Source organism: Streptomyces daqingensis (assembly GCF_014645895.1).
In the GTDB taxonomy this organism is placed as follows: domain Bacteria; phylum Actinomycetota; class Actinomycetes; order Streptomycetales; family Streptomycetaceae; genus Streptomyces; species Streptomyces daqingensis.
Genome location: NZ_BMMP01000018.1, coordinates 1 through 56,459 on the forward strand (window position 1 = coordinate 1; position 56,459 = coordinate 56,459).

Annotated in this window: 51 protein-coding genes and 2 tRNA genes; 25 read left to right on the top strand and 28 right to left on the bottom strand. The window is 71.2% G+C overall.

All coding sequences use genetic code 11. The features are described 5' to 3' along the window. Positions 1-109: 109 nt before the first annotated feature. Entirely contained in the window at positions 110-631 is a 522-nt protein-coding gene (locus tag IEY56_RS23435) for a DUF3830 family protein (RefSeq protein ID WP_189039261.1), read from the bottom strand. 130 nt (positions 632-761) lie between these two features. Here IEY56_RS23435 and ehuB point away from each other — a divergent pair, with 130 nt between their 5' ends. The 11 genes from ehuB (at position 762) to IEY56_RS23490 (ending at position 13,626) form a co-directional block, all read left to right on the top strand. Beyond that, entirely contained in the window at positions 762-1,697 is a 936-nt protein-coding gene (ehuB, locus tag IEY56_RS23440; protein ID WP_189039262.1) for an ectoine/hydroxyectoine ABC transporter substrate-binding protein EhuB, read from the top strand. Continuing rightward, positions 1,694-2,443 carry an ectoine/hydroxyectoine ABC transporter permease subunit EhuC gene (ehuC, locus tag IEY56_RS23445; RefSeq protein ID WP_189039263.1) on the top strand — a complete coding sequence of 250 codons (750 nt, stop codon included), beginning with the start codon at positions 1,694-1,696 and terminating at the stop codon, positions 2,441-2,443. Before ehuB ends, ehuC begins: the two co-directional genes overlap by 4 nt. Beyond that, a complete protein-coding gene (gene ehuD / locus IEY56_RS23450) occupies positions 2,440-3,090 on the top strand; it encodes an ectoine/hydroxyectoine ABC transporter permease subunit EhuD (RefSeq protein WP_045866703.1) in 651 nt (216 codons plus the stop codon). Before ehuC ends, ehuD begins: the two co-directional genes overlap by 4 nt. Then, a complete protein-coding gene (ehuA, locus tag IEY56_RS23455; protein WP_189039264.1) occupies positions 3,080-3,895 on the top strand; it encodes an ectoine/hydroxyectoine ABC transporter ATP-binding protein EhuA in 816 nt (271 codons plus the stop codon). The genes ehuD and ehuA overlap by 11 nt, the downstream gene beginning before the upstream one ends. A 201-nt stretch (positions 3,896-4,096) precedes the next feature. Then, complete coding sequence (locus IEY56_RS23460; protein WP_189039265.1) at positions 4,097-4,855, top strand: IclR family transcriptional regulator; 759 nt, start codon at positions 4,097-4,099, stop codon at positions 4,853-4,855. Between the two features lie 67 nt (positions 4,856-4,922). Continuing rightward, a tRNA-Lys gene (locus tag IEY56_RS23465) sits at positions 4,923-4,996 on the top strand. 299 nt (positions 4,997-5,295) lie between these two features. Next, on the top strand, positions 5,296-5,886 hold the full coding sequence (locus IEY56_RS23470; RefSeq protein WP_189039266.1) for a lytic polysaccharide monooxygenase auxiliary activity family 9 protein: 591 nt from the start codon (positions 5,296-5,298) through the stop codon (positions 5,884-5,886). A 231-nt stretch (positions 5,887-6,117) separates the two neighbouring features. Next, positions 6,118-7,284: a winged helix DNA-binding domain-containing protein gene (locus tag IEY56_RS23475; RefSeq protein WP_189039267.1), complete on the top strand. Its 1,167-nt coding sequence runs from the start codon at positions 6,118-6,120 to the stop codon at positions 7,282-7,284. A gap of 500 nt (positions 7,285-7,784) precedes the next feature. After that, positions 7,785-9,740 carry a glycosyltransferase family 2 protein gene (locus tag IEY56_RS23480; RefSeq protein ID WP_189039268.1) on the top strand — a complete coding sequence of 652 codons (1,956 nt, stop codon included), beginning with the start codon at positions 7,785-7,787 and terminating at the stop codon, positions 9,738-9,740. After that, positions 9,737-11,734 carry a radical copper oxidase GlxA gene (glxA, locus tag IEY56_RS23485; protein WP_189039269.1) on the top strand — a complete coding sequence of 666 codons (1,998 nt, stop codon included), beginning with the start codon at positions 9,737-9,739 and terminating at the stop codon, positions 11,732-11,734. Before IEY56_RS23480 ends, glxA begins: the two co-directional genes overlap by 4 nt. A gap of 365 nt (positions 11,735-12,099) precedes the next feature. Then, positions 12,100-13,626, top strand: coding sequence for an alanine/glycine:cation symporter family protein (locus IEY56_RS23490; RefSeq protein WP_189039270.1), 1,527 nt, complete (start codon positions 12,100-12,102; stop codon positions 13,624-13,626). 184 nt (positions 13,627-13,810) lie between these two features. Here the strand turns inward: IEY56_RS23490 and IEY56_RS23495 are convergent, their stop codons facing one another. From IEY56_RS23495 to IEY56_RS23505, 3 genes are all read right to left on the bottom strand, one after another. Further along, positions 13,811-14,905: a glycoside hydrolase family 6 protein gene (locus IEY56_RS23495; RefSeq protein WP_189039271.1), complete on the bottom strand. Its 1,095-nt coding sequence runs from the start codon at positions 14,903-14,905 to the stop codon at positions 13,811-13,813. Positions 14,906-15,174: 269 nt separating this feature from the next. After that, on the bottom strand, positions 15,175-15,954 hold the full coding sequence (locus IEY56_RS23500) for an HAD-IIA family hydrolase (protein WP_189039272.1): 780 nt from the start codon (positions 15,952-15,954) through the stop codon (positions 15,175-15,177). A gap of 78 nt (positions 15,955-16,032) precedes the next feature. Next, a complete protein-coding gene (locus IEY56_RS23505; RefSeq protein ID WP_229712144.1) occupies positions 16,033-17,655 on the bottom strand; it encodes an ROK family transcriptional regulator in 1,623 nt (540 codons plus the stop codon). Positions 17,656-17,710: 55 nt separating this feature from the next. On the opposite strand from IEY56_RS23505, the gene IEY56_RS23510 reads away from it, so the two are divergent. Then, on the top strand, positions 17,711-18,802 hold the full coding sequence (locus tag IEY56_RS23510; RefSeq protein ID WP_189039273.1) for a Gfo/Idh/MocA family protein: 1,092 nt from the start codon (positions 17,711-17,713) through the stop codon (positions 18,800-18,802). A gap of 79 nt (positions 18,803-18,881) precedes the next feature. On the opposite strand, the gene IEY56_RS23515 is transcribed toward IEY56_RS23510, so the two are convergent. From IEY56_RS23515 to IEY56_RS23525, 3 genes are all read right to left on the bottom strand, one after another. Then, on the bottom strand, positions 18,882-19,742 hold the full coding sequence (locus tag IEY56_RS23515; protein ID WP_189039274.1) for a fumarylacetoacetate hydrolase family protein: 861 nt from the start codon (positions 19,740-19,742) through the stop codon (positions 18,882-18,884). 121 nt (positions 19,743-19,863) lie between these two features. After that, a complete protein-coding gene (locus IEY56_RS23520) occupies positions 19,864-20,757 on the bottom strand; it encodes a YidC/Oxa1 family membrane protein insertase (RefSeq protein ID WP_189039275.1) in 894 nt (297 codons plus the stop codon). Between the two features lie 339 nt (positions 20,758-21,096). Continuing rightward, a complete protein-coding gene (locus IEY56_RS23525; protein ID WP_189039276.1) occupies positions 21,097-21,411 on the bottom strand; it encodes a DUF6412 domain-containing protein in 315 nt (104 codons plus the stop codon). A gap of 240 nt (positions 21,412-21,651) precedes the next feature. On the opposite strand from IEY56_RS23525, the gene rdgB reads away from it, so the two are divergent. Beyond that, complete coding sequence (gene rdgB / locus IEY56_RS23530) at positions 21,652-22,278, top strand: RdgB/HAM1 family non-canonical purine NTP pyrophosphatase (RefSeq protein ID WP_189039277.1); 627 nt, start codon at positions 21,652-21,654, stop codon at positions 22,276-22,278. A gap of 95 nt (positions 22,279-22,373) precedes the next feature. On the opposite strand, the gene IEY56_RS23535 is transcribed toward rdgB, so the two are convergent. From IEY56_RS23535 to bcp, 3 genes are all read right to left on the bottom strand, one after another. After that, a tRNA-Leu gene (locus IEY56_RS23535) sits at positions 22,374-22,455 on the bottom strand. A gap of 13 nt (positions 22,456-22,468) precedes the next feature. Beyond that, entirely contained in the window at positions 22,469-23,485 is a 1,017-nt protein-coding gene (locus IEY56_RS23540) for an HNH endonuclease signature motif containing protein (RefSeq protein ID WP_229712145.1), read from the bottom strand. Between the two features lie 209 nt (positions 23,486-23,694). Next, a complete protein-coding gene (gene bcp, locus IEY56_RS23545; RefSeq protein WP_189039278.1) occupies positions 23,695-24,162 on the bottom strand; it encodes a thioredoxin-dependent thiol peroxidase in 468 nt (155 codons plus the stop codon). A gap of 254 nt (positions 24,163-24,416) precedes the next feature. Here bcp and IEY56_RS23550 point away from each other — a divergent pair, with 254 nt between their 5' ends. Continuing rightward, the gene (locus IEY56_RS23550) at positions 24,417-24,740 is read left to right on the top strand and encodes a DUF3618 domain-containing protein (RefSeq protein ID WP_045866687.1); all 324 of its coding nucleotides are present in this window, start codon (positions 24,417-24,419) and stop codon (positions 24,738-24,740) included. 88 nt (positions 24,741-24,828) lie between these two features. Next, a complete protein-coding gene (locus tag IEY56_RS23555) occupies positions 24,829-25,161 on the top strand; it encodes a GroES family chaperonin (protein ID WP_045866686.1) in 333 nt (110 codons plus the stop codon). Between the two features lie 116 nt (positions 25,162-25,277). On the opposite strand, the gene IEY56_RS29125 is transcribed toward IEY56_RS23555, so the two are convergent. Continuing rightward, positions 25,278-28,874, bottom strand: coding sequence for a transglycosylase domain-containing protein (locus tag IEY56_RS29125; protein ID WP_373292171.1), 3,597 nt, complete (start codon positions 28,872-28,874; stop codon positions 25,278-25,280). Positions 28,875-29,125: 251 nt separating this feature from the next. On the opposite strand from IEY56_RS29125, the gene IEY56_RS23565 reads away from it, so the two are divergent. The 3 genes from IEY56_RS23565 to IEY56_RS23575 all read left to right on the top strand — a co-directional run bounded on the left by IEY56_RS23565 (position 29,126) and on the right by IEY56_RS23575 (position 31,829). Next, positions 29,126-29,935, top strand: a complete 810-nt coding sequence (locus IEY56_RS23565; protein WP_189039279.1) for an ABC transporter permease — start codon at positions 29,126-29,128, stop codon at positions 29,933-29,935. A gap of 124 nt (positions 29,936-30,059) precedes the next feature. Then, the gene (locus tag IEY56_RS23570; RefSeq protein ID WP_189039334.1) at positions 30,060-30,824 is read left to right on the top strand and encodes an ABC transporter permease; all 765 of its coding nucleotides are present in this window, start codon (positions 30,060-30,062) and stop codon (positions 30,822-30,824) included. Positions 30,825-30,863: 39 nt separating this feature from the next. Continuing rightward, on the top strand, positions 30,864-31,829 hold the full coding sequence (locus tag IEY56_RS23575; RefSeq protein WP_189039280.1) for an ABC transporter ATP-binding protein: 966 nt from the start codon (positions 30,864-30,866) through the stop codon (positions 31,827-31,829). A gap of 85 nt (positions 31,830-31,914) precedes the next feature. Here the strand turns inward: IEY56_RS23575 and IEY56_RS23580 are convergent, their stop codons facing one another. Further along, complete coding sequence (locus tag IEY56_RS23580) at positions 31,915-33,213, bottom strand: SGNH/GDSL hydrolase family protein (protein ID WP_189039335.1); 1,299 nt, start codon at positions 33,211-33,213, stop codon at positions 31,915-31,917. A 228-nt stretch (positions 33,214-33,441) separates the two neighbouring features. Here IEY56_RS23580 and IEY56_RS23585 point away from each other — a divergent pair, with 228 nt between their 5' ends. Continuing rightward, positions 33,442-34,965: a DUF445 domain-containing protein gene (locus tag IEY56_RS23585; RefSeq protein WP_189039281.1), complete on the top strand. Its 1,524-nt coding sequence runs from the start codon at positions 33,442-33,444 to the stop codon at positions 34,963-34,965. A 55-nt stretch (positions 34,966-35,020) separates the two neighbouring features. Here the strand turns inward: IEY56_RS23585 and IEY56_RS23590 are convergent, their stop codons facing one another. From IEY56_RS23590 to IEY56_RS23600, 3 genes are all read right to left on the bottom strand, one after another. Next, the gene (locus IEY56_RS23590; RefSeq protein ID WP_189039282.1) at positions 35,021-35,401 is read right to left on the bottom strand and encodes a hypothetical protein; all 381 of its coding nucleotides are present in this window, start codon (positions 35,399-35,401) and stop codon (positions 35,021-35,023) included. Between the two features lie 164 nt (positions 35,402-35,565). Then, positions 35,566-36,291 (bottom strand): ribonuclease PH, encoded by a 726-nt coding sequence (gene rph / locus IEY56_RS23595; RefSeq protein ID WP_189039283.1) that lies wholly within the window; start codon positions 36,289-36,291, stop codon positions 35,566-35,568. Between the two features lie 65 nt (positions 36,292-36,356). Continuing rightward, the gene (locus IEY56_RS23600; protein WP_045866678.1) at positions 36,357-36,590 is read right to left on the bottom strand and encodes a PTS sugar transporter subunit IIB; all 234 of its coding nucleotides are present in this window, start codon (positions 36,588-36,590) and stop codon (positions 36,357-36,359) included. Positions 36,591-36,938: 348 nt separating this feature from the next. On the opposite strand from IEY56_RS23600, the gene IEY56_RS23605 reads away from it, so the two are divergent. Continuing rightward, a complete protein-coding gene (locus IEY56_RS23605) occupies positions 36,939-38,375 on the top strand; it encodes a PTS transporter subunit EIIC (RefSeq protein ID WP_229712146.1) in 1,437 nt (478 codons plus the stop codon). Between the two features lie 166 nt (positions 38,376-38,541). Here IEY56_RS23605 and IEY56_RS23610 read toward each other — a convergent pair whose 3' ends face one another. After that, positions 38,542-39,303 carry an MBL fold metallo-hydrolase gene (locus IEY56_RS23610; protein ID WP_189039284.1) on the bottom strand — a complete coding sequence of 254 codons (762 nt, stop codon included), beginning with the start codon at positions 39,301-39,303 and terminating at the stop codon, positions 38,542-38,544. 164 nt (positions 39,304-39,467) lie between these two features. On the opposite strand from IEY56_RS23610, the gene IEY56_RS23615 reads away from it, so the two are divergent. Then, a complete protein-coding gene (locus tag IEY56_RS23615) occupies positions 39,468-39,905 on the top strand; it encodes a type II toxin-antitoxin system PemK/MazF family toxin (protein ID WP_189039285.1) in 438 nt (145 codons plus the stop codon). 96 nt (positions 39,906-40,001) lie between these two features. Here IEY56_RS23615 and IEY56_RS23620 read toward each other — a convergent pair whose 3' ends face one another. The 7 genes from IEY56_RS23620 to clpS all read right to left on the bottom strand — a co-directional run bounded on the left by IEY56_RS23620 (position 40,002) and on the right by clpS (position 45,027). Beyond that, a complete protein-coding gene (locus IEY56_RS23620) occupies positions 40,002-40,952 on the bottom strand; it encodes a PLP-dependent cysteine synthase family protein (protein ID WP_189039286.1) in 951 nt (316 codons plus the stop codon). Continuing rightward, entirely contained in the window at positions 40,952-41,257 is a 306-nt protein-coding gene (locus tag IEY56_RS23625) for a MoaD/ThiS family protein (RefSeq protein ID WP_045866674.1), read from the bottom strand. Before IEY56_RS23625 ends, IEY56_RS23620 begins: the two co-directional genes overlap by 1 nt. Before the next feature lie 108 nt (positions 41,258-41,365). Further along, complete coding sequence (locus tag IEY56_RS23630; protein WP_373292172.1) at positions 41,366-41,497, bottom strand: putative leader peptide; 132 nt, start codon at positions 41,495-41,497, stop codon at positions 41,366-41,368. 112 nt (positions 41,498-41,609) lie between these two features. Beyond that, complete coding sequence (locus IEY56_RS23635; protein ID WP_189039288.1) at positions 41,610-42,035, bottom strand: M67 family metallopeptidase; 426 nt, start codon at positions 42,033-42,035, stop codon at positions 41,610-41,612. A gap of 147 nt (positions 42,036-42,182) precedes the next feature. After that, positions 42,183-43,634 (bottom strand): amino acid permease, encoded by a 1,452-nt coding sequence (locus tag IEY56_RS23640; protein ID WP_189039289.1) that lies wholly within the window; start codon positions 43,632-43,634, stop codon positions 42,183-42,185. Between the two features lie 455 nt (positions 43,635-44,089). Beyond that, a complete protein-coding gene (locus IEY56_RS23645) occupies positions 44,090-44,716 on the bottom strand; it encodes a DUF2017 domain-containing protein (RefSeq protein WP_189039290.1) in 627 nt (208 codons plus the stop codon). Further along, a complete protein-coding gene (gene clpS, locus IEY56_RS23650; RefSeq protein WP_045866669.1) occupies positions 44,716-45,027 on the bottom strand; it encodes an ATP-dependent Clp protease adapter ClpS in 312 nt (103 codons plus the stop codon). Before clpS ends, IEY56_RS23645 begins: the two co-directional genes overlap by 1 nt. A gap of 125 nt (positions 45,028-45,152) precedes the next feature. Between clpS and IEY56_RS23655 the strand changes: the two genes are divergently transcribed. Both IEY56_RS23655 and IEY56_RS23660 read left to right on the top strand, forming a co-directional pair. Continuing rightward, entirely contained in the window at positions 45,153-46,481 is a 1,329-nt protein-coding gene (locus tag IEY56_RS23655; protein WP_189039291.1) for a nicotinate phosphoribosyltransferase, read from the top strand. Between the two features lie 126 nt (positions 46,482-46,607). Then, positions 46,608-47,201, top strand: a complete 594-nt coding sequence (locus tag IEY56_RS23660; RefSeq protein WP_189039292.1) for an isochorismatase family protein — start codon at positions 46,608-46,610, stop codon at positions 47,199-47,201. A 162-nt stretch (positions 47,202-47,363) separates the two neighbouring features. Here the strand turns inward: IEY56_RS23660 and IEY56_RS28675 are convergent, their stop codons facing one another. Beyond that, entirely contained in the window at positions 47,364-47,642 is a 279-nt protein-coding gene (locus IEY56_RS28675) for a hypothetical protein (protein WP_229712156.1), read from the bottom strand. A gap of 387 nt (positions 47,643-48,029) precedes the next feature. Then, positions 48,030-50,465 carry an immune inhibitor A domain-containing protein gene (locus IEY56_RS23670; RefSeq protein ID WP_189039294.1) on the bottom strand — a complete coding sequence of 812 codons (2,436 nt, stop codon included), beginning with the start codon at positions 50,463-50,465 and terminating at the stop codon, positions 48,030-48,032. A gap of 255 nt (positions 50,466-50,720) precedes the next feature. On the opposite strand from IEY56_RS23670, the gene IEY56_RS23675 reads away from it, so the two are divergent. Beyond that, positions 50,721-51,056, top strand: coding sequence for a hypothetical protein (locus tag IEY56_RS23675; RefSeq protein WP_189039295.1), 336 nt, complete (start codon positions 50,721-50,723; stop codon positions 51,054-51,056). Positions 51,057-51,201: 145 nt separating this feature from the next. On the opposite strand, the gene IEY56_RS23680 is transcribed toward IEY56_RS23675, so the two are convergent. Together IEY56_RS23680 and IEY56_RS23685 are read right to left on the bottom strand one after the other, a co-directional pair. Continuing rightward, positions 51,202-51,897 carry an RDD family protein gene (locus IEY56_RS23680; RefSeq protein ID WP_189039296.1) on the bottom strand — a complete coding sequence of 232 codons (696 nt, stop codon included), beginning with the start codon at positions 51,895-51,897 and terminating at the stop codon, positions 51,202-51,204. Positions 51,898-52,067: 170 nt separating this feature from the next. Further along, positions 52,068-53,879, bottom strand: a complete 1,812-nt coding sequence (locus tag IEY56_RS23685; protein WP_189039297.1) for an RDD family protein — start codon at positions 53,877-53,879, stop codon at positions 52,068-52,070. A gap of 267 nt (positions 53,880-54,146) precedes the next feature. On the opposite strand from IEY56_RS23685, the gene IEY56_RS23690 reads away from it, so the two are divergent. Further along, complete coding sequence (locus tag IEY56_RS23690; RefSeq protein WP_189039298.1) at positions 54,147-54,611, top strand: SsgA family sporulation/cell division regulator; 465 nt, start codon at positions 54,147-54,149, stop codon at positions 54,609-54,611. 206 nt (positions 54,612-54,817) lie between these two features. On the opposite strand, the gene IEY56_RS23695 is transcribed toward IEY56_RS23690, so the two are convergent. Next, complete coding sequence (locus IEY56_RS23695) at positions 54,818-56,185, bottom strand: FAD-binding oxidoreductase (protein ID WP_189039299.1); 1,368 nt, start codon at positions 56,183-56,185, stop codon at positions 54,818-54,820. Between the last annotated feature and the right edge of the window lie 274 nt (positions 56,186-56,459).

The window sequence follows — 56,459 nt, forward strand, 5'->3', positions numbered from 1 at the left end:
CGAGGACGGACCTCCGCCTTGCATCCGCACGCACCAGACGACGCGAGCCCCGCCCTCCGGGCGAACGGCGCCATTTGCCAGACAGGCCCTAGTCCGTGTCGTAAGTGCCTTACAGCCTGCGGAAGTTGAGGGTCTCCCCGAGAGCTCCGGCCCGCCACAGGTCCTGGCAGGCCTCGGCCATCTCGTCGAGACCCTCGACCACGGCTCCCCAGACGATGCCGGGCACCCAGCCGGCGTCGCCGTTGATGAGGAGGTTGTTGCGCTCGTAGAAGAGCGCGAGGTCGATCACGGTGGAGCGGGTGGCGTGGGCGGCCTGGCCGCCCCGCTGCTCCGCCGCCGCCTCGTAGCCGTAGGACGACGTGTTCAGCTGGGTGTCAGTGAAGGTGAAATAGCACAGATCGCCCGGAATGGGGGTGATCGTCGGGTTCTCCAGCGGCGGTTCCTCCGGGGCGAACGGCGGGATCAGCGCATAGATCTCGTTGCGCGCGTACTTCGCGTGGTAGACGTCGCCGCCGAGCGGCAGCGCGTTCCACACGGCATCGCAGGTGAGCGGTGCGCGGTCGTCGAGAAGTTTCGCCGTGCAGCTCACTCCCCGCTTGTCCAACGACACCTCGATGAAGCGCTCGGCCATCGTGCCTCCGGGTGGTGCTGAGATGGATCGTTCCGTGTCAATGGTGGCGCAGCGGTCAAGCCCGCAACGACCAGGTCAAGGGCTGAAAACGATCCGCATATCTTCTGGTTGCCTGGGTAGCTGCGCGCCCATGGCTCCACCACGAGGGAAGAAGACGGGAAGTACCGGGAGAACCGGTAGAACTCTCGGTCGCCGTTCGCTGCTCGCCGGAGCGGCGTCGCTGACGGCTGCCGGGACGCTGGGCGCCACCACGGCCTGCAGCCGTGTGTCCAGCGCCGGAACCGGAGACGGGGGCGATCTGCTGGAGAGAATGAGAATCCAGGGCACTGTGAAGGTCGGCATCGCCGGCGAGCAGCCCTACAGCTACATCGACAAGAACGGCGAGCTCACCGGAGCCTCGCCGGCCATCGCACGGGTCATCTTCGGGCGGCTCGGCATCGACAACGTGCAGCCGATGCCGACGGAGTTCGCCTCGCTGATCCCGGGGCTCAACTCCCAGCAGTTCGACGTGGTCGCCGCGGGCATGTACATCACACCCGAGCGCTGCGCGCAGGTCCTCTTCGCCGACCCGGAGTACGAGATGCGGGACGCGTTCATCGTCCGCAAGGGCAACCCGCTGGGCCTGCACACCTACAAGGACATCGCCGAGAAGGGCGCCAAACTCGCCACGGGCGTCGGCTACGCGGAGATCGACTACGCGAAGGACGCCGGCATCAAGGAGAGCGAGATCAAGCTCCTCCCGGACCAGCTCGCGGGCCTGCTGGAGGTGCAGGGCGGCCGTGCGGACGTCTTCGCGGGCACGGCGGTGACCGTCCGCAACGTCGTCAGGCAGTCCAAGAGCGGGAAGACCGAGTACACCAAGGCCTTCACGCCCCAACTGGACGGCAAGCCCGACCTGGGCACCGGCGCGTTCGCCTTCCGCAAGGGCGAGACGAAGCTGCGCGACGCCTTCAACGAAGAGCTCCACAAGATGAAGAAGAGCGGTGAGCTCCTCCGGATCATGAAGCCCTTCGGCTTCATCGAGCAGGAGATGACGACCCAGACCGCGAAGGAGCGCTGCAAATGACGGACCTTACCTGGGGTCTGTGGGAGCTGCTGCTGAAAGGCGTCTGGGTCACAGTCCAGCTGACGTTCTTCAGCGCCCTGCTCGGAGCAGGCGTCGCGTTCGCAGTCGGGGTCGCACGCACCCACCGGCTGCGCGTGGTGCGCTTCCTCTCCGGCGCCTACATGGAGATCTTCCGCGGAACCTCCGCTCTCGTGCTGATGTTCTGGATGTTCTTCGTCCTGCCCGTGGCCTTCGGCTGGCAGCTGCTCCCCATGTGGGCCGCCGTCCTGGCCCTGGGCCTGTCCTACGGGGCGTACGGGTCCGAGATCGTCCGCGGGTCGATGGCCGCCGTGGCCCCGGCCCAGCAGGAGGCGGGCATCGCGCTCAGCTTCAGCCCGTGGCAGCGGCTCACCAAGATCGTGCTGCCGCAGGCGTGGCCCGAGATGATCCCGCCGGCGAACAACCTGCTCATCGAGCTCCTGAAGGGCACCGCCCTGGTCTCGATCATGGGTGTGGCGGACACCGCGTTCGGCGCGATGCTGGTGCGCAACGCGACCGGCGAGAGCGCGCCCGTCTACACGATCATCCTGGTGATGTACTTCGTGCTCGCCTTCGTCCTCACCCGCGGCATGCGCGTGCTGGAGCGCCACGCCAAGGCGGGCATCGGGCAGGCCCCGCCGCCGAAGAGCCTCGGCGTACGGCGACAGGTGACCGTGCCGCGCCAGGCCGCCTCGAGTGACGTTCCCACCGCTGGAGGTGCCGCATGAACTGGGACTGGTCGGCAGTCGGCGACTTCATGCCGCGCCTGTGGGACGGCGTGCTGCTCACGCTCCAGGCTCTGGTGCTGGGCTCGCTCATCGCCTTCACGCTGGGACTCGTCTGGGCGATGGCCCAGCGGTCGAGCCTGAAGATCGTCTCCTGGCCGGTGACGGCCCTCACGGAGTTCATCCGGAACACCCCGCTGCTGGTGCAGCTGTTCTTCCTGTACTTCGTGCTGCCCGAGTGGAACGTGACGTTCTCCGCGTTGGTGACGGGCGTCATCGGCCTGGGTCTGCACTACTCGACGTACACCGCGGAGGTCTACCGGGCCGGTATCGACGGTGTGCCCGTCGGGCAGTGGGAGGCGTGCACGGCGCTGAGCCTGCCGCGCAGCCGCACGTGGAGCGCGGTGATCCTGCCGCAGGCCATCCGCCGCGTGGTGCCCGCGCTGGGCAACTACGTCATCGCGATGCTGAAGGACTCGCCGATGATCGCGACCATCGGTGCGCTGGAAATGCTGGGCCAGGCACGGCAGTTCAGTGCCGAGACCTTCCAGCCGACGGAGCCGATCACGGTCATCGGCGTCGTCTTCATCCTGATCGCCTACCCGGCATCCCTGCTTATGAGAGCCCTGGAGCGTCGACTTGTCCACTGACAGCAGCACCTCGAAGGAAACGAAGAACCCGGCCGCCGACGGCAGTGAACTGATCGAGTTCAAGGACGTCACGAAGCGCTTCGGCAGCAACGTCGTCCTCGACAATCTGTGCTTCAACGTCGCCTCCGGCAAGCACGTGACGCTCATCGGGCCGTCGGGATCCGGCAAGACCACGATCCTGCGGCTGCTGATGACGCTGCTGAAGCCCGAGGAGGGCACGATCAAGGTCGCCGGCGACTACCTCACCCACGAGGAGCGGGGCGGGAAGCTGGTCCCCGCGGGCGAGCGCCACAGCCGCGAGGTCCGCAAGAAGATCGGCATGGTCTTCCAGCAGTTCAACCTCTTCCCCAACATGAGGGTGCTGCGGAACATCACCGAGGCGCCCGTACACGTGCTGGGCCTCTCCAAGGACGAGGCCGAGCAGCGCGCACGCGAACTGCTCGAACTGGTCGGCCTGACCGAGCACATCGACAAGTACCCGACACAGCTCTCCGGCGGTCAGCAGCAGCGGGTGGCGATCGCCCGCGCGCTGGCGATGCGGCCGCAGGTACTGCTGCTGGACGAGGTCACCTCGGCCCTCGACCCCGAGCTGGTGGCGGGTGTGCTGGACGTCCTCCGCGACATCGCGCACACCACCGACATCACGATGCTGTGCGTCACGCACGAGATGAACTTCGCCAGGGACATCTCGGACGACGTGCTGATGTTCGACGCGGGCCGCGTCATCGAGTCGGGTTCGCCGGAGAAGATCTTCAGCGACCCGGAGCACGAGCGCACGCGCGAGTTCCTGAGCGCGGTGCTGTAGAACCGCCCGCCCAGCAACCGGCCGGGGCCCTGTCCGTACTTGCGGACAGGGCCCCGGCCCTTGCGCGGGACCCGCTGTTCCGCATATGCCAAAAAGGCACAACGGCCCCCACCGGCAGCCCCGTTGACCGCTATCGTGAGAATCACCGTGACCGCCCGCGACGGTCGCGACGCAAACGGTCACCCGCCAAGGAGGCCCGTCGTGGCGCTGAAGCCGGAGCACACCGCACCGTTCCACTCAGTGCGGTATGCGCTGCGCGTTCTGGAGGCGATAGCCCGTCACCAGGACGGCGTCTCGGAAGCTGATCTCTCGCAGGAGACGGGCCTTCCGCCGGGGCTCCTGGCGCATCTGCTCTCGATGCTCTGCCGCGAGGCGTATGCGGAGCGCCTTCCGGACGGCACGTACGTCGTCGGCGAATCGCTCGTCCTCCTCGGCTCCGGCGGGGACCGCGAACGGGCCCTGGACGAACGCCTCCAGCGGACGCTCGCGGACCTGCGGGACACCGTCGGCGCGGCCGTCTACCTCAGCCGGTACAAGGACGGCGAGCTGGAGGTCACCTCCTACGCCGACAGCCCCATGACCCCCGCCGTGAACGAGTGGGTCGACTTCCGCTCCGCCCTGCACGCCACCGCGATCGGCAAGTGCCTCCTGGGGCAGCTCGACCACGACGGCCGCAGGGACCACCTCTCGCGGCACAGAACCGCCCGTCTCACGTCGCGCACCATCACCGACGAGCGCCTTCTGCTGAACACCCTGGACCGGCAGCCCCCGACCGTCCCCGTCCTGGACCTGCAGGAATACGCGGTGGGCACGGTGTGCGCGGCGGTGCCGGTCACGGCCGGCTCCTCCGTCGGATGCCTGGCGCTGTCCCTGCCCGTCGAGAACGCGTACCGGCTGCGACGTGCCGCGGAGACGCTGAGCCGTAAGGCCGCTCCCGTCATGCTGTCGCTCGCGATCTGACCGTGGTCATGAGCACCCCCGCGGAGGGGGTAGTATTTTCCCCGTCGGCCCTCAAGGGGCCGGACAGGCGCCGTTAGCTCAGTTGGTTAGAGCAGCTGACTCTTAATCAGCGGGTCCGGGGTTCGAGTCCCTGACGGCGTACAGCAGAGAACGGAAGCCCTCCGCGCGAGCGGGGGGCTTCCGTCGTTTCCGGGACTCCCCACAGCTCACCGGCCTTCCACGGCCGCAGCCCCGCCGTCCCCGCGGCCGCGCGACGGCGGCCACTCCTCGCAGCGCGACCGCTCCGCGCTCCGCCGCTTCCCGCGCCAGTCCGCTCCCCGGAGCCTCCCCACCCCGTACGGCATTGGTCTGGACAACTCCCGGAACAACGCGCTAGGTTCCGACTTGGTCTAGACCGATCCGACAGGAACTCCTCTCCCCCACGAACCATCAGGAGCGACATGCGCAAGAGGATCACAGCGGCCGCCATCGGCACGGCGCTCGGCGTCTCGGCCGTGCTCTTCGCCGCCCCCGCACAGGGCCACGGCTTCGGCACCGACCCGGCAAGCCGCCAGGCGAACTGCGCCGACGGCACCGTCACCGGCTGCGGAGCCATCGAGCACGAGCCCCAGAGCGTCGAAGGCCCCAAAGGGTTTCCCGAGGCGGGCCCCGAGGACGGCGCCATCTGCTCGGGCGGCAACGACGCCTTCAAGGAGCTCGACGATCCGCGCGGCGGAGACTGGCCCGCCACAAAGCTCACGCCGGGCAGCGACCACACCTTCAAGTGGTCGATGACAGCGATGCATTCGACGACGGACTTCAGCTTCTACGTCACGAAGGACGGCTGGGACCCCGCCAAGCCGCTCACCCGCGCCGACCTCGAGGCCGAACCCTTCCTCACCGTGCCGATGGACGGCGAGAAGCCGCCCGCGGAGTGGACCGGCGAGGGGAAGCTCCCGGAAGGCAAGTCGGGCCGGCACCTGATCCTGGGCGTGTGGACCATCGCCGACACGGCCAACGCGTTCTACGCCTGCTCCGACGTCGAGTTCTGACCCCGCGACGCCGCCCCGCGCACAGCGGGAGCGGACCGGCCCGGCCGCGCCCCACAGCGGCCGGGCCGGTCCGCATCCCGGTCGGCCTCGCGCCCCTGCGGCGACGCGTCCCTGCGGTTCCGCGCCCGGTGCGGGCGGACCGCTGAGACCGCGCGCGGGACGGCCCCCGGCCTGCGTCCGTACGGGCCACGCCGCGTGGCGCCTCCGTGGGCGATCCGCCAGACTCCCCTCATGCACCCGGTCACCCTCACCCCCAGGGCCCTGGGCCGTGCGCTCGTGGCACGCCAACTCCTCGCGGAACGCTCGCAGATGAGCGCCCTCGAAGCCGTCGAGCATCTGGTCGGCCTGCAGGCGCAGGCACCCCGGCCGCCCTACTTCGGCCTCTGGTCGCGGCTCGCCGGATTCCGCGCCGAGGAGCTGTCCGGGCTGCTGCGGGAGCGCAAGGCCGTACGGGCCGGGGTCATGCGCGGCACCGTCCACCTGGTCAGCGCCGCCGACTGCCTGCAGCTGCGACCGCTCACGAGGGGGATCTACGAGCGGCTGATGCGCAGCAACTACCGCAGGCGCCTCGAGGGCCTGGACATGTGGGAGGTCGCCGACGCGGGCCTGGAGCTCCTGCGGCAACAGCCCCGTACGGCACGCGAACTGGCCCGGCTGCTCGGCGAGCGGTGGCCCGGCCACGACGCCGACGCACTGGCGCAGGCACCGCGTGCCCTGTGCGACGTGGTGCAGATCCCACCGCGCGGGCTGTGGGGCGCCTCGGGTCTGCCCGCCTACGACACGATCGAGTCATGGCTGGGACGACCCGTCTCACCGGAGCCCGACGTCGAGTCGGTGGTGCTGCGCTACCTGGGGGCGTACGGGCCGGCCTCCGTGCTGGACGCCCAGACCTGGTCGGGGCTCACCCGCCTCGGGGAGGTCTTCGAGAGGCTGCGCCCGCAGCTGCGGGTCTTCCTCAGCGAAGGGGGACGGGAACTGTTCGATCTGCCCGAGGCCCCGCGGCCCGACCCCGAACTCCCGCTGCCCGTACGGTTCGTGGCCGAGTACGACAACCTCGTCCTCTCCCACGCGGACCGCACGCGCGTCATCGGCGACGAGGAGCGCGCCGCGATCGCGAGCCGCAACGGGCAGGTGCCCGGCACGATCCTGGTCGACGGCATGGTGCGGGGGACGTGGAAGGTGCGGCAGCCCCGGAAGCGGGTGGCGGTACTGACGGTGACACCTCTGGGCCGCCGCCTCACCGCCGACGAGGAGCGGACACTGGCCGCGGAGGGCGAGCGGCTGCTGGACTTCGCCGTGCACGGCGGCGAGGACGCCGGATCGGGCCGGGGCGGCGAGGAGTTCACCGTCGCCTTCGCGGACCCGGCTCCGGGGCGGACGGCGCGGCGGACGGCGTAGGCTGCTCCCGCACGGGCCCGGCCGAACCGGGCCCGGGGGCCTGGTGAGTTGCCCGGAGGCCGAGCCGGTAGGGCCGCCCGGCGCCCGCACCCGGTGCGGTGTGCCGGTGGACACGTGAGCGCTACATTCCGTCCCCTCCCAGCCACACGATCCGCCCACTTCGGTGACACCTCCGTCACAGAGATCGCGTCGAATCCGCTCACACGGGGACGAACTTTCCTTTTTCGCCCTTGCGTTCGGGCCGGGAGTCGGAGAACCTACGCACGTCTTCGACCGCCCGCGAAAGGCCCACCGGCACCTGGGGCACCGGAGACGGGCCCGTCTGCGGCGGGCCGAAGATCCGTTCGGATGGCGAACCGGAAACCGGTCACATGGGAACCGGCGGCTGTCCACTCGCAGTCTCAGTACGAAGCAGCCGACGCCTGCCGCGCCCGGGGCCGCGGGAAAGGACGCGGGAAGCACGAGCACACGCAGACTGCTGCGTTCAGGGGGACGGACCCATGACCTCTACGAGGGACGGCGGCCGACAGCCGGAGCCAGGGCACTCGGCCGACGACGACCCGACGCGGACGACGCAGCTGCGCATACCCCGCAACATCGGGCAGAAGGCCCGCGACACCCTCGGCCGCGGACGGCGCTGGGCGCCCAAAGAGCTGCCGCGCTACGACTACGAGCACTACAGCCGGCTCGCCGGGCCGCTGACCCAGCCCGCCGCGGACAAGCCGTACCGCGTCAAGTACCGGAGCCTGCTGGCCGACGAGCCGCACCGGTTCAGGGCCGCCTTCCTGCTCGGTCTCGCACCGCTGCTCTCTGCGGGGCTGCTGTTCTGGCTGATGCAGCCGCAGCACTGGACGCAGCGCGACGACGGCGCCGTCTCCGACCTCGTCCTGAAGCTCGACATCGTCATGCTGGTCTCGATCGGCCTGATCGAGCTCTTCCGTACGCTCAACGTCCTCTCCAACGCGCACGCCACGCTCGTCGCGCGGGACCCCATACCCGTGGTGCCGGAGTCCGGCACCCGCGTCGCCTTCCTCACCTCCTTCGTGCCCGGCAAGGAACCGATCGAGATGGTGACGAAGACGCTCGAGGCGGCCGTGAAGATCCGCCACAGGGGCCTGCTGCACATATGGCTGCTGGACGAGGGCGACGACCCGGAGGTGAAGGAGGTCTGCCGCCGGCTGGGCGTGCACCACTTCACCCGCAAGGGCGTGGCCCGCTGGAACAAGCAGAAGGGCCCGCACCGGGCGAAGACCAAGCACGGCAACTACAACGCCTGGCTCGCCGCCCACGGCGACAACTACGACTACTTCGCCTCCGTCGACACCGACCACGTGCCGCTGCCCAACTACCTGGAGCGGATGCTCGGTTACTTCCGGGACCCGGACGTCGGGTTCGTCATCGGCCCGCAGGTGTACGGCAACTACGACAACTTCGTCACCAAGGCCGCCGAGAGCCAGCAGTTCCTCTTCCACGCCCTCATCCAGCGTGCCGGGAACCGCTACGACGCGCCCATGTTCGTCGGCACCAGCAACGCGGTGCGGATCAAGGCCATCAAGGGCATCGGCGGGCTGTACGACTCGATCACCGAGGACATGGCCACCGGTTTCGAGATGCACCGGGCCAGGAACCCCGAGACGGGCCGCAAGTGGCGCTCGGTCTACACCCCGGACGTACTCGCCGTCGGTGAGGGCCCCAACGCGTGGACCGACTTCTTCACCCAGCAGCTGCGCTGGTCGCGCGGCACGTACGAGACGATCCTCAAGCAGTACTGGCGCGGCGTCTTCACGCTCCCGCCGGGGAAGCTCTTCAACTACACGATGCTGATGATCTTCTACCCGATCTCGGCGCTCAACTGGATCCTGGCAGCTCTGAGTTGCGCGCTCTTCCTGGGTCTCGGCGCCTCGGGTGTGCAGATCGACCCGACCGTCTGGATGGCGCTGTACGGCAACGCGTCCGCGCTGCAGATCGGCCTGTACATCTGGAACCGGCGGCACAACGTCTCCCCGCACGAGCCGGAGGGCTCCGGCGGGCTCGCGGGGATGCTCATGTCCGCGCTGTCAGCACCGATCTACGCGCGCTCCCTCTTCGACACGGTGCTGCGGCGCAAGAGCAAGTTCGTGGTGACTCCGAAGGGCGACTCGGCGAGCCCTGACACCCTCTTCGGCACCTTCCGCATCCACCTCTTCTTCATCGTCGTCTTCGGCGGCTCGCTGGGCGGTTCCTTCTACCTCGGCCACGACCACCCCGCCATGATCACGTGGGCCGCGCTGGCGCTCCTGATCACGGCGGCGCCGATCATCGGCTGGCGCGTCACGGTGCGCGCCGAGAAGAAGAAGCGGAAACAGCGCCGGCACCGGCACCGGCAGGGCGGCCCGGTCCCGCCGCCCGCCGGCTCCGCACCGGACCGGACGCAGCCCGTACCACTGCACACCGCCCCTGGGGGACGTGAAAGATGAAGTACCGACCGAGCCGGCGCACGCGCCGTACGGCGATAGGCGCGGCCGTGGTCATGGTGATCGCGGGATTCAACGGGCCCGTGCTCTACGACCTCGCCTCGGAGCGATACCACGACTACACGATCAACAAGCCGGAGTACAAAGCCGAGAACGGGCACTGGAAGACCGTCGACGTCCCGAAGAAGTACCGCATCAACACGATCCACGCCGCACTGCTGCACACCGGCAAGGTGCTGCTGGTGGCGGGATCGGGCAACGACGCCAAGCAGTTCAAGGCGAAGACGTTCCGCACGGTGCTGTGGGACCCGGTGAAGAACACCTTCAAGAACATCTCCACGCCCAACGATCTGTTCTGCGCGGGCCACACCCAGCTGCCCGACGGGAAGCTGCTGGTGGCGGGCGGCACACGCCGGTACGAGAAGCTCGGCGGCGACGTGAAGAAGGCCGGCGGCCTCATGATCGTCCACAACGAGAACCCGGACCGCGCCAAGACCCTCAAGGCGGGGACGCTCTTCACCGGACGCGAGAACGGCAAGACGTTCGAGGCCAAGGACAACGTCCTCGTGCCGCGCGCGAAGAAGAAGGCCGACCCCGTCACCGGGCAGGTCAAGGTCACCCCGAGCGTCGCCCGCGTCTACGTGGAAGCGGCCAGGAGGGGGAAGCAGTACCAGACCGGGACCGAGGACAACTACCGGATCCACGGCCTGCGCGGCGCCGACCGCAGGAACATCTACGGCATCGCGCAGAAGCTCTCCTTCGACAAGAAGGACTTCCAGGGGATCAAGGACACCTACGAGTTCGACCCGGTGGCCGAGCGCTACATCAAGGTCGACCCCATGCACGAGGCGCGGTGGTACCCGACGCTGACCACGCTGGAGGACGGCAAGGTCCTCTCGGTCTCCGGGCTGGACGACATCGGGCAGGTCGTCCCCGGCAAGAACGAGATCTACGACCCGCGGACCAAGAAGTGGGAGTTCCTGCCGCGGAAGCGCTTCTTCCCCACCTACCCGGCGCTGCACCTGACGTCCGACAACAAGATCTTCTACTCCGGCGCCAACGCCGGCTACGGGCCCGCCGACCAGGGCCGGACGCCCGGCCTGTGGGACCTGGAGACCAACGGGTTCCGCAAGATCCCCGGCATGAGCGACCCGGACGCCCTCGAGACCGCCATGTCCGTACCGCTGCCGCCCAGCCAGAGCCGCAAGTTCATGGTGCTCGGCGGCGGCGGCGTCGGAGAGTCGAAGAAGGCCACCGAGAAGACCCGCATCGTGGACCTGCGCGAGGACTCCCCGCGCTTCCGCAACGGGCCCGACCTGTACGCCAAGGCCCGCTATCCCAGCAGCGTCGTCCTGCCCGACGACACCGTGCTGACGACCAACGGCTCCGGCGACTACCGGGGACGCAGCGAGAGCAACATCCTCAAGGCCGAGGTCTACGACCCGAAGACCGACACCAAGAAGAGCGTCGCCGACCCCCTCGTCGGCCGCAACTACCACTCGGGCGCGCTGCTCCTGCCCGACGGGCGCGTGATGACGTTCGGCTCGGACTCGCTCTTCTCCGACGAAGCCAACACCAAGCCCGGCAAGTTCGAGCAGCAGATCGACATCTACACGCCCTCCTACCTCCACCAGAAGGGCGAGCGGCCGGAGTTGAAGCACGCGGGCCTGGCGGAGCAGAACGCCAGAACGGTGCGGCTGGGCGGGTCGGCCTCCTTCAAGTCCGGGGACGCGGCCAAGATCAAGAAGCTGCGGCTCATCCGGCCGAGCTCCTTCACGCACGTCACCAACGTCGAGCAGTCCTCCGTCGCACTCGACTTCAAGCGGACCGCCGACGGCGTCACGGCCGAGATCCCCAAGGACCCCTCGCTCGTGCCGCCCGGCTGGTGGATGGTGACGGCCGTGGACGGCAAGGGGGTCCCGTCGAAGTCGGTGTGGCTGAAGGTCCCCAGGACCGCCACGGCCCAGACTCCGACGACGACGCCGGTCTCGCCGTAGCCGTCCCGCCAGCCGGCCGGCCGTTCGGCCGTTCGGCCGTTCGGCCGTTCGGCCCAGGATCTGCCGGAGCTGTCCGAGCCCCGTCGCGGCGCGCGCGTCCGCGGCGGGGCTCCGTCATGCCTTCCTCAGAGGATCCTCAAGCCGCGATAACGGTCCGGGCACATCCCCCAGGTCGCGTGGCCTCTGCGATCCACATCACTTGCCCCGGTCGCTGTCCGTGATATGAACTGGCGATCCGACTTTGCTGCGCCTTTACCGTCAGCTCACCGTGCCGTTACCCACAGTCGACGACGGCCGCGTGACCGGGCTCAGGGCAGGCGTCACCGGTCGGGATTTCCATGCCGCTCCACTGCCGAAGGTGGCACATGTCGCTCGACTCCATGACGCAAGATTTCGACAAGGCCGTAAATGATCTGTTCGATCCGGTCGCAACCTGGCTGAGTGAACTGGTCTTCTACGCGGTGCCCGTGGCCGGCGCCGAGCTGCCGCTCATCGTGGCATGGCTCGTCGTCGCCGGACTGGTCTTCACCGTGTGGTTCGGCGTGGTGCAGTTCCGCAAGTTCAGGGTCGCCGTCCAGGTGGTGCGCGGCAAGCACGACGAGAGCGACTCACCCGGCGAGGTCAACCACTTCCAGGCGCTCACAGCCGCGGTCTCCGGCACCGTCGGCCTCGGCAACATCGCCGGAGTCGGCGTCGCCGTCAGCGTCGGCGGCGCGGGCGCCACCTTCTGGATGGTCCTGTGCGGGCTCCTCGGCATGGCCACCAAGTTCGTCGAAGTCACCCTCGGCGTGAAGTACCGCGAGGAGCACGCCGACGGCACCGTCTCCGGCGGCCCGATGCATTACCTGCCCAAGGGTCTCGCCGAGCGCTTCGGCCGCAACGGAAAGATCTTCGGATCGGTTCTCGCGGCCCTCGCCTCCATCATGATCCTCTTCTTCGGTCTGTTCGGCGGCAACCTCTTCCAGATCAACCAGAGCTACGCCCAGATCACCTCCACCACAGGCGGCGAGGACAGCTGGATCGGCTCCTCGGCGGGCGCCCTCTTCTTCGGTGTACTGATCGCCGCACTGGTCGGCGTCGTGCTCATCGGCGGCATCAAGTCCATCGCCTCGGTCACCAGCCGCCTCGTACCGGCGATGGCCATCATGTACGTCCTGGCCTGCCTGACCGTCATCCTCTGGAACTTCGGCCAGGTCCCCAGCGCGTTCGTCGACATCTTCGAGGGCGCCTTCGCACCCGAGGGCGTCGCGGGCGGCATCATCGGCGCCCTGGTCATGGGATTCCAGCGCGCCGCCTTCTCCAACGAGGCCGGACTCGGCTCCGCACCCATCGCGCACTCCGCCGTGAAGACGAAGCACCCCGCCAGTGAGGGTCTCGTCGCGCTGCTGGAGCCGTTCATCGACACGGTCATCGTGTGCACCATGACCGCCCTGACCATCGTCATCGCCAGGCCGGACAGCTTCACGTCCGCGGGCGAGGAGGTCGAGGGCGTGACTGTCACCTCCGACGCCTTCGCAACGGTGCTTCCCTGGTTCCCGAACCTGTTGACCGTCGCGGTGCTTCTCTTCGCGTTCTCCACCGTGCTGACCTGGGGTTACTACGGACTCAAGGCCTGGTCCCACCTCTTCGGCAAGAGCAAGGCGAGCGAGACCACGTTCAAGATCATCTACAGCATCTTCGCCGTAGCGGGCTCCCTGCTCTCCCTGGAGACCCTGATCAGCATGGCCGACGCGGTGCTGTTCATGCTGGCCGTCTTCAACATCATCGGCCTGTACCTGCTCGCCCCGGTCGTCAAGCGGGAACTCAACTCGTTCCTCGCCCACGTCCGCGGCGACACGAGCGCGGCCGACAAGAGCACCGGCGCCGACGAGTCCGCGCCCGCTCCCCACTGAGGCCCGGACCGGCGCCTCGCTGAGGCGTGAGCCGGCCCTCACACACGCGGCGAGGCCGCACCCGTCGAAGCGGGTGCGGCCTCGCCGCGTGAGAAGCCGGGGTACACACGGCGCGGAGCCGGACCGTGCGGCGGGCGGTGGTGCGGAAACCGTGCGCCCGGCCCGTGCCTCCCGGCCGGGAGCCTCAGCGCTTGTTGCGCACCAGGCCGAGTGCGTACTCCGGCCACCACTGGCCCGCCTTGGGGCCGCCCTTGCACTCGCCGTCCGACTCGCCGGGCCGCTTGATCCACAGGTATCCGTCGATCAGCTTGTCACCGGTCTTCGTCGTCGGCGCCTCCCCCAGCGCACGGCCCGGCGGGTTGCACCACGCCTCCTCGTCGGCGCCGGCGCCCGCGACCGGCCCGTTGCCGTTGCGGCTGGTGTCGATGACGAACGGCTTGTTGCCGACCATCGGGGAGAACTTCCTGCCGTACGCCGCGTTCGACTCCGTCGTCTGGTAGTTGGAGACGTTGAGCGAGAAGCCGTCGGCCTTGTCGATGCCGGCACGTTTCATCGGCTCGACGAGGCCGCCCGGGTCCCGCACCCAGTCGGGGTTGCCGGCGTCCAGGTACACCTTGGTGCGCGGCAGGCTCTTCAGCTTGCCGACGGCCTCGTTGAGGAGCCGGAAGCGCTCCGGCTGGAACTGCTCGGGAGTGCACCCCTCCATCAGCACGTGCGGAATCGCGTCCGGTTCGACGATCACCGTGGCCGCGCGCTTCCCGATGCCCTTGACCACCTGGTCCAGCCAGGCGCGGTAGGCGCCCGCGTCCGGCGCACCGCCCTTGGAGTACTGGCCGCAGTCGCGGTGCGGCAGGTTGTAGAGCACCAGCAGCGCCTCACGGTCCGCCTTCGCGGCGGCCCCCACCACCTTGCGCGTCTGACCGCCCGGATCCTCCGTGCCGATCCACTCGGCGACGGGCTGCCCGGCGATCTTCCGCATCTGCTCGGCCTGCCGGCCCTTGCCGTCCTCACGGTAGGCGTCGGCCTGCCGCGCCGCGTTGCTCCGAGGGTCCACCCAGTAGGGCGTGACCGACTTCGGCCTCTGGCCCTGCCCGCCGCCGCCGTCCGCCGAGTCGCCGCCCTTTTCCGGGCCCGGGTCGGAGGAGCAGCCGGCGAGCAGCGCCGCCGCGAGGACGCACGCCCCGCCGGCCGCGAACCGGGAACGGGCGGCCGTGCGCCGTGCGCCGCCTCCGCCGGTACGGGCTCCGGGCCGCGGACGTTCACTGTCGCTGCCGTACATCCCACTCCCCCTAGGGTCTGTCGTCCGGATCTCCGTGAACGGGCCGCGGCGCCGGATGCGGTGCGTCACAAGCCGGTGGACCGTCGCCGTACCGGCGTACCCGGACGGCTCCGGCAACGCAGCGAAGGTCGTCGGCTGCCGCCGCGGACCCACGGAGATTCACGACCGGATCGCCCATCGTGTCACAGCGCCCACATGGCTCGCGGGCGTCCCAGCCCGACGTTACCCGGCTGTTCCGGACCCCGTCCCGCCGGAAGCGGAACGGCAGTTCAGATCCGGTCGACGAGATCCGCGATCGAGTCCACGACCTTCGACGCCCGGTAGGGGAAGCGGTCGATCTCGTTCGGCCGGGTGAGACCCGTCAGCACGAGGAACGTCTCAAGTCCCGCTTCCATGCCCGCCCTTACATCGGTGTCCATCCGGTCGCCGATCATCGCGGAGGTCTCGGAGTGCGCCCCGATGGCGTTCAATCCCGCCCGCATCATCAGCGGGTTGGGCTTTCCGACGAAGTACGGCTCCTGACCGGTCGCCTTGGTGATGAGGGCGGCGACCGATCCGGTGGCGGGCAGCGCGCCCTCCGCCGAAGGGCCCGTCTCGTCGGGGTTGGTGGCGATGAACCGGGCGCCCTCGTTGATCAGCCGGATCGCCTTCGTCAGCGACTCGAAGCTGTACGTGCGGGTCTCGCCCAGCACCACGTAGTCGGGCTCCGCGTCCGAGAGGACGTAGCCGATGTCGTGCAGCGCCGTCGTCAGCCCCGCCTCGCCGATGGCGTAGGCCGTGCCGCCGGGACGCTGGTCGTCGAGGAACTGCGCGGTCGCCAGAGCCGACGTCCAGATGTTCTCCGTCGGTACGTCCAGGCCGATCCTGCCCAGCCGGGCGTGCAGATCGCGCGGCGTGTAGATCGAGTTGTTCGTCAGGACGAGGAAGGGCCGCCCCGACTCCTTCAGCCGCTTCAGGAACGCCTCGGCACCGGGCACCGGAACGCCTTCGTGCATCAGCACGCCGTCCATGTCGGTCAGCCATGACTCGATCGGCTTGCGCTCTGCCACCTGCTGCTCCTGACGGAGTCGGGTTCTGCCTGTCGTGGTGCCGGGCCGGGCGCGCGGTACGACCGGGCGCGGCCACGTTCAGCCTACGGCTTCCCCGGGGGCCGGGGACGGCCGGGACGGCGCGGGAGCCCGGCCGAAGAGGGGAGCCAGGACCAGCTGCGCGGCACCGTCCGCGACCGTGCGCACCCCGTCCGGGACGAGCTCCACCGGTACGTCGCCCGCACGGCCCGGCCCCTGCCCGGTACCCGCCGGGCGGCCGCCCGGGGCACGGGCCCCGCCGCCCCGCACGCCGCGCAGCTCCGCGGCCACGCCGTCGAGGTACGCCTGGGGCTCGGCCAGGACCGTACGTCCGCCCAGCAGCAACCGGTCCAGGTCGAGCAGCTCGACCAGGTTGGCGGCGGCCACGCCGAGGACGCGGGCCGCCTCGGCCGTGTCGCCCCGCCGTACCGCCTCCAGGCAGAGGGCCTCCGCGCATCCGCGCCGGCCACACCGGCACGGAGGCCCGTCGAGGCGCAGCACCTGGTGGCCGAACTCGCCGGCACCGGTGCGCCTTCCCCGGTGCAGCCTGCCCTCCAGGACGAGTCCGGCGCCGAGCCCCGTGCCGAGGTGGAGGTAGGCGAGGGTCTCCTTGCCGCGCAGCGCCAGCCCCAGGGCGGCGGCGTTGGTGTCCTTGTCGACGACGACCGGCATGCCCAGCCGCCGCGCGAGCTCGTCGCGCAGCGGGAAGCCGGCCCATTCCGGGAAGCCGGTGACCTGCCGCAGCACGCCGCGGGCGTGGTCCAGCGGGCCGGGAGCGGCCACACCCACGCCGAGGACGCTTCCCCAGCGCCCGCCGACACCCGTGGCACCGGTGCCGTCATCGTCGGGGGCCTCGGCTCGAACCTCGGCCCCGGCCCCGGCCTCGGTCCCGGTCCCGGTCTCGCCGTCGGATGCGGGCCGGCCGGCTTCCGCGTCGGCGGCCGGGGCCTCACCCGCAGCCTCGCCCGGGAGCCGCTGCCCTCCGGCTCGGGCGCCGTCCGACGCCTGCTCCCGGCGGCCCTCCCCACGCGCCTCCTGCCCCGTATCGGTCCACAGCTCCCCCTCCTCCGAGACCGCCCGCAGCCGCTCGCGGCCGGACTCCTCCTCGTCCGGCACCCGCCCGTCGCGTCCCGGCGGACGCGGGGCCGCCCACACCTCGCCCGCCGACGCCTGCTGCCACAGTTCACCGCCCGCGACCTCCTCCGCGCTCGCGGCGGGACGTTCGGCGGCACCCGCCCCGAGCGCCGGCAGGCCCGCGCCGATGAGGCCGTACACGGAGGACTCGACAGCGTCGAGCAGCGTCTCCGCACCCGCACCCAAATCGAGGGGAGCCGTGCGTCCCGCGACGACGCTGCCCGACAGGTCGACGAGCACGGCCAGCAGATGGTCCCGGTCCAGATGTATCCCCACCGCGTGCCGCGCACCGGGGGCGAGCCTGAGAACCGTGCTCGGCTTGCCGCCGGTCGAGGCACGCCTGCCCGCCTCGGTGACCAGCCCGTGCGACCGCAGACGCGCAGTGATCTTGCTGACGGCCTGCGGCGTCAGCCCCGAGCGCACCGCCAGCTCGCTGCGGCTGGCCCCCTCCTGCCCCGCGACACGCAGCAGACCCAGGACACGGGCGGCGCTCGTCCCGTACGGCACGACGAGTTCGCTTCCGCCGTTCATGGCGGGTTCACTGGTCATGAGGTCATTGTGCGCGCGGGTTGCACTTACGCAACCGCGTTGCGAAAGTGTCCGCATGGACCGTACGGAAGAAGCCGCTCCCCCTCCCCTCCGCGTCGGGCTCATCGGCTACGGCCTCGCGGGCTCCGTGTTCCACTCACCCCTCATCGCCTCCACCGAGGGACTCACGCTGGACAGCGTCGTCACCGCGAACCCCGAACGGCGCGCGCAGGTACACGCCGAGCACGGCTCCTCCATGCGGACGCTCGCCACGACCCGTGAACTCTTCGCCCGCGCCGACGCCCTGGACCTCGTCGTCGTCGCCTCCCCCAACCGCACGCACTACGCGCTGGCGCGGCAGGCGCTGGAGGCCGGCCTCCCCGTGGTCGTCGACAAGCCCCTCGCCGGAACCGTCGCCGAGGCCCAGCAGCTGGCCTCCCTCGCGGCCGAACGCGGCCTGATGCTCTCCGCGTTCCACAACCGCCGCTGGGACAACGACTTCCGCACGGTCCGCGCGCTCCTCGCCGACGGGGCGCTGGGCGGCGAAGTCCGGCGCTTCGAGTCCCGCTACGAACGCTGGCGGCCCGGACTCAAGGGCGGCTGGCGGGAGTCCGGCGATCCCGCCGAAGCAGGCGGCCTGCTCTACGACTTGGGCAGCCACCTCGTGGACCAGGCACTGACGCTCTTCGGGCCGGCCACCTCGATCTACGCCGAGTCAGACGTCCGCCGCACCGGCGCCGAAGCGGACGACGACACGTTCATCGCCCTCACCCACGCCGACGGCGTCCGCTCCCACCTGTGGGTGAGCGCCGTCGCCGCCCAACTCGGGCCCCGCTTCCGCGTACTGGGCAGCGAGGCCGCATACGTGAAGGACGGACTCGACCCGCAGGAGGCGGCGCTGCGGGAAGGCGCCCGGCCTGTGCCCGGACAACGCTGGGGCGTGGAACCGGAGTCCGCCTGGGGGACGCTCGGGGACCTCGAGGCGCGGCGGCCCGTCCCCACGCTCGACGGCGACTACCCCGCGTACTACGCCGGGATCGTCACCGCCCTGCGCGAAGGCGCACCGCCGCCGGTCACAGCGCACGAGGCCGTCGCGACGATCCGGGTACTGGAGGCCGCGCGAACCTCGGCACTCGAAGCGCGCGTCGTCACGACCGACCTCGCCTGAGCGGACGGCAGTCCGGGCACGGGACGCACACCGCGCGTGGCAGTTCGAGGCGCGCCGGAAGAGCCCGGACCGCCGGACCTCAGGCGTCCCGCAACTCCTGGCGCTGGCGCCCCAGTCCGTCGATCTCCAGCTCCACCACGTCCCCAGCCCGCAGATACGGCTTCGGCTCAGGCGCACCCATGGCCACGCCCGCAGGCGTACCCGTGTTGATGACGTCACCGGGTCGCAGCGTCATGAACTGGCTGAGATAGCGCACCACTTCGGCGACAGGGAAGATCTGCTCGGCCGTGGTGCCGTCCTGCTTCAGCTCGCCGTTCACCCACAGCCTCAGCCCCAGCGCCTGCGGATCGGCGACCTCGTCCGACGTCACCAGCCAGGGCCCCAGCGGGTTGAACGTCTCGCAGTTCTTGCCCTTGTCCCACTGCCCGCCGCGCTCCAGCTGGAACGCACGCTCCGAGACGTCATGGGAGACCGCGTACCCCGCCACCGCCGCCGACGCCTCCTCGTCCGACGAGAGATAGCGGGCCGTGCGGCCGATCACCACCGCCAGCTCCACCTCCCAGTCGGTCTTGCGGCTGCCCCGCGGCACGAGGACGTCGTCGTACGCCCCGACGACGGTGTCCGGAGCCTTCATGAACAGGATCGGCTCCTCCGGAACCGCCCCGCCCGTCTCACGGGCGTGATCGTGGTAGTTCAGCCCGATGCACACGACCTTGCCGATCCCGGCCACCGGCGGGCCGACCCGCAGCCCCGCCGGCTCCAGCGCGGGCAGCCCACCGGCGGAGCCGGCCGCCTCGCGTACGCGCCCGAGCGCCGCACCGTCGCCGAGCAACGCACCGTCGATGTCGCCGACGACGGCCGACAGGTCCCGGAGGACACCCGACTCGTCCAGCAGCGCCGGGCGCTCGGCACCCGCCGGTCCGACCCGCAGCAGCTTCAAGATCTACTCCCGGAGTTGAGCACTTCCGCGGCGCCGCGTGGCAACCAGCCACGCGGCGCCGGTCTGTCGCAAAAGGAGCGGCCGATCCTCCAAGACGGAGTTCAGATCCACAACCCGGTGTTCACGTAGTGGACCGCCGAACGGCCGAAGCCGCCCGCGAGCGGCGTCCCCCGGTGCGCCCCTGCGGCCCTCCCGAAGACCGTCCCGCCGACGGCTCCGCCGCCCGCTCCGGCGTCCGGCCGTCCGTCGGGCCGCCCGGCTGCCTCCCCGCCCCGAGCGCCGCGCGCTCCACAGCCGTCCACGTCGTGCTCGTCACCACGTACAGCGCCGCGGCGAGCGGCACTACCGCCACCGTGACCAGCGTCCCGAAGGACAGCAGCGGAAGCAGACGCCCCATGGCCGCCGCACCCGGCACCTCGGGCACCGCCTGCCCGGACCGGCCCGGAACCGCACGCTGCCCGGCCGTCACGGAACCCGACGACCGCCCGCCGCTCCCGGCGGCCTCCGCCGTCAGCCTGCGCGTACGCACGTACGTCCACGTCGCCACCGCCGCGACCAGGACGAACAGTCCCACGTACACCAGACCCCGCGCACCGAGGAGACCGCCCGCCTCCAGCGCGTCCGGCCAGCGCCCGCCCAGCGGAGCACCCAGCAGGGTCTCGCCGAGCAACTCACCGTCCCGGGTGAAAAGGTAGTACATCGCGAAGAAGACCGGGAGCTGCAGCAGCATCGGCAGGCAGCCCGCCACCGGCGAGGCACCCTCCCTCGCCTGCAACTCACCCACCGCGTGCCGCAGACGCTCCGGATCGCTTCCGTGCTTGCGCCGCAACTCCGCCAGCTGCGGAGCGAGCCGAGCCCGCACCCGCTCACCCCGGACCGCCGCCCGCGCCAGCGGATGCAGCGCCAGACGCACGCACAGCGTGAACGCCACGATTGCGGCAGCCGTCGCGGAGGCACCGAAGAACGGTGCGAGACCGCCGGACAGTTGCGCCACGACAGAACTGAAGAAAGACATGGTGAGCCCTCCACGGGGTCTCGTCGTACCGGATCAGGTCGCACACCGGCCCCGGCAGGACCGGCGAAGAGATCGGCGTGACGAGCCGCGCAGACACGGCGGAAGGCTCAACGAGAGGCAGCGGCAGGTCAGTCGGCGTCGCCGACGGGACGTAGACCGACGTTCCGATCGGTTCTACCGGCCGGCCGGAACCATCAGCCGCCGGGACCGGCCAGGGCCGGCCGCCGGGCAACCAGCGTCGGAGATCGTCAGCGACAGCCTCCGGGCGTCATACAGACCCCGGGGACCACTGCGCGAAGAAGCTGCCTGGCAGCAGGAGACGTTGAGGCGAAGAGCGCGCTACGCGGCCGTCAGAGACCCGCCGCCCGGCGCTCGAGGACGCGGACGCCCCGCGGCGTCAGGATCACGCTGCGGCAGGAACGCCGTACGCAGCTCCCGGTCCCGGATCGCCGTACGCACCCTGTCCGGTGGCACGCGCGGTGCGGAGAGGACCGCTGCGCCCACGAGAGTCCGGCACACCAGCATCACCGCCGCGGCCGTCGCGGCGGCGGTCAGCACGGTGCTCAGACCCGCCTCGGCGAACAGGAACCCCACGAGCGAGAGCAGCAGCGCGGAGAGATACAGGCGCCAAGCGCTCACAGTCCGGTAGACCACGCTCAGCCCCCTCTCATCCGCACGCCCCGCACACCGCCCGGTCCGCAGACCGACCTGAACTCGGCCTGCCCGTACGACAATAGCGCGTAACCCCCGCAAGCCGCCGCTGGTCCGGCCCGCCCCGCCACGGACGAGCCCCCACGACCCCGCCGGGGGCCCCGAGCCACCGAGCCGACGCCGCGCGCACCTGACCCGCCCCGCCCCGGACCGGCCCCTCCACAGCCCTGGATAATCGAGCCCATGAGCAGCAGCACCGACCCGCGCCCCCGCCGCCTCGTCCTCGCCACCCGGAACCCCCACAAGGTCACCGAACTCCAGGCGATCCTCACCGCCGAGGGACTCGACCTCGAACTCGTCGGAGCGGACGCCTACCCGGAGATCCCCGACGTCAAGGAGACCGGCGTGACCTTCGCCGAGAACGCCCTCCTCAAAGCCCGCACCCTCGCCCGGGCCACTGCGCTGCCCGCCGTCGCCGACGACTCCGGCCTCTGCGTCGACGTCCTCGGCGGCGCCCCCGGCATCTTCTCCGCCCGCTGGGCCGGACGGCACGGCGACGACAAGGCCAACCTCGACCTGCTCCTCGCCCAGATCTCCGACATCACGGACGAACACCGGGGGGCGTACTTCGCCTGCGCCGCGGCCCTCGCCCTGCCCGACGGCACCGAACGCGTCACCGAAGGCCGCCTCACCGGCACCCTGCGGCACACCCCCGCCGGAACGGGCGGCTTCGGCTACGACCCGGTCCTGCAGCCCGACGGCGAGACCCGTACCTGCGCCGAACTCACCCCCGAGGAGAAGAACGCCGTCAGCCACCGCGGCCGCGCCTTCCGCGCCCTGGCCCCGGTGGTACGCGACCTGCTGGGGTGACGCCCGCGCAGCAGCGCGAACGGCCTCCGGGGAGCAAGGGACGCGGAGCCCGGAACGGAAAGACCCCACTCCCGCGGCAGGAGTGGGGTCCGCTGTGCGCGAGGAGGGACTCGAACCCTCACGCCCTAGGGCATCGGTACCTAAAACCGACCCGTCTGCCAGTTCCGGCACTCGCGCTGCGCGGGACATCCTACTGCCGCGGAGGTCCTGCCGGCCGCGAGCCCCGGCGGCGGTTGCGCCCGCACCACGTCTCCGTGACCGCGTGGCAGTTGGGGCAGAGGTAGCGCAGGTTCTCCCGGCGGTTGTCGCGCCACTCGCCGTTGATGTGGTCGATCTGCAAGGTCAGACGGGCACCCTCCCACTCGCCGGGGTTGCCGCACTGAGCGCACGCGTAGACCGCCCCGACCTCGTCGAGCGCCCGGCGAAGGCGTTCGTGGTTGACGCGGGGCATGCCCTCCGGGCGGATCCGCAGCACCTGCCGCGCGATCCGCCGCGGCTGCGGCGGACGCGGCACCGTCCGGCGGCTGCGGGCTTCGAAGTGGCCGGTGCCGAGGCCGAGTCGGGCGGTGCTCCGCCGCACCCGCCGGCGGTTCACCTCGTCGACGGGCATGCCCATCGCCCGCAGCACGTCAGCGTAGTTGCGGCTCCGTGCGACGGCCCGGCGCAGCTCCTCCTCCGGAATCGCCACGCGGGAGTGGGAGAAGTGCGAGGTGTCGACGCCGAGGGCCCGGACCGTTCGCCCCAGCGCCGCCCGGGAACGTCCGTCCTCGGGCACCCCGAGCCGGCGGGCCAGCTCGCGGAGGCTCCGCACGCCCCCGGCCGCGGCCCGGACGTCCTCCTCTGAGAAGGGCACCTCGATGCGGCGCCTGCTGAGCCCCGGGATGTGCTCGGTGTCCATGCCGGCCGCGGCGATCCTGCGCCGGATATGGGAGAGCGCCCCGGTGGAGGGCCTGGCCCCCAGCTTCTCGGCGACCTCCCGGAGCACCGTCGACGAGGCCACTGCCTCAGCGATCGCCTCGTCGGTGTACTTCCGCCAGGGAGTGCGGCGCACGAAGTGCCCGGTGTCCATGCCGTGCCGGGCGACGGCTCTCTGCAGGCTCCTCCGCTGCCCCCCGTTGGCCGGCAGACCCAGGGCGCGCATCACGCCCGCCCAGCTCGACGCCGCGGCCACCGCCTCGGCCAGCTGTTCCTTCGTGTACTTCCCCACCGACCGCCGCCCCCGCCGCCGTCCGTCCCGCCTCCGGCGGCCGCGACGGTGTCCGCACACCCCCACGCGTGCGGACACCTGTCGCGGCCTCGTACACATCAACGACGAGAGGCGCCCGCGGTTACGCCTATCGGGTCAGTCACCGTCGCCCGGCTCGCCCCCGCCACGGGCCGCTCCCCGGGCCGGCAGGCGGGCGGTGCCGGGCCGGGTCAGATCTTCAGATCCTTGATCAGCTTCGCCACGTGCCCGGTGGCCTTCACGTTGTAGAACGCCTGCAGGACCGCGCCGTCCTCACCGACGACGACGGTGGAGCGGATGACGCCCGTGACCGTCTTGCCGTAGAGCTTCTTCTCGCCGAAGGCCCCGTACGCCTCCATCGTCTCCTTCGACGGGTCGCCGACGAGCGTGACCTTCAGGTTCTCCTCGTCCCGGAACTTGGCGAGCTTCTCCGGCTTGTCGGGCGAGACGCCGATGACGTCGTAGCCGGCGGCGGCGAGGACGTCCAGGTTGTCGGTGAAGTCGCAGGCCTGCTTGGTGCAGCCGGGAGTCATGGCCGCCGGGTAGAAGTAGACGATGACCTTGCGGCCTTTGCGGTCGGCGAGCGAGACCGGGTTGCCGTCGGCGTCCGGGAGGGAGAAGTCGGGGGCGGTGTCGCCGGGCTGCAGTCGCTCACTCATCTGTGCTCCTTGTGTCTGCTTGGTCCGCCCCGAGGGTAGCCGGAGGAGTCCGGCGCCGGGGGTGCCGCGGGGCGCTGGGCAGCGTGAGCTGACAGACTGTCCACCTGGCCCCGTCCGTTCGGCCGGGCCGGTCCGGGGAACGCGGAATGTCATACGTGTCCGTCGGTCCCCCGGCGGCCGACTGACGCGGGCGCGGCCGGTGTTGGCCGGACCAGTGACCGATCGAGCGACGGACGAGCGACGGAGGCAGCGCGGTGTCGAATGCCAGGACTCCCGCGGACATCGAGGCGGACATCCTCAACAGGCGGCGCGAACTCGCGGCGACGCTTGACGAGATCGCCGTCCGCGTGCACCCCAGGACGATCGCGGGGGACGCCAAGGCGAAGGCCGCGGCGGCGGTGGACAGGACGGCGGGGCGTGCCTACGTGGCCGTCAACATGGCTTTGGCGGACGTGCGGGCGACGTTCGTCGACGAGAAGGGTTCGCCGCGTCTGGAGCGCGTCGTGCCGGTCGCGATCGTCGCGGTGACGCTCGTCGGGGGGCTGTTCGCTCTCTCGGCTCGGCGTCGGCGCGGCTGAATCGCTGATATACGGTCTACACGTGAGTTCCGAGACGCCTACCGGACATGCGGGCCCCGGCACGAAAGCCGACGCGGCCACGACGCGCATGCCGGAACACGACAAGCTCCCGATCCGCATGCTGCACGACCGTGTGCTGGTGCGTACGGACATCGAGGAGGGTGAGCGCCGGTCCTCGGGCGGGATCGTGATTCCCGCGACGGCGGCTGTGGGCCGCCGGCTGGCCTGGGCCGAGGTGGTCGCCGTCGGGCAGAACGTGCGGACGGTCGAGCCGGGCGACCGCGTGCTCTACGACCCCGAGGACATGGCGGAGGTCGAGGTCCGCGGCGTCGCCTACACGCTGATGCGCGAGCGCGACCTTCACGCGGTGGCGGCCGAGCGGCTGCAGGGGTCCCAGGACTCCACGGGGCTCTATCTGTAGGTGACGCAATGGAGTCGGGCCGGCCGCGTGGAGTGCGGCCGGCCCGTTCACGTGCGCAGCGGAGGAGCGGAACCGCGGAGGCGGGGCGACCGGGTGGCCGGAGCCGGCCCCGCGGATCAGTCCACGGTCTGGGCGAGTTCCTCTTCCCCGGGTTCGGTGCGGGCCGCGGCCTGTCCGCCCACCGTGTTGCCGCCCTGCCAGCCGTTGCCGCCGCCCGGGTCTCCCTGGGTGTCGCCGCCGTCGACGCCGCCCTGGTTGCCCTGGGTGTTGCCGCCTTCGAGGCCTCCGGTCGGCGGGGTGCCGGGGTCTGTGGGCGGATCGGTGGGCGGTGTGCTGGGCGGGCCCGGGTCGGTCGGCGGCACGCTGGGGCCGTCCGTGGGCGGTCCTGACGTGCCGGGGTCGCCGGGCGGCTGGGACGTGCCGGGGTCGCCGGGCGGCGCGCTCGGTACGTCGCCGCCGTCGGTCTTGAGGTCGAAGTCGCGGACGGGCTCGCCCTCGAGCGCGGCCTTGGTGTAGTCGCCCCAGATCTCGGCGGGGAAGCCGCCGCCGTTGACTCGGGGGACGCCGGCCGCCCCGTAGAGGGGTTTCTGCTCACCGGTCTCGGAGTTCTGGCCCATCACGCTGATGACGGTGGCCAGTTCGGGGGTGTATCCGGCGAACCAGGCGGCCTTGTCCTCCTCGGCGGTGCCGGTCTTGCCCGCGGCGGGACGTCCAGCGGCCTGTGCGGCGACGCCGGTTCCGCTCTGGACGACCTTGCGCAGTACGGCGGTCGTGGAGTCCGCGGCCTTGCGCGGCACTTCCCGTACGGGGTCGTGGCTGGGGAGTTCGATGACCTCGCCGCCCCGGGTGGCCTTCTCCACGAGGCTGTAGTGGCCCCGCTTGCCGTGGTTGGCCAGCGTCGCGTACGCCTGTGCCATGTCGGTGGTGGAGGCGGTGGCGACGCCGAGGGCGATGGATCCGTCCTCGGGCATGTTGGGGGTCTTCTCCGGAAGGCCGAGGTCGATGGCCGTCCGCTTGACCGTCTTCGGGCCGACGTCCACGCCCATCTGCGCGAACACCGAGTTGACCGACTTGTTCATGGCTTCGGTGACGGGGATCTGCCCGTAGGACTTCTCGTCCTCGTTCTCCGGCTTGTAGCCGGTGCCGTTGCCGTCGCTGACGACTTCGCGCTTGTTGGTCCCGTCGTAGACGGTGCCGGCGTTGATGGCGCGGCCGTCCTGCGTCCTGGATCCGTTCTGGACGGCGGAGGTGAAGATGAACGGCTTGAAGGTGGAGCCGACCTGGTAGTCGCGGCGGGTGGCGTTGTTGACGAACTGCTCGGTGTAGTCGATGCCGCCGTACATGGCGACGATCTTCCCGGTCTTCGGATCGACCGAAGTGCCGCCCGCACGCACGTACTTGTCGACCTTGCGGTCCTTGTCGAGCTTCGACATCAGCCGCTTCTCGACCGCGTCCGCCATGGCCTTCTGCCGGTCGGGGTCGAGAGTGGTGGTGATGCGGAAGCCGCCCGCGGCGAGGCGCCGTTCGTCGATGATCTCGTTGCTGATGAGGTAGTTCTTGACGGCCTCGACGATGTAGCCGCGCTGGCCCGACATGCCTGTGGACGGACGGGCGGGGCTGGGTTCGGGGAACTCCAGCTTCTCGCTCTCGTTCTGCGTCATCGAGCCCGTCTTGACCATGCCGTCGACGACGTAGTGCCAGCGGGCGACGGCCCTCTTGCGGTTCTCCGGGTGGGCCTGGGTGTCGTAGGCGTTGGGCGAGTTGACGAGGGCGGCGAGGTAGGCGCCCTCGGCGGGGGTGACGTCGGTGATGTCCTTGCCGTAGTACGCGTGTGCGGCGGCTTGGATTCCGTAGGCGTTCCGCCCGAAGTAGCTGGTGTTGAGGTAGCCCTCGAGGATGTCGCTCTTGCTGACCTCGTTGTCGAGTTTCAGGGCGATGAAGAACTCTTTCGCCTTACGGGTCAGGGTCTGGTCCTGATCGAGGTAGTAGTTCTTCACGTACTGCTGAGTGATGGTGGAACCCGACTGTTTTCCGCCACCGGTAAGCATGTTCCAGCCCGCGCGGATCATTGCTTTCGGGTCGATTGCGGATTCTTCGAAGAACTCCCTGTCCTCCGCCGCCAGTACGGCGTCCTGGGTGGACTTGGGGACCTGCGCGAGATGAATGTTCTCCCGGTTGATCTCACCGTCGCGCGCGATCTGGCTGCCGTCGGAGTAGAGGAAGACGTTGGTCTGGGCTGCCGCCGCCTTGTTGGGCTCGGGGATGCTCACGAGCAGGTATCCGGCCACGAGTACGCCGATGACGAGCGTGAGTACGAGCATCACCCCGCCCAGCAGCCACCGCCACGTGGGGATCAGCCTGCGGAACCCCGTCCTGCGCTTGCGGCCACCGGCCATGGCACCGCCGGAAGCGGCGGCCTCGGGGGCGACGCGGGGCGGGGTCCCCGGTGCGGGCTCCCGGCCCGGCCGGGGTTCCTGGCGGGCGGCGGGACCCGGGACGCCGGCCGCCTGGCGCCCGGGGCCGTGCGGGCCGGCGGGCGCACCCGCGGGCACGGACGGGCCCGGGGCGGGCGAGGCAGGGGCGGAGGCGGGCGGCGACGGCGGCCCGGTGATCGCCCAGCTGGGGACGGGGACTTCGCGTTCGGGGCGGGGGCCTGGGACGGGAGCCTCCGCGGGGGCGTCCGCAGCGTCGGTGGCGGGGGTCTCCGTGGCGGGAGCGCCCGCGGGGGTCTCCGCGGCGGGCTCAACCGGGGCGGGGGCGGTGTCGGTGTCCGGGGAGGGGCCTGCGGCGGCGGCCGTGTCCGGGGCGTCCGCCGCATCATGGGCGGTGCCGGCGGCGTCGGCGGCGTCGGCGGGAACCTCGGCTTCACGGGTGTCCGCAGCGTGCTGGGCCTCAGGCCCCTTCGCGGCCGCGTCCTCGCGCGCCGGCGCGCCTGCGGCAGCAGTCTCGGCGGTATCGGCATCGGCGTCTGCGGCAGCCGCCTCGGCGTCGGGGGTCTCGGCACCGGAGACTTCGGCGGCGGGGGCGTCAGCTTCGGGCCCGCCGTCCGCCTCTGCTGCGGCCGGCTCGCGCAGCGCGTCCGTGACCGAGGCGCCGTCGGCATCGGCGTCGGCACCAGCGCCCGCATCGGCGAGGGCGTCAGCGTCTGAGTCAGAGCCCGCGCCCTGGTCGGCACTCACATCAGCACCGGCGTCGGGGCCCGCTTCAGCAGCCGCTTCAGCGCCGTCGGCCTCCACGTCGGCGTCAGCGCTGACTTCAGCATCCGCGCCGCGTTCCGCACCCGCTTCCGCACCGGAGTCGGAGCCCACGTCCGCGTCCGCGTCCACGTCTGTACCGGAATCGGCACCCGTACCGTCGGCACCCGCGCCACCGTCGTCCGCCTGGTCCGCGTGGTCCGCGCCCTCCGGAACGTCCGCGCCGTCCGCGGCCCCGTCGACGGGAGCCGGCTCGTCGGCAGCAGCGGGCCCATCGGCGGAAGCAGCAGCCGGGTCCTGGCCCGGAGCGTCCGGCTCGGCGCCGTCCGCCGTCCCGCTCGATGCGGACGTCTCGGCGGATGCGTCCGAACCGCTGCCGGGGCCGGAGTCGGCGCCGGAGTCGGCTGCCGTGCCGGAGCCCTCGGCGGAACGGTCTGCCGGCCCGTCTGCCGGGCCGGCGGTGGCCGGCTCCGTTCCGGGCCTGCTCTCCCCGCCCTCGCTCTTCGGCTCGTCGCTCATGTTTTCCGGGACCCCTCGTCCAATGTCGGGCGATTCACCTCGTACGCCCCATAAAACACTGCTACCTCGATCGCGCCGTTCACCGGGGGCCGTCGTACGGCGGAGCGCGGCTCCGTCACTGTACGTGCCGCCCGCGGCGGACCTTGCACGCGAATAATCCTTGGCTGCCCGCTCTGCCGGTGGGCTAGGCTCCCTCGTTTCGTAATCGTGAGGAAGTCACACAAGGGAAGACGGAGAAAGGCTTCAAAAGGATGCGCCTTCACGGCGTCTATTTCGCCGTGGCAGCCGGGAGTTTCCGGAGATATGCCACCTACCGGATCGCGACGGCGGCCGGCGTCTTCACGAACACCGTCTTCGGCTTCGTTCTCTCCTACACCTTTCTCGCGCTGTGGAGTGAGCGGCCTCACCTCGGCGGTTACGACCAGTCACAGGCCCTCACCTTCGTGTGGACGGGCCAGGCCCTTCTCGCCGCCGCGTCGCTGATCGGCGGCGGCTTCCAGGAGGAGCTCCAGGAGCGCATCCGCACCGGCGACGTGGCCGTCGACCTGTACCGGCCCGTCGACCTCCAGGCATGGTGGCTTGCGGCGGACCTGGGGAGGGCGGCGTTCCAGCTCCTCGGACGGGGCGCGGTGCCGCTCGCCGTCGGAGCGCTGGCCTTCGATCTGGCGCTGCCGGCCTCGCCGTTGCGGTGGGCGGCGTTCCTCGGGTCGGTCCTGCTGGGGCTGCTCACGGGGTTCGGCCTGCGCTACCTGCTGGCGCTGAGCACGTTCTGGCTGCTGGACGGTTCGGGGCTGAACATGCTCGGCACACTGCTGAGTTCGTTCTTCTCCGGGATGCTGCTGCCGCTGACGATCTTCCCGGGCGAGTTCGGCGAGGTCGTCCGTGTGCTGCCGTGGGCCGCCACGCTCCAGGTCCCGGCGGACGTCCTCCTGGGCGAGTACGAGGGCACCGCGCTGCTCGGCGCGTACGGCTTCCAGGCGGTGTGGGCGCTCGTCCTGCTGGCGGCGGGACGAGCGCTGCAGTCGCTGGCCACGCGGAAGGTGGTGGTCCAGGGTGGCTGAGGTACCGCTGGGCGGGGAGCCCCGGGCGCTGTCCGCGCCGGCGGTCGACGTCCCGGAACCGGCGGCCGAGGGGCCTTGGGCCCGCCTGTGCTGGGGTGTCCGCGCGTACGGCTTCATCGCGGCGATGTGGATCCGCTCGACGATGGTCTACCGGGGCTCGTTCCTGATGATGGTGGCGGGCAGCCTCACCCTCACGGCGCTCGACTTCGCCGCCATCGTGATCATGTTCTCGCACGTGGGGGCGCTGGGCGGTTTCGCGCTGCCGGAGGTGGCGCTGCTGTACGGGACGTGCACCGCCTCGTTCGGCCTGGCGGATCTCCTCATGGGGTCCTTCGACAAGCTGGGGACCCGCGTGCGGGACGGGACGATGGACACGGTGCTGGTGCGGCCCGTCCCGGCTCTGGCTCAGGTCGCCGCCGACCGGTTCGCGCTGCGGCGGCTGGGCCGTGTCCTGCAGAGCGCGGCCGTACTGGGTTGGGCGCTGGCGAACGTCGACGTCGACTGGTCGGGCGGTTCGGTGCTGCTGCTCGTGGTGACGCTGCTGAGCGGGGCCGCGATCTTCTGTTCGCTGTTCGTGCTGGGCGGGGCGTTCCAGTTCGTCGCGCAGGACGCGGCCGAGGTGCAGAACTCGTTCACGTACGGCGGTGTGACTTTGCTGGAGTACCCGCCGACGATCTTCGCGAAGGAACTCGTGCGGGGTGTGACGTTCGTGGTGCCGTTGGCGTTCGTCAACTGGCTGCCGGTGCTGCGGATCCTGGGCGAGGACGATCCGCTGGGCCTGCCGGGGTGGGTGGACTTCGGCGGGCCGGTGGTGGCCGCGGCGTGCTGCGCGCTGGCCGGTCTCGCGTGGCGGGCGGGGCTGCGGGCCTATCGGAGCACGGGCAGTTGAGCGGCGTGGCGGTGCACGCCGGCGAGTGGGGAGGGACGGATGACGGACGACGGATTCATCGTGCTGGAGGACGTGGAGAAGGTCTTCCAGGTGCGCCGCAGAGCACGCGGCCGGCTGCGCCGCGAACGGCACGAGGTGCGGGCGGTGGACGGCATCTCGTGTGCCGTCGCGCGCGGGGAGATGGTCGGGTACATCGGGCCGAACGGCGCCGGGAAGTCGACGACGATCAAGATGCTCACCGGCATCCTCACGCCCAGCGGCGGGCGTCTGCGGGTGGCGGGCATCGACCCCTCCCGTCAGCGTGCGCGGCTGGCCCGCCGGATCGGCGTCGTGTTCGGGCAGCGCACCACGCTGTGGTGGGACCTTCCGCTGCGGGACTCCTACGCGTTGATGCGTCGCATGTACCGCGTCCCCGAGGCGCGCTTCCGGGCGAACCTCGACCGGTGCGTCGAGCTGCTCGATCTCGGCGGTCTCCTCGAAGTCCCGGTGCGTCAGCTGTCGTTGGGGCAGCGGATGCGCGGAGACATCACCGCCGCGCTGCTGCACGACCCGGAGGTGCTCTACCTCGACGAGCCGACGATCGGCCTCGACGTCGTCAGCAAGGCGACGGTGCGGCGCTTCCTGAGGGAGCTCAACGCGTCGCTGGGCACGACGGTGCTGCTGACGACGCACGACCTGACCGACATCGAGCAGCTCTGCGAGCGCGTCATGGTCATCGACCACGGCCGCCTCATGTACGACGGCGCGCTCGGCGGCCTGCACGAGGTCGGCGAGAGCGAGCGGACCCTGGTGGTGGACCTGGAGAGGGAGTTGCCGCCGATCGAGGGGATCGAGGGCGCGCGGACGGTGCGGACGCGGGGGCCGCGCCAGTGGCTCGCCTTCCCCGCGTCGGCGAGCGCCGCGCCGATCGTCTCGCAGGTGGCCGACGGGTATCCGCTGGTCGACCTGTCCGTGCGGGAACCCGACATCGAGGACGTCATCGCCCGTATGTACTCGGGCCTTTGACCCCGCCGCGACGCACCGACGGCGCGGGGGTGGCGCGGCCGGGCCCGCACCAAGCGCGGGGCGCGTCAGGTGCGGGCGGGGCGCGTCAGGTGCGGGCGGGCCCGGAGCCCCTGAGCTGCTTCAGGTCGAGCGCCTCGGCCATCGCGCGGTAGCCGTTGTCGCTGGGGTGCAGGTGGTCGCCCGAGTCGTAGGCGGGGCGCAGCCGGCTGGGGTTGGCCGGGTCCCGCAGGGCGGCGTCGAAGTCGACGACGGCGTCGAAGACCTTGCCGGAGCGGATCTGCTCGTTGACCTGCTGCCGTGTGGCGTCCAGCTGCGGCCTGAAGCCGCGGTGCCCGCCGAAGGGCGTGAGAGTGCCGCCGACCACGCGCAGTCCGCGGGCGTGCGCGGCCTTCACCAACTGCCGCAGTCCGTCGACGATCTGGTCGGCGTTGTGCCGTCGCGGCGGCTTGATGATGTCGTTGAGGCCCATCTCTATGACGACTGCCTTCACACCGGTCCGTGAGAGGACGTCGCGCTCGGCGCGGGTGAGGGCGCTGGGCCCGTTGTTGGGCGAGTAGCGGCTGCCGTCGACGAGGACGCGGTTCCCGCTGATGCCGCCGTTGAGGACGCTGTAGGAGGGCGCGTCGCGCTCGGTGCGCAGCCGTTCGGCGAGGAAGTCCGTCCAGCGGCGGTTGGCTCCGGGGCTGGAGGTGATGCCGTCGGTGATGGAGTCGCCGAGGACGGCGACGGCGCCGCGTGCCTCGTTCGTCCACACGTCCACCGCGGTCAAGTAGCGCCAGTACGGGCTCTGCTGGGTGAACGCGGTGCCCGAGGTCTCGTCCGCGCGGTCTCCCTGTGCGACGTAGCTGGTCTGCCGCGCGTAGGGGTGGTAGGTCACGGGGCCGGAGGGGCTGGGCGAGTACGTCGTGACGAGGACGTCGGCGGCGTGGGGGACGTTGAGCCGCACGGGGTCGCTGGTGACGGTGCGGCCCGGGGCGATGGTGACGCTGCGGTCCTTGTCGAACGTCAGCCGCCGCATGGTGCCCGTGGCGGCGGTGGGGTTGCTCGGGGCCGCCGCGAGGGCGAGCGTCGCGTGAGTGACGGTCAGGGGCTTCGTGCCGTACAGGTTGGAGAGGGTGATGCGGGCACCGGTGCCGCCCACGGAGGTGTGGACGATGTTGCGTATCGACATCTTCGCGAACCCGGCCTGCGTCTCGGGCTCGGCTGCGACCGCCGGGGCGGACCATGTCCCCACCCATGAGCCCGAGGAGGCGGGTGCGGCGTTGTCGCGAGCGCCCTGAGAGGTGCCGTCGAGGCTGCCGTCGTCGCTGCCGACACCGATGAAGACAGCTGTCGAGACAAGCACGACGATGGCCGCCAGTCCGGCCAGCAAGGCATAACCCATGTTTCTGGTCACGCTCGGTGTATCTCCTCGGGCAGGCGGAGCCCGAGGCTCCGAGTGGTCGCGGTGGCATGGTCCCACGATCGCGGCGGGGTCCTCCCGCGGGGTCGGCCCAGGCCTGAGGGCGACTGCGTCGTCACCCGCACTGACAGACGCCGGAATGCCGGGCTTCGTTCCACCTGTCAGGCACCTTGGGACACTGTAGGGGGGACTGGTCGAACGGTGGAGTGGATGGATCGGGCAAAAGCGGGCGAGGTCTCTGCCGGTGACGACGGCGGAGTGAGAGCAATCACAGGCCGGGCGGACGCTCTTCCGCCGGGCTCCAACGGGCTTGCCCGGCAGGCGACTTCGCCCGGCGGAGGCCCGGGCGGGGCTGCCGGCGAAGGCCCTCCGGCCGGAGGAGGGCGCGGCCGCGGAGGGGGCCCGCCTTCGGGGCCGGGGCCCGGCGGGCAGGCCGGCGGAGGCGGCGGGCGCCGCGCGAACCCCGGGGCGATGAACACCTTCACGGAGGCGGACGAGGAGCGCCGGCGGGGCGTTCGGCGCATGAAGACGATCGCCACGGGGGCTTTGCTGCTGATGGCGGCCGTCTTCGTGCTGGCCAAGTGGGCGCAGCACGAGGGCGCGGGCGCCTGGAGCGGTTACGTCGCGGCTGCCGCCGAGGCCGGGATGGTGGGTGCGCTGGCGGACTGGTTCGCGGTGACGGCTCTCTTCCGCCATCCGCTGGGGCTGCCCATCCCGCACACCGCGATCATCCCCACGAAGAAGGACCAACTCGGTCTGAGTCTGGGTGAGTTCGTGGGCGAGAACTTTCTCTCCTCCGTTGTGGTGCGGGAGCGGCTGCGTGCCGTCGGCATCGGCAGCAGGCTCGGGGCGTGGCTCGCCGACCCGGAGCACGCCGACCGTGTCACCGCCGAGTCGGCCACCGCTCTGCGCGGTGCTCTCGCCGTGCTGCGCGACTCGGACGTGCAGGCCGTCGTCGGTGAGGCGATCACGCGCCGCGCGAACGCGCAGGAGATCGCACCGGGTCTGGGCGCGCTGCTGGAGCGGGTCGTCGTGGACGGAGGCCACCGCCGGCTGGTCGACCTGGTGTGCGCGCGGGCCGCGGAGTGGCTGGAGGAGCACAGCGATTCGGTCATGGAGGCGGTCACGGGCGGCGCGCCGGGCTGGACGCCCCGCTTCGTGGACCGGCGCGTGGGCGACCGCGTCTACCGGGAGTTGCTGCGTTTCGTCACGGAGATGCGGGACATGCCGGACCATCCGGCTCGCGGTGCCGTCGACCGGTTCCTGACGGACTTCGCCGCGGATCTGCGTTCGGACGAGGAGACGCGGGCCCGGGTCGAACGTCTGAAGAGCGAGGTGCTGGCGCGCCGCGAGGTGCAGGACCTGATCGCTTCGGCGTGGGCCGCGGTCCGCTCGATGATGGTCGCCGCCGCCGAGGACGAGCGCAGCGAACTCCGCGTGAGGACGCGGACGTCGCTGCTGTCGCTCGGCCACCGCATGGCGGCGGACGGACGCCTGCAGGGCAAGGTCGACGGGTGGATCGAGGACGCCGCGGTGTACGTCGTGACGACCTACCGGAACGAGATCACCTCGTTGATCACCGAGACCGTGGCGGGCTGGGACGCGGAGCACACGTCGAAGAAGATCGAGGCGCACATCGGCCGCGACCTGCAGTTCATCCGCCTCAACGGCACCGTGGTGGGCGCCCTCGCGGGTCTGGCGATCTACACGATCGTGCGGCTGACCGGGAGTTGAGCCCGGGAGGCAGGGCGCGCGGCTGCCGGGGCCGCCGCGCGTCCGCCCGGGACGGCTACTCGGGGCTGCAGACCTTGGTCAGTTCGTCGGCGGCCTTGCCCACGGGCCGGACGTCCGGGTCGCGGCCCGCCTCGACGGCCTTGCCCGCGTCCTCGACGGCGGTCCTCATGTGGTCCGCGGCCTTGCTGACGTCGGAGTCGCCCGTGCCCTCGTCGATCTTCTTCAGGCTCTTCTCTATGCGGTCGATCGACCTCTGGGCCTGCGTCGGGTCCTCGGAGGCCTGGTCGGCGGCCTGCTGGAGGTCGTCGGCGGCTTCGGCGACGGTGACCGCGGTGTTGGCGCAGCTGATCGCCTTGTCCACCGCGCTGCACCCGGTGAGCGCCAGGGACGACAACGCGACGACGCCGAAGACGGCCGGCACGAGGGAACGACGCACGGGAACCCCTTCTGTGTATGTGGACGGGCCGCACGGAATGACCCGCACGGCCCGTACCCCCTTAGACGTGCGGCAGGGCTGTGAAGTTTCCTCTCCGCACACCGAATTTCGGCCGAACCGTCCGGCGGGGTGCGCCGTCCGCCCTGCCGGGCCCGGCCGTTGGCTCAGCCGCCGACCGCCTGCCGCTGCGCGCCGTCGAGTTGGAGGCAGCCCTTGACGGCGAGGTCGAGGAGCGCGTCGAGCTCCTCGCGGGCGAACGGCGCGCCCTCCGCGGTGCCTTGCACCTCGACGAAGCGCCCGTCGCCGGTGCAGACGACGTTCATGTCGGTCTCCGCGCGCACGTCCTCCTCGTAGCAGAGGTCCAGCAGCGGCACGCCGTCGACGATGCCGACGCTGACCGCCGAGACGGTGCCCTTCAGCGGCTGGGACTTGCCCTTGATCAGTTTCTTCCCCTGCGCCCAGCGGACGGCGTCGGCCAGTGCGACGTAGGCGCCGGTGATGGCCGCGGTGCGGGTGCCGCCGTCGGCCTGGAGCACGTCGCAGTCGAGCACGACGGTGTTCTCCCCGAGGGCCTTGTAGTCCACGACGGCCCGCAGGGATCGTCCGATGAGGCGGGAGATCTCGTGCGTGCGGCCGCCGATCTTTCCGCGGACGGACTCCCGGTCGCCGCGGGTGTTCGTGGAACGGGGCAGCATCGCGTACTCGGCGGTCACCCACCCCTCGCCGCTTCCCTTGCGCCAGCGCGGTACCCCTTCCGTGACGCTGGCGGTGCACAGGACCCGGGTGTCGCCGAAGGAGATCAGGACAGATCCCTCGGCGTGCTTGCTCCAGTCGCGTTCGATGGTGATGGGGCGCAACTGGTCGGCCGTACGGCCGTCGATACGAGTCATGGTCCGAGCCTAGTCCGTAGCCGGAAGGCCCCGTTCAGCCGAACGGCCCATCAGCCGCGCCCGGCTCACAGCATGTCCTCGATCTCCCCCGCGAGCGGGTCGGCGTCGGTGCCGATGACGATCTGCACGGCCGATCCCATCTTGACGACGCCGTGGGCGCCGGCCGACCGCAGCGCGGCCTCGTCGACCAGCGAGGGGTCCTCGACCTCGGTGCGCAGGCGTGTGATGCAGCCCTCGATCTCGGCGATGTTGTCGAGGCCGCCGAGCCCGGCGACGATCTTCTCGGCCTTGCTGCTCATGTGTCTTCTCCTCGTCTGCGGGCCTGGTCGCCGGCGCCGCCGGCGCACTCCGCGGGAGTTCTGCACCAGTATGCGCCAAGCCGTCCGCAACGCCCGCCGCGGAACCCGAAGAGGGCCGGGCCCCGAACGGACGCCCGTCCGTGCCCCGCTCGTACCCCGCACGACCGCCCGCCCGGCCGGCCTGTCGCCCCAGGAGCCGGGAGCAGCGGAGGCCGGGTGTGCCACACGCGAGGCACCCCGCAGATGATCCGTTTTCCCCCGGAACGCGTACATGCTAAAAGAGGTCTAAACCATTTACAGGGTCTGCTCCACACGGCGCGACCTCCCGCAGACCACTGGAGGAAGTTGATGACCACGGCATCCCAGGCTCCTGGCAGGGGCCGCGGCTCGGGCGCTATGGCCGTCGCCCAGCGCATCGGCCGCAGCCTCATGCTGCCGATCGCCACCCTGCCGGCCGCCGCCCTGATGGTCCGGCTGGGCCAGCCCGACATGCTCGGACGCCCCGGCTTCCCGGCCTCCGTCAACCGCATCGCCGAGTTCCTCGCCGCGGGCGGCGGCGCGCTGATCGACAACATGCCGCTGCTGTTCGCGGTCGGCATCGCCGTGGGCTTCGCCCGCAAGTCGGACGGATCGACGGCGCTTGCGGCGGTGGTCGGCTACCTGGTCTTCAAGAACGTCCTGGAGACCTTCACGGACGGCAACCTCCCCAAGGTCGAGGAGGTCGTCGACGGCAAGGTGGGCACCGTCGCGCCGCCGGTGGACGCAGGCGTCCTCGGCGGCGTGATCATGGGGCTCGTGGTCGCCCTGCTCTACCAGCGCTACTACCGCAAGAAGCTGCCCGAATGGCTGGGCTTCTTCGGCGGACGGCGGCTCGTGCCGATCCTCTCAGCCTTCGCGGGCCTGTTCATCGGCGTGCTCTTCGGCTACATCTGGCCCGTGCTGGGCACAGGGCTGCACAGCTTCGGCGAGTGGCTCGTCGGCTCCGGCGCGGCGGGCGCGGGCGTGTACGGCGTCGCGAACCGGGCGCTGATCCCGATCGGCATGCACCACCTCCTCAACTCCTTCCCGTGGTTCCAGGCCGGCTCCTTCAAGGGCCAGCACGGCGACATCGCCCGATTCCTGGCGGGCGACCCGAGCGCCGGCCAGTTCATGACGGGCTTCTTCCCGATCATGATGTTCGCGCTGCCCGCGGCCTGCCTCGCGATGTACCACTGCGCGCGCCCCGAGCGCCGCAAGGTCGTCGGCGGCCTGATGATCTCGCTGGCCCTGACCGCCTTCATCACCGGCGTCACCGAGCCGATCGAGTTCTCGTTCATGTTCATCGCGCCGGTGCTGTACGCGATCCACGCCGTCCTGACCGGTATCTCGATGGCGCTGGTGTGGGCACTGGGCATGAAGGACGGCTTCGGCTTCTCGGCCGGTGCGATCGACTTCCTGCTGAACCTGGGCATCGCCACCAACCCGTGGGGGCTGATGCTCGTCGGCCTGGCTTTCGCGGTGGTCTACTACGCGGTCTTCCGCTTCGCGATCGTCAAGTTCGACCTGCCCACCCCGGGCCGTGAGGCGCCCGAACCCGCCGAGGAGGAGAAGGCGGAACGGCCCGGCCGGGGCAGGCCGGCGCCGGCACCGGACGCCGTCGCGGTGGGCGTCACGGACAACGTGGCGGACAAGACGATGGAGAAGCAGGACCAGCGGCCCTCGACAGCCGCGAACCGGAGCGGCTCCGACGGACGCGACGGCGGCGACGAGGACGAGGGCAAGGACGAGGCCCACGCGAGGATCTGACGCCCACGCCGGGCGTCTCCCCGCCCGGTCACGCGCCTTCGCGCCCGCTGCGGTACCGCAGCGGGCGCGAAGGCGCGTGCGCCACAGGGGAGGGCGGAATGCGGAAGTACCGGGCAGAGGTGCCGACGGTGCCGTACCGAGGGGACGGAAGAGAGCGGAGGTGCTGCTACAGCTCGTAGACCGCGCCGGCCCTGGCCAGCTCCACAGGGCCGGCGAACGCGTCCTTGGCGTCCCGCAGGTTCACCTTGGCGTCCGTCCACGGCGGTACGTGTGTGAGGACCAGCTGCCCCACGCCCGCCGCCTGGGCGCACTCCCCCGCCTCGCGCCCGTTGAGATGCAGGTCGGGGATGGCTTCCTTGCCGTGAGTGAAGGACGCCTCGCACAGGAACAGGTCGGCGTCCGCGGCCAGATCGCACAGCGGCCCGCACGGACCGGTGTCACCCGAGTAGACGAGGCAGCGTCCGCTGTCCTTGTGCACGACGCGGAAGGCGTACGCCTCTACGGGGTGGGCGACCTTCTCCGTGGTGACCGCGAAGGGCCCCAGCTCGAACGAGCCCTTGGGCGCGAGTGTGCGGAAGTCGAAGACCTCGCTCATCGCCGAGGGTGAGGGGGTGTCGCCGTACGCGCTGTCGAGCCGCTGCTCGGTTCCCTGCGGGCCGTACACCGGAATGGGTGCGCAACGGCCGCCCTCGTGCCGGTAGTAGCGGGCCACGAAGTAGCCGCACATGTCGATGCAGTGGTCGGCGTGGAGGTGGCTGAGGATGACGGCGTCGAGGTCGTAGAGCCCGATGTGCCGCTGCAGCTCCCCGAGCGCGCCGTTCCCCATGTCGAGCAGCAGCCGGTAGCCGTCCGCTTCGACCAGATAGCTCGAACAGGGCGACTCCGCTGAGGGGAACGACCCGGAGCAGCCGACGACGGTGAGCTTCATGAAGCAGTGACCTCCGTAGGCGGCTGTGGGGTTTTTCGAGCCTAAGCCGCCTTGCGCTGCCTGTGGTCTCAGGAGCGTGCTGGTGTGGGCGGAATCACCAGCGCGGGGTACGGTCGGCAATCTGTGCGGTATGCGCGGTCCGGGGTCCTGGAGGCGATGCGGACGTGGGCACTTGGTGGTGGCTCGCCCTGGGCGCCGTCGTGGCGCTTTCCCTGGTGGCGGCGCTGGTCGACGGGGGCGCCCGGCTGGGTCCGCGCCGTCGCGTGCGCCGCGGCGGGGTGCCGCTGCCGCACCGCGGCCCGCGTCCCGGAGAGATCTGGTGGACGCGTGAACCGCTGCTCGTGCTCGTGCTGGCCGTGCGGATGGAGAGCGCCCGCGTGGTGCGTGTCACAGCCGAACGCCCCGGCGGGGCGGGCCAGGAGGGTTCGACCCGTAGGGGTCTCGCGCTTCCGCCCGGCACCGTCGCGGACACGCCGGGCCGTGTCAGCACGCTGCTCACCGACGACGTGAGGGACGTGGCGCTGCTGGAGTTCGCCCGCCGCGCCGGCGAGGTGGGCCCGGACACGTGGGACCAGGTGCGGCACCTCTCCGGCGGCGGCTGAACCCCGGGCCCGAGCCGCTTCCGGCGCTTCGCCGGCGGGCGCCGGGAGCGGCTCTTGGCCCTGTGAACTACTTCGCGCGTTACGGGAGTTGCGGGCTCACGCCCAGAGCTGCCCCTGCAGCGCCTCGACCGCGGCCTCCGTCGACTCGGCCGTGTAGATGCCCGTCGAGAGGTACTTCCAGCCGCCGTCGGCCACGACGAAGACGATGTCCGCGCTCTCCCCCGCCCGCACCGCCTTGCGGCCCACACCGATGGCGGCGTGCAGGGCGGCTCCTGTGGAAACGCCGGCGAAGATGCCTTCCTGCGCGAGGAGTTCACGCGTTCGCGTCACGGCGTCCTCCGAGCCGACGGAGAAGCGCCCGGTGAGCACGGACTCGTCGTACAGCTCGGGGACGAAGCCCTCGTCGAGGTTGCGGAGGCCGTACACCAGGTCGTCGTAGCGGGGTTCGGCGGCGACGATCTGGATGCCGGGCCGCTGTTCGCGCAGGTACCGGCCCGCGCCCATGAGCGTGCCCGTGGTGCCCAGGCCCGCGACGAAGTGCGTCACCGAGGGAAGGTCGGCGAGGATCTCCGGGCCCGTACCGGCGTAGTGGGCCGCGGAGTTGGCCTCGTTGCCGTACTGGTAGAGCATCACCCAGTCCGGGTTCGCCGCGGCGTGCTCCTTGGCGACCCGCACGGCGGTGTTCGAACCGCCCGCCGCCGGCGAGGAGATGATCTCAGCGCCCCACATGGCGAGGAGCTGCCGCCGCTCCTCGCTGGTGTTCTCCGGCATGACGCACACGATGCGGTAGCCCTTGAGCTTCGCCGCCATGGCGAGGGAGATGCCGGTGTTGCCGGAGGTGGGCTCGAGGATGGTGCAGCCGGGCGTCAACCGGCCGTCCTTCTCGGCCTGTTCGACCATGTGGAGGGCCGGGCGGTCCTTGATGGAGCCCGTGGGGTTGCGGTCCTCCAGCTTCGCCCAGATCCGCACGTCCTCCGAGAGCGACAGACGCGGGAGGCGGACGAGCGGGGTGCCGCCGACGGCGTCCAGCGGGGAGTCGTAGCGCATCAGCGCCGCGTTCCCCGCGCCTCCGCGGCGCCGGAGCCGCCCGCGACCGCGGGGAGGATCGTCACGTTGTCGCCGTCGCCGACCTTCGTGGTGATGCCGTCGAGGAAGCGGACGTCCTCGTCGTTGAGGTAGACGTTCACGAAGCGGCGCAGCTCGCCGCCCTCGACGAGGCGGTCCTGGATCCCCGCGTGCCGGCTCTCCAGGTCCTCGAAGAGCTCCTTGATGGTGCTGCCCTCGCCCGCGACCGACTTCTCGCCGTCGGTGTAGGTGCGGAGGATGGTCGGGATGCGGACCTCGATGGCCATGAGGGGGCTCCTGTGGATGTGGAGGCGGGCAGGACGGTACGGAAGTGCTTCGGCGGGATCGTGCCTGCGGGGCTCTTGCCGGCCGGGCGACCGCGCCGGCGGGCGGGCTCAGGCGCAGGCGTGCGTGCCGCGCGGGGAAGCCCCCAGTGCGCTGGCGAGGCGGCACAGGTCGACGTGCAGGCGCCCGACGAGCAGCGAGCCCGGGGTCTTCGAAGATGCACTCACGTCGTGGACAACCATGGGCTCATCGTAACGATTCCCGGTCGCCGGTCCCGATGTTCGTCCCATGATGCGGACGGAAGCGTCTCGGATGGCGATTCGTCCTGTTCTGTCCGGCACGTTCGGCACGCGTTCAGGACGCGCCGGCGATCTCGACGTCCTCTTCCGTGACGACGCCGTCCACGATGCGGAACGAACGGAAGGAGAACGGGCCCTCGTCGTTTCCGCACTCCGCGGTGGAGACCAGGACGTAGTGGGCGCCGGGCTCGTTGGCGTACGTGATGTCGGTGCGGGAGGGGTAGGCCTCGGTGGCCGTGTGCGAGTGGTAGATCACGACGGGCTCCTCGTCCCTGTCGTCCATCTCGCGGTAGAGGCGCAGCAGATCGGCGGAGTCGAACTCGTAGAACGTGGGCGAGCGCGCCGCGTTCAGCATCGGGATGAAGCGCTCGGGCCGGTCCGTGCCCGCCGGTCCCGCGATGACCCCGCACGCCTCGTCGGGGTGGTCCTTGCGGGCGTGGGCGACGATCTTGTCGTGCAGCTCCTTGGTGATGGTCAGCATGCCGGGAAGGATATGCGGCCTCTGTCCGCCGCGCCGCAGGCGGTGGGGCGGGGGCGCACGGTCCCGCGCCGGACGGGCGCCCGGCGCGGGCCCTGCCTCGCCGCGGCGGGTGCGGGGACGTGCGCCGCACCCACGTGACGGGCCTCGTCAGCGGGGCGGTCCGCCCTCGAACGTGTCCGGATTGCGGGCCTTGATCGTGAAGTACGCGACGGCGAGGCCGGCCGCCCACACCGGCGCCCCGTAGAGCGACACCCGGGCGTCCGGGTCGAAGCCCATGAGCACGACGACCAGCCCGATGAAGCCCAGCGCCACGAAGCCGGCGTACGGGGCGAAGGGCGCTTTGAACGTCGACTCGGGGAGCCTTCCCTGATCGGCCGCCCGGCGGTAGCGCAGGTGCGAGGCGAGGATCATGACCCACGCCCACATGCCGGAGATGGTGGCGAAGGAGACGACGTAGTCGAAGGCCTTGGACGGCCACTGGTAGTTGATCCACACGCCCGCCGTCATGAGCGCCGCGGAGAACGTCGTGCCCAGCAGCGGCAGCCCGTTGGCCGTCAGTCTGGTGAAGGCCTTCGGTCCCTGGCCGTTCAGCGCGAGGTCGCGCAGCATGCGGCCGGTGGAGTACATCCCGGAGTTGCAGGACGAGAGGGCGGCCGTCAGCACGACGAAGTTGACGATGGCCGCCCCGGCCGGGAGCCCGATCCTGGCGAACGCCGCGACGAACGGGCTCGTGCCCGGTTCGAAGGCCGTCCAGGAGACGACGGAGAGGATGACCGTGAGCGCACCGATGTAGAACAGCGCGATCCGCCACGGCACGGTGTTGACCGCCCGCGGCAGGGACTTCGCGGGATTCACCGACTCCCCCGCCGTGACGCCGACGAGTTCGACGGCGAGGAACGAGAACATCACGATCTGAAGGGTCATCAGGGTGCCGCCGAGACCCTTCGGGAAGAAGCCGCCGTCGGCCCAGAGATGGGTCACGGACGCCGTCTCCCCGGCGTCGGAGAAGCCGAGGGTGAGGACGCCGGCCCCGATGAGGATCATGCCGAGGATGGCGGTGACCTTGATCATCGAAAACCAGAACTCCAGCTCCCCGAAGAGCTTCACCGAGATCAGGTTCGCGCCGTACAGCACGAGCGTGAAGACGAGGGCGGACACCCATTGGGGGACGGCCGGCCACCAGTACTGCACGTACGTGGCGGCGGCGGTCACCTCGGTGATGCCGGTGACGACCCAGAACAGCCAGTAGGTCCAGCCGGTGACGAAGCCGAAGAAAGGGCCGAGGAACTCGCGCGCGTACTCGGAGAACGACCCCGAGACCGGGCGGTACATGAGGAGTTCGCCCAGCGCCCGCATGATGAAGTAGATGACGGCGCCCGCCAGCGCGTAGGCGAGGATCAGGCTGGGGCCCGCCTTGGTGATGGCCTTTCCGGCGCCGAGGAAGAGCCCCGTGCCGATCGCGCCGCCGATGGCGATCATCTGGATCTGCCGGCTGCCGAGCCCGCGCCGGTAGCCCTCCTCCGGAGGTGCGGAGCCGGTGAGTGTCCCGGTGCCGCCGCCCGTCGGAGCGCCGTGGCCGGAGACCTGCTCAGAGGTCATGTGTCGCGCCTTTCTCCATACCGGCCCGGGCGTCCCGGACCGGCCCCGATGCCCCGCCGCGGGAGCCGTGCGCACGCCTGCGGCCGGCCGGCCCGGCGCTGCCGCCGCGGTGGGGCGGCGCCGCGGCGGCAGTACGCGGATCCGCCGGCGGGTCTCACACCTGCCTCAGACGGAATCAGCCCGTACCGGAACAACCGGGGCCATCATCGGGGACGGCGCGGCCCTGCCGCGTGTCCGCCGCCGGGTCTGCCGGCCCCTCCCAGCGGACGGAGCAGCGGAACCGGACGGTGAGGGGTGCGGCGGTTCGGGGCGCGACGGCAGGAGGTCGGCCTTACGCGGTGGGGCGGCACCGGGGGCGCGGGCGGCTGGGACGGGCGGGAGGCGGCGGGCGCGGCGCGGACTGGCGGCCGGCGTCCCGGCCCCGCGCCGTCGGACGCCCTGACATACCGCTCCCGTCAGGGAAGCAGCGTCTCCACGAGCGTCTCCTGCAGGCCGCCGAGCCAGAGGTAGGCCATGACCATGGGCTTGCGCGGGTCCTCGTCCGGCAGCGAGTAGAGCTCGTTGCTCTCCTCGTCGTCCGTCACTTCGAGACGCGCACCGATGGCCAGGCGGAGGTCGTTGAGCGCGCCCAGCCACTGGCGCGACTCCTCCGGCTTCAGGGTGAGCACCGCACCGGCGGCGCCCTTCCCCGCCCCGGAGGGTCCAGAGGGAAGGTCGGGTGTCAGGGCGTCCAGCCCCCGGACGACGGCCAGGCCGTCCTCGCGCTTGCGCGCGCGCAGGTCGTTCTCGGTGAACCGGCGGAACTCGGCGGCGGCGCGGCGCTCTTCGTCGCTCTCCGTCCGCGCGCCCGGCCCGCCGCCGTAGGCGTCCGGGAAGAGGCGGGCGAGGGCGGGGTCGGTGGGCGGCTCCGTGGGGCCGTCGGCGAGCAGCGCCGCGAACGGGTCCTCGGTATCTGCGGGCTCCTCGCCCGGACCGATCAGCTCCAGGAGCTGGACGGCGAGACTGCGCAGAATGGAGATCTCGATCTCGTCCAGCGCGATGGCGGCCCCGCCGTCGCCGGTGGACTCGAAGTGGCCCGCCATCAGCGGTCCTGCTGGAGAGTCGCCCACAGCCCGTAGCCGTGCATCGCCTGCACGTCGCGCTCCATCTCTTCGCGGCTGCCGGTGGATACGACAGCCCGGCCCTTGTGGTGGACGTCCATCATCAGCTTCTTCGCCTTCTCCTTGGGATAGCCGAAGTAGCTCTGGAAGACGTAGGTCACGTAGCTCATGAGGTTCACGGGATCGTTGTGCACGATCGTCGCCCAGGGCAGATCCGGCTCCGGGACCTCGGCGGGTTTCTCGGCCGACTCGGGCAGTTCGATCTCGGCGGGGGCGACACTCACAGGTCCCATGCTGCCACTCAGGGGCGTCAGGTGGCCAAACGACCCGGACTCGATATCGTCAAAGTGACGAGATGTGCGGTACGCTCGGACGTGCCCCGCCCCTCCCAGGGGGCTCGCCGATGCGAGGAGTTCAAGTGACCATGGCCGACAGGGGACTGCCGGTGGCCGTGCCGTCGACGGCTCTCTTCACCGACCAGTACGAACTCACCATGCTCCAAGCCGCGTTGCGCGGCGGGACCGCCGAACGGCAGTGCGTCTTCGAGGTGTTCGCACGCCGGCTTCCGGAGGGCCGCCGCTACGGGGTGGTCGCCGGAACCGGCCGGGTCCTGGACGCGGTGGAGAACTTCTCCTTCGACGAGAAGGTGCTCGACTTCCTCCGGCAGCGCGGCATCGTCGACGGGCCCACGCTGCATTGGCTCTCCTCCTACCGCTTCAGGGGCGACATCCACGGCTACCCGGAGGGCGAGGTCTACTTCCCCGGCTCCCCCGTGATGCGGGTCCAGGGCACCTTCGCGGAGTGCGTGCTGCTGGAGACGGTGATCCTCTCGATCCTCAACCACGACTCCGCGGTCGCCGCCGCGGCGTCCCGGATGGCGGTCGCGGCGGGCGGGCGTCCACTGGTGGAGATGGGGGCGCGGCGCACGCACGAGCTGGCCGCGGTCGCCGCCTCCCGGGCCGCCTACGTCGGCGGCTTCACCTCGACCTCCGACCTCGCCGCCGGGTTCCGCTATGACATCCCCACCGTCGGCACCAGCGCGCACTCCTTCACCCTGCTCCACGACAGCGAGCGCGGGGCCTTCACCGCGCAGGTCGACTCCCTGGGCAGCGACACCACGCTGCTCGTCGACACGTACGACGTCACAGAAGCCGTGCGCGCCGCGGTCGACGTCGCGGGACCGGGCCTCGGCGCCGTCCGCATCGACTCCGGCGACCTGCTGCTGCTCGCGCACCGCGTCCGCCACCAGCTCGACGAACTCGGCGCGACGCAGACGAAGATCGTGGTCACCAGCGATCTCGACGAGTACGCCATCGCCTCGCTGGCCGCCGCGCCCGTCGACGCCTACGGCGTCGGCACCCAGCTCGTCACCGGCAGCGGCCACCCCACGGCCTCGATGGTCTACAAGCTCGTCGCCCGCGCGGACTCCGACGCGCCCGGCGCACCGCTGCGCCCCGTCGCGAAGAAGTCCATGGGCGGCAAGACCTCGCCGGGCGGCGCCAAATGGGCGGCGCGCCAGCTGGACGAGGACGGCGTCGCGATGGCCGAGGTGGTCGGCACGGGCGAGGTGCCGGAGGAGCTGGCGGACCGTCTGCTCCAGGTGGAGCTCGTCCGCGGCGGCAAGGTCGTCGCGAGGGAAGGGCTCGACGCCGTCCGCGGCCGCCACAAGGAGGCGCTGGCCGGACTGCCGATGTCGGCGATGCAACTCTCGCGCGGGGAGCCGGTGTTGCCGACGGAGTACGTCTGACGCACCGGGCGCCGGTGTTACGCGGGTGACATCGTGTGCGTGGGACCTCCCGCGAAGGCCGCGCAGTCCATAGGGTCGGGCCCGACCGACGTTCCCCGACCGCCCAGACCCCCGAAAGGCATCGACATGCACCGGGCACTGATCGTCGTAGACGTGCAGAACGACTTCTGCGAAGGCGGAAGCCTCGAGGTCAAGGGCGGTGCGGACGTGGCGGCAGCCATCACCGACCTGATCGGCGACGCTTCCACGGGCTACGACCACGTCGTGGCGACCCGCGACCACCACATCGAGCCGGGCGACCACTTCTCGGACAACCCCGACTTCGAGCACTCCTGGCCGCCGCACTGCGTCGCCGGAACCGAGGGCATCGGCTTCCACCCCAATTTCGCCCCCGCGGTGGCCGCCGGCTCGATCGACGCGGTCTTCAGCAAGGGCGCCTACACCGCCGCCTACAGCGGCTTCGAGGGCGAGGACGAGCACGGTGTCCCGCTCGCCGAGTGGCTGCGGCAGCGCGACGTGCGGGAGGTCGACGTCGTGGGCGTGGCCACCGACCACTGCGTGCGCGCGACCGCCCTCGACGCCGCCTCGGAGGGCTTCAGCACGCGCGTGCTGCTGGGGCTCACCGCGGGCGTCGCCCCGGGAACCACGCAGCACGCCATCGAACAGCTGCGCGACGCCGGTGTGGATCTGACCGGCACGCCGGTGCTGGCCGACGGCTGAGCGGGCGCCCGCGCACGCCTGAGCCCCCGCTGCGCGCGGGGGCTCCTGACGCGAGGGGTGCGGCTGAAGCGCCGGGCCGGCGCCTGGGGGCCGCGTGAGCCCGTGGGCCGGGAGGGGCCGGGAGAGGCGGGAGAGGCGGGCCCGGCGGCCCGGGAGGGCGCCCTACCCCGTGCGGACCCGGTGCGAGGGATGCAGCAGGGACTCGATCGGGTGCCACGCCTCGCGGTCGTCGCCGGGCGTCATGCGCCAGACCAGGCCGTCGGGGTGGTGCAGCACCGCTGTGATCTCGTCCGCGGTGGGCGGCTCCGCGTTGCCGCGGAGGTAGACCGACCGCATGCCCAGGTTCCGCAGCCTGGTCAGGGCACGAGCGCGGTTGAACGAGTGGACCAGCACACGGACGCGCGACTCGTCGCCGTACGGCCGCGCCGAGACGGCTCGCACCGTGTGCGGCTCGTCGGCATGCGCCGACCAGCGGCGGCCCCGGCGCTCCAGCCCGTCGTAGGCGCCGCCAGCGCGGCCCTGGCGCACAGCACCCGGCCCGGGCGCACGGTCGTCGGCGACCGCCTCCCGGCCCGCGTGCGGAGCCTCCCCCGTGACCGGTTCAGGCTGCCTGTGCAGCCGCTGAACCGGTACCGGCAACGTCAGCGCGACGATCACGCTTCCGTCCGGCAGCTGGACGAATCCGCCTCCAGCCATGATCAACAACACCCCCGCGAGAACTGTTCCGGTGGACCTCCGCGAAGGTCCGTCACGTGCATCTAAACGCGATCGGCCGTCGCCCGCCAGGGGGGCAACGGCCGATCATGTTTTGACCTGCAACGATGCAAATTAATTTGTGGAAGGTCTCACCTGAAGGGTGATCGTCTTACCCGAGCGGGACTGCTTGAGGATCTTGACCTGGGTGTTGGTGTCCGGCACCTTCACCCCGGCCGTCGGGTTGGACTTGTACCAGTACGTCCCCTTGTGGTCGTCGAAGACCGGAACGCCCCTCTTGCCCTTGACCTTCACGGCTTCGCCGTCGTTGTGGAGAGTGATCCCCTTCGAGGCGAATTTGCTGAACGGGGAGTCGTAGGCCTGCATGCGGTTCCGCAGCGGCGTGCCGTCCGACCACTTCTCCGGCTTGGCGTGGGCGTCCACCGGGAGGATCAGCCCCTCGCCGGGGTGCGCGGAGACGTTGTTGTCCAGCTGAGAGGTGTCCCAGAGCCAGAGCAGCAGCCCCTTCTCGTAGGCGTAGCGCTCGACCCAGTCGGGTCGCGTGGAGGCCCAACCGAAGTTGTACGGCCCGTACTTCAGCGCCTTGTCGTACGAGGAGTGGTTGCGGTTCTCGGCGAGGTAGAACTGCGCGTACGGCTTCGTGAAGGACTCTCCGATGCGCGAGAAGCCCTTCGTGGCCCAGCCGTTGTCGTCGTCGCCCTCGGCGCCGTCCTCGAAGATCTTCTCACCGTCTGCGGTGATGCTGATCGCGTCCGCGGCGAAGCCCTTCTGGGCCACCCCACCGTCCGTCAGATAACGGAAGCGAACATCAATCTTCTTCCCTGCGAACTCGTCGAGCGGGTACGAGAGATCGAGGTACGACTCCGACACCCCGGAGAGCGCAGGCTGGTCGCTGCCGTCCCGCGGGATGGGCTTGCCGTCGGCCGTTCCGTCGATCGGCGTCCACGTCTCGCCGCCGTCCTCGGAGACCTCGGTGTAGAGGAAGTCGTAGTTCTCCTCGATGTCCCACCAGCCCTGAAGGTCCAGCGACGCCTTGGACTTGCCGGTCAGGTCGACGCTGCGGCTGAGCGTGTTGCGCAGGTCGTCGCCGCTGCCGCTCCACCACTGCTTCTCGCCCTCGGCGGGCTTCGTGATGGTGGTGGTGACGTCCTTCTCGGGCAACTCGACTATGACGGCCTGCTTGTTCTTCGTCTGGTACGAGTGAGTGCCCAGCTTGTGCGTGGACTTGGTGGCGGCCTTCGCCTTGCCGTAGTCCAGCCAGCCCATCTGCAGCTTGTCCCAGGCGTTCATGTCGCCGGCGGAGTCGCCGATGGCGTCCTTGCCCTTGTTCAGCCAGGAGCCCACGGACATGATCGACCAGAAGCCGACCGAGTTCTCGCCCCCACCAGTGGTGTCGTAGTGGTCGGGCAGGCCCAGGTCGTGGCCGTACTCGTGGACGAAGACGCCCAGTCCGCCGTTCTCGGGCTGCGCGGTGTAGTCGCCGACCCACACGCCGGTGTCGCCGATCTCGGTGCCGCCGGCCTTGTTCTGCTCCGGACCGGTCTTGCCCGCGTCGCTGCCGTACGCGTACCAGCGGTGCGCCCAGATGGCGTTCTCACCCTCGGCACCGCCGCCGGCCGACTCGTCCTCGCCCGCGTGGACGAACTGGAAGTGGTCGATGTAGCCGTCCGACTCGTCGAAGTTGCCGTCCTCGTCGTAGTCGTAGCGGTCCCACTTGTCGTACTCGGCGAGCTGAGCGGCGATCTCCTCGTCGGTCTTGCCGTCGGCCTTCTGGTCCTCGACCCACTGGTTCACGCCGTCGCGGACGGCGTCCCACACGGTCGGGCAGTTGCTGTCGCCGCAGTAGTTGGAGCCGTAGCGCGCCTCGTTGTAGTCGACCTTGACCCAGTCGGAGACGGCGCCCTCGACGGAGTAGCGGCCGGAGGACTGCTTCTCGTAGTAGCTCTTGACCGAGTCCTCGGTCTTGTCCGAGAAGTAGAGGTCCTGGAAGTGCTTCTGGTCGAAGTCCTTCTTCCAGTACGTCGAGTTGTCGTCCTCGCGCTTCGGCGCCGGGATCTTGTTGTGGACGGGACCGGGGTCGCCGCCGTACTTCTCGTCGACCTTGTCGCCGAACTCGAGGAGGATGGTGAAGATCCTGTCGGTCTTCTCGCGCCCCAGCTCGACGTACTTGCCGCTGTCGAGCTTCGCGACCTTGGATCCCTTGCGGTCCACCAACTTGGCGTCGCCGCTGGCGACTTGCTCAAGGGCGGCCTGGCGCTGAGCCTGCTGCTCCGCGTCGAAGGGGCCCTTCAGGTTGTCCTCGCTGTGCCCGGCCTTGCGCTGGCCCGGCGTGCCGGGCTGCAGAAGCCCGGACTGCATTGCGGGATGTGCGGACGCCTGCGGCGCGTCGGCCGGCTGGGCCTGGGCCGCACTCGCGGGTATGAGTGCGGTCGCGCCTATCGCGGCGACTGCCGTCGCCAGCGTGGCTGCTCTCGATCTCTTGGATCGCCGTCTGCCGTTCACCTCTGCGGTGCCCTCCCCTGTGGAGTGATGTGACAGGAGGTATTTCATAGCAGCAGAGGGAGAAAAGACAGACCCTGATGCACAGATTCGTCCCGCTCGACCAAGTACCCCCGCTTGTCCATCAGTTGGGACGGCCCGAACCCCGTGCGACTGTGCGCCCCCTGTGCAACGCCGACGTGGCCGGGCTCACGCTTACCGTTGGGTGTGCCCGGGCATCCCGGTCGTAGAGTCTTACGAGAGCCTTCAGCGCCGGATCGATCGACCGGCCCACCCCCGATATGTCTCCCGAGGACGGATCACGCCATGCCGCGTCCGACCCCAGCACAGTTCGCCTACGGTTCGGTCACCGTCATCTGCTCGACCCTCGCGATGCTCCTGCTCTCCAAGTCCCCGTCGGGGGCCGGAGTCGCGGTGATCGCGGTGGCCGCTCTCTCCCTCGGCGTGCTGGTGGCCCTCACCGCACCCGGTACGGCCAAGTCCCGGCGGCCACAAGGAGCCGCGAGCACGGAGCAGGCGCCTGCACGCGCCTCCACGGTCTCCGCGGGCTCCCGGGTGCACGCGCGGCGCGACACGGCGGCCCCGGCCGTCGCGGCGGGCCGGGCCGGGCGCCGTCTCGCCGAGCCGTCCCTGCGTCACTGAGCGACTGCGGCCCGGCGGGCGGCCGGAGGGCCGCACGCCGGGCCTGTCGTCGCGCGTCCCGTCGTCACGCTTGGGCTGTCGTCACGCGAGCTGTCGGCGCGGGTTCCGCCATGCGGCCACGCCACTCCCGCGACGCCGCACGGGCTCAGTCCGTCGCCACCACCACCGTCTTGGCCGCCTTGTCGTGCAGACACTGCCGGTACGGCTTGTCCCACGTGCAGAAGAGCACGTTGACCAGCCAGAAGAGGAAACCGACGCAGGGGACGAGAGGCGGCACGTGGTACACGAGCGTGCGCGCCCAGCCCGGCAGGCCGCGCGGCACGTCGCCGTCGGCGAGCATCGCGACCCGGATCCTCATGAGTTTCTTGCCGACCGTCTGACCCGAGGTCGTCAGCATCAGGCCCTCGTAGACGAGATACACCAGCGAGTAGATGCCCTGCTGTGTGTAGGTCCGGCCGTCGTCGACCGAGTTCCACTCCCCCTGCGTGAGCCAGAAGACGAGCCCGAGGGGGATGCCGATCAGCAGCGCGTCGATGATCCTCGCCAGCAGCCGCTTGCCGCGCGAGGCGAGCGGCGGCATGCCTGCCAGTGGATCGGCGGCGCCGCTCATGTCGCCGTAGGGGTTGCTGCCGTAGGGGCCGCCCGCGTAGTGCCCGTACGGGCCGCCGCCATAGGGTCCGCCCTCCGGGCCCGCGCCTCCGGGCGGCGGAGGCGGGCTGCCGTACGGACCGCCGCCGTACGACGGCGGGGGCCCCGAGGAGCCGCCGGGCTTCTCCTCCGGCGGCTCCTGCGGGTCGTCCCGCTTGCGGAACGGGTCGGGGTCCGGCTGATCCGAGCTCATGGGCCGAGTGGAACGCGCGCCGGACGGCCCCGCATCCGGCGTGCGTCATCGGAGTGAGGCGGCCGGGGACGCTCGGAGCCGGAAAGGGCGGCCTGCCGCCGCCGGGCAGTGCCCGCACGCGCGAGGGCGCCGGGCAGGCTCCGCGGCGAGCCCGGCCGCCCTCGGCGGCCCTACAGCCGGATCTCCCCGGAGTCCTTCGAGACGAAGGTGCCGGCCAGCTTGTCGTGCCAGCACTGGCGCCACGGGCGGTCGAAAAGGCACCACATGACGTTGACTACGCCGACCACCAGGACCGAGAGGGCGCCGTGCACCAGCCAGCGTGTGCACGCGCTGCGGAAGCCCGGCTTGTCCTGCTGCTCCATGGTCAGCACGCGCAGTCCGAACAGCTTCTTGCCGAGAGTGCGGCCCCAGCGGCAGGTCGGCAGCACCTCGTAGAGAAGGCCGAAGAGGACCAGGGCGCCGAGGACGGCGGCCAGGTAGACGCCGGTGGTGCCGTCGATCAGCCAGACCTGTTCCGTCCTGCCCGCCTGCCGGACGGCTTCGATCTTCGCCTCGATGTGGTCCACGGCCTGACCGGTGAAGAGGAACGCGACACCGCCTCCCACGGCGGAGGTGAGCAGGCCGTCGACGACGCGGGCGCCGAACCGCTTGCCCAGCGCGGCAGGACGGGCCTCCTGCTGGGCCGCCCGCAGGAACGGGTCCGAGACGGGAGGCCGCCACGGCGTGACGGGCTCGGCGCCGCCCTGCGGGGCGAAGGGCGCGCCCGGGGCGGGAACACCGGGGACGCCGGAGGCGTCGCCGCCCATGCCCTGGTTCCGGCCCGCGAGATCCTGCACCTGCTGCGCCCAGGCGGGCTGCTGCGGGCTCTGGGGGGCGGCGGGCAGGCCCTGCTGCGGCGGAACCTGCTGCTGCGGCAGAGCGGGGGCCGGGCCGGGCGCCTGCTGGGCGGGAGGCTGAGCTTGCGCCGGTGGCTGCGAGGGAGTCTGCGGCTGGGCCGGAAGCTGCGGCTGGGCCGTCGGGGACTGGGCGGGGGCGCTCTGCGCGGACAGGGAGGCCGCCGACTGGGGTGTCTGGCCGTCCCTGCGATGGGCAGCCAAGTCCGAGCGGCGCAGCCCCACCGTGTGGTCCGGCACCGGGGCGGACGCGCCGGCCTGGCGGGCGCGCGCCGCGTTGCGCAGATCCTCGGCGCTCATCGCGCGCATCTGGAAGGTGCCCTCGGGAACGGGCTGCTGCTCCGCGCCGGGCGCGGCGCCGGCGGCCGCCTGTCCGGCGCTCCCCGCTCCGCCGCCGCTCTCCCCGCCCTCGGTGCCGGTGCCGGCGCCGGCCTCCGCGCCGCCGGACGGGCTTCCTTCCGCAGCGGCCTCCTCGGCGGAACGGCCCCACCCGCCACGGGGATCGGCGCTCGCGACGCCCGAAGTGCCGTCCGTGGAGGCGGTTTCGCGCTCCCCGCGGCCCCACGAGACGCGTTCCTCGCTCCGGCCCGCGAAGCCCTCCTGCCTGGAGGCGTCGGCCTGCCATGCCGAGGCGGGCTCGGGGCGGCGGCCGTGCAGGCGGCTCGGGTCGTCCCAGTCGAGGGGTTCGCCCTGTGCCTGCTCCACCTCGCCGCGGGGGCGAACTTCCGGGAGAGAGGCGCCACTTCGGGCCGACGGCACCAGGCCGCCCGACTCCGCACCGCTGTCACCGGGGCCTGTGCTCTGTGCTGCGCCGCTGCCGCCCGTGTTGTCCTCGTCGAGGAAGACGGGGCCGGTCTCCTCCGTGGGGGCCGGTTCCGCCGAGGAGGCGGGCGGCGCCGAGGAGATGGCGGTGGAAGCCGCTTCTGCGGTGGGCGGCGAGGGCATCGCTTCGCCCTCGGCGGGTTCGGGACGGCTGGTGCCGGGCACCCAGGAGGACCCGTTCCAGTAGCGGATATAGCCGGGGATGGACGGATCCGGATAGAAGCCGGGGGCAGGGCCGCCGCCGGTCCCCGAGAGAGGCGCACTCATAGTCCAGGTCCCGTATCTGTTCGACCGTTGTGTCGTCGTGTTGCTTACGTGCTGTGCAGTTACCCCGCGCGGAGGCAATAGTGAAGCGTAGTGTCCACATCTACCAGACAGGGCAGACGACTTGCCCACCCCAGCTGGACGCGTACTCCCTCCACGGAGGAAGAATGAAGCGAAGACGCGTGACGAACCACTGCCTGGGCCCTCTCTTCCATTGCACGCCACCTCAGGCTGCGCGCCTGGCCTCGTGATCGCGAAAGGGGCGCTCCCATGAACATGCTCGTCGAAAGCGAAGTGGAGATCCGGCTGGTGCTCTCCCGCGAGCGCAGCCTGCCCGTACACGCGCTGCTGACGTACCGCGCGGAGGATCCGTACGCGGTGCGCGTCGCCTTCCATGTGGGGCCGGGGGCTCCGGTCACCTGGACCTTCGCGCGTGAGCTGCTCGTCGAGGGCGTCTTCCGCCCCTGCGGCGAGGGGGACGTGAGGGCGTGGCCGGCGAAGGTGCAGGGCCGCGACCTCGTCTGCGTGGCGCTGTCGTCGCCGGACGGGGACGCGCTGCTGGAGATGCCCTCGTCCGTGGTCTCGGGCTGGCTCGAGCGCACCCTGCGGCTGGTCCCGCCGGGGCGCGAGTCCGACATCCTGGGCATGGACGCGGCCTTGCAGGGGCTCATGGAGACGGCGTCCGGCGACGACGCGCGCCTGCCGTCCGACGAGTCGGGTGATGCGGAGGTGTGACGCGGCACTCCCCGCAGTTCACTCGTTCGCGTCATCCGAAGCCGTCTCCGGCACGGCCGCACCCTCCACACACCCGCCCGCCCGCAAGTCGCCGCTGCCGTACGGCTGTTGTGTCACACACCGCGGGACGCAGGGAACCGGACGCCCCGCACCGGGCAGGCCCCCGCGCGCCCGCCCGGGGGTGACTCGGGCCGCCCCGCACGGAGTCAGAACAGTTTGCCCGGGTTCAGCAGGCCGAGCGGGTCGAGGAGTTGCTTGATGCCGCGCTGCATCTCCAGTCCCACCGGGCCGAGTTCACGTGCCAGCCACTCCTTCTTCAGCACGCCCACGCCGTGTTCGCCCGTGATGGTGCCTCCGAGCTCCAGACCGAGGGCCATGATGGCGTCGAACGCCTCATGCGCACGCCGCGTCTCGTCCTCGTCGTCCGGGTCGAAGCAGACGGTGGGATGGGTGTTGCCGTCACCGGCGTGGGCGCAGACGCCGATCGTCAGGCCGTACTTCTCGCTGACGGCGGCCGTGCCCTCCAGCATGTCGGCCAGCCTGGAGCGCGGCACGCACACGTCGTCGATCATCGTGGTGCCGGGCAGCGCCTCCAGTGCGTAGTGCACGCTGCGCCTGGCCTGCAGCAGCAGCTCCGACTCGGCCTCGGTCTCGGCCGGCACGACCTGGGAGGCGCCGGCCGCCTCGCACAGCTCGCCCACGGCGGCGAGGTCGGCCCCCGGGTCGTGCGTGTCGAACGCCACGAGCAGCAGGGCCTCGGTCGACTCGGGGAGCCCCATCTTCGTCAGGTCGTTGACGGCACGCAGCGTCGTACGGTCCATCAGCTCCATCAGGGACGGCACGTGGCCGCTCTCCATGACCCGGCACACGGCGTCGCCCGCCGCCGCCGCGGAGGGGAACTCGGCTGCCAGGGCGAGCTGCCGGGGCGGGCGGGGCCGGAGCGCCAGCACCGCCCGTACGACGACGCCGAGGCTGCCCTCGGAGCCGACGAAGAGCCGGGTCATGTCGTAGCCGGCGACGCCCTTGGCGGTGCTCCGGCCGGTGGACATCAGGCGGCCGTCGGCCAGTACGACGTCAAGGCCCAGCACGTACTCCGCCGTGACTCCGTACTTCACGCAGCACAGGCCGCCGGCGGCGGTGCCGATGTTGCCGCCGATCGTGCACTGCTCCCAGCTGCTGGGGTCCGGCGGGTAGTGCAGGCCGTGCTCGTTGACGGCTCGTGTGAGCACGGCGTTGACGACGCCCGGCTCGACGACGGCTGTCCGGTCCGCGGGGTTGATCGCGAGGATCCGGTCCATGCGCAGCAGCGACAGGACGACGCAGCCGTCGGCGGCGTTGGCAGCGCCCGACAGGCCCGTCCGCGCGCCCTGCGGCACGACGGGGACGCGCAGCGCGGTCGCCGTCCGCATGACGTGCTGCACCTCCTCGACGCTGCGCGGCAGGACGACGGCCGCGGGCGTCCCGGCGGGGCAGAAGTCGGCCATGTCGCGGGCGTAGGAGGCGGTCACGTCCGGGTCGGTGAGGACGGCGTCCGCGGGAAGGCCCTCCCGCAGCCGTGCGGTCAGCTCGCTCATGCCTCTCACCCTCGCACCCGCGGGGAGCCGCGGGGAAGGCCGGGCGGAGCGACCGCGGGAGGAGAAGGCGCAGGCCGGGGGGCGGGACGCCGGATAGCCGCCGGACAGCGGGAGGGGGCGGGACGCGCAGGCGCGCGCGTCCGGACACTCAAGCGTGATTTCCGGCCCGGGCCCACACGACCAGCACCAGAAGGACCCCGGGCTGCCCGGGCCGCAAATCAAGGGGTCTCCCCGCCGAAGGCAGGGGAAGCGTCCGGACCCGCACGCCGGAGCG

Coding starts and splice junctions, on each gene's coding strand:
- IEY56_RS23480 (WP_189039268.1), top strand. CDS start 7,785: ATGACCTCTACGAGGGACGGCGGCCGACAGCCGGAGCCAGGGCACTCG.
- IEY56_RS23685 (WP_189039297.1), bottom strand. CDS start 53,879: ATGAGTGCGCCTCTCTCGGGGACCGGCGGCGGCCCTGCCCCCGGCTTC.
- IEY56_RS23695 (WP_189039299.1), bottom strand. CDS start 56,185: ATGAGCGAGCTGACCGCACGGCTGCGGGAGGGCCTTCCCGCGGACGCC.
- IEY56_RS23510 (WP_189039273.1), top strand. CDS start 17,711: ATGGACCGTACGGAAGAAGCCGCTCCCCCTCCCCTCCGCGTCGGGCTC.
- IEY56_RS23580 (WP_189039335.1), bottom strand. CDS start 33,213: ATGGGTTATGCCTTGCTGGCCGGACTGGCGGCCATCGTCGTGCTTGTC.
- ehuD (WP_045866703.1), top strand. CDS start 2,440: ATGAACTGGGACTGGTCGGCAGTCGGCGACTTCATGCCGCGCCTGTGG.
- IEY56_RS23490 (WP_189039270.1), top strand. CDS start 12,100: ATGTCGCTCGACTCCATGACGCAAGATTTCGACAAGGCCGTAAATGAT.
- IEY56_RS23435 (WP_189039261.1), bottom strand. CDS start 631: ATGGCCGAGCGCTTCATCGAGGTGTCGTTGGACAAGCGGGGAGTGAGC.
- IEY56_RS23675 (WP_189039295.1), top strand. CDS start 50,721: ATGCCGCGTCCGACCCCAGCACAGTTCGCCTACGGTTCGGTCACCGTC.
- bcp (WP_189039278.1), bottom strand. CDS start 24,162: ATGAGTGAGCGACTGCAGCCCGGCGACACCGCCCCCGACTTCTCCCTC.
- IEY56_RS23640 (WP_189039289.1), bottom strand. CDS start 43,634: ATGACCTCTGAGCAGGTCTCCGGCCACGGCGCTCCGACGGGCGGCGGC.
- IEY56_RS23495 (WP_189039271.1), bottom strand. CDS start 14,905: ATGTACGGCAGCGACAGTGAACGTCCGCGGCCCGGAGCCCGTACCGGC.
- ehuB (WP_189039262.1), top strand. CDS start 762: ATGGCTCCACCACGAGGGAAGAAGACGGGAAGTACCGGGAGAACCGGT.
- IEY56_RS23555 (WP_045866686.1), top strand. CDS start 24,829: ATGCCGGAACACGACAAGCTCCCGATCCGCATGCTGCACGACCGTGTG.
- ehuC (WP_189039263.1), top strand. CDS start 1,694: ATGACGGACCTTACCTGGGGTCTGTGGGAGCTGCTGCTGAAAGGCGTC.
- IEY56_RS23570 (WP_189039334.1), top strand. CDS start 30,060: ATGTGGATCCGCTCGACGATGGTCTACCGGGGCTCGTTCCTGATGATG.
- IEY56_RS23575 (WP_189039280.1), top strand. CDS start 30,864: ATGACGGACGACGGATTCATCGTGCTGGAGGACGTGGAGAAGGTCTTC.
- glxA (WP_189039269.1), top strand. CDS start 9,737: ATGAAGTACCGACCGAGCCGGCGCACGCGCCGTACGGCGATAGGCGCG.
- IEY56_RS23585 (WP_189039281.1), top strand. CDS start 33,442: ATGGATCGGGCAAAAGCGGGCGAGGTCTCTGCCGGTGACGACGGCGGA.
- IEY56_RS23505 (WP_229712144.1), bottom strand. CDS start 17,655: ATGACCAGTGAACCCGCCATGAACGGCGGAAGCGAACTCGTCGTGCCG.
- IEY56_RS23670 (WP_189039294.1), bottom strand. CDS start 50,465: ATGAAATACCTCCTGTCACATCACTCCACAGGGGAGGGCACCGCAGAG.
- IEY56_RS23475 (WP_189039267.1), top strand. CDS start 6,118: ATGCACCCGGTCACCCTCACCCCCAGGGCCCTGGGCCGTGCGCTCGTG.
- IEY56_RS23660 (WP_189039292.1), top strand. CDS start 46,608: ATGCACCGGGCACTGATCGTCGTAGACGTGCAGAACGACTTCTGCGAA.
- IEY56_RS23610 (WP_189039284.1), bottom strand. CDS start 39,303: ATGAAGCTCACCGTCGTCGGCTGCTCCGGGTCGTTCCCCTCAGCGGAG.
- IEY56_RS29125 (WP_373292171.1), bottom strand. CDS start 28,874: ATGAGCGACGAGCCGAAGAGCGAGGGCGGGGAGAGCAGGCCCGGAACG.
- rph (WP_189039283.1), bottom strand. CDS start 36,291: ATGACTCGTATCGACGGCCGTACGGCCGACCAGTTGCGCCCCATCACC.
- IEY56_RS23470 (WP_189039266.1), top strand. CDS start 5,296: ATGCGCAAGAGGATCACAGCGGCCGCCATCGGCACGGCGCTCGGCGTC.
- IEY56_RS23630 (WP_373292172.1), bottom strand. CDS start 41,497: ATGGTTGTCCACGACGTGAGTGCATCTTCGAAGACCCCGGGCTCGCTG.
- IEY56_RS23680 (WP_189039296.1), bottom strand. CDS start 51,897: ATGAGCTCGGATCAGCCGGACCCCGACCCGTTCCGCAAGCGGGACGAC.
- IEY56_RS23520 (WP_189039275.1), bottom strand. CDS start 20,757: ATGTCTTTCTTCAGTTCTGTCGTGGCGCAACTGTCCGGCGGTCTCGCA.
- IEY56_RS23635 (WP_189039288.1), bottom strand. CDS start 42,035: ATGCTGACCATCACCAAGGAGCTGCACGACAAGATCGTCGCCCACGCC.
- IEY56_RS23605 (WP_229712146.1), top strand. CDS start 36,939: ATGACCACGGCATCCCAGGCTCCTGGCAGGGGCCGCGGCTCGGGCGCT.
- clpS (WP_045866669.1), bottom strand. CDS start 45,027: ATGGGACCTGTGAGTGTCGCCCCCGCCGAGATCGAACTGCCCGAGTCG.
- IEY56_RS23600 (WP_045866678.1), bottom strand. CDS start 36,590: ATGAGCAGCAAGGCCGAGAAGATCGTCGCCGGGCTCGGCGGCCTCGAC.
- IEY56_RS23565 (WP_189039279.1), top strand. CDS start 29,126: ATGCGCCTTCACGGCGTCTATTTCGCCGTGGCAGCCGGGAGTTTCCGG.
- IEY56_RS23620 (WP_189039286.1), bottom strand. CDS start 40,952: ATGCGCTACGACTCCCCGCTGGACGCCGTCGGCGGCACCCCGCTCGTC.
- IEY56_RS23645 (WP_189039290.1), bottom strand. CDS start 44,716: ATGGCGGGCCACTTCGAGTCCACCGGCGACGGCGGGGCCGCCATCGCG.
- IEY56_RS23625 (WP_045866674.1), bottom strand. CDS start 41,257: ATGGCCATCGAGGTCCGCATCCCGACCATCCTCCGCACCTACACCGAC.
- rdgB (WP_189039277.1), top strand. CDS start 21,652: ATGAGCAGCAGCACCGACCCGCGCCCCCGCCGCCTCGTCCTCGCCACC.
- IEY56_RS23690 (WP_189039298.1), top strand. CDS start 54,147: ATGAACATGCTCGTCGAAAGCGAAGTGGAGATCCGGCTGGTGCTCTCC.